This window comes from Devosia sp., assembly GCF_035944845.1.
Lineage (GTDB): Bacteria > Pseudomonadota > Alphaproteobacteria > Rhizobiales > Devosiaceae > Devosia_A.
The window spans coordinates 53,992-107,977 of sequence record NZ_DASZAW010000111.1 but is presented as its reverse complement, the minus strand read 5'-3'; the positions used below and the strand labels follow the sequence as shown (position 1 = coordinate 107,977).

59 protein-coding genes, 1 tRNA gene and 1 pseudogene (1 of these 61 cut by a window edge) are annotated in these 53,986 nt (G+C 65.9%); 36 read left to right on the top strand and 25 right to left on the bottom strand.

What is annotated here, in order from left to right:
* Together VGV07_RS22725 and VGV07_RS22720 are read right to left on the bottom strand one after the other, a co-directional pair.
* Nucleotides 1-546: the 5' portion of a PAS domain-containing protein gene (locus VGV07_RS22725; RefSeq protein ID WP_326871026.1), read on the bottom strand. 108 nt of this gene lie to the left of the window's left edge; the window shows 546 of its 654 coding nt (coding positions 1-546); its start codon is at nt 544-546; the stop codon falls past the left edge of the window.
* A gap of 35 nt (nt 547-581) precedes the next feature.
* Complete coding sequence (locus VGV07_RS22720; protein ID WP_326871025.1) at nt 582-731, bottom strand: hypothetical protein; 150 nt, start codon at nt 729-731, stop codon at nt 582-584.
* A gap of 430 nt (nt 732-1,161) precedes the next feature.
* Here VGV07_RS22720 and VGV07_RS22715 point away from each other — a divergent pair, with 430 nt between their 5' ends.
* The 3 genes from VGV07_RS22715 (at nt 1,162) to VGV07_RS22705 (ending at nt 2,661) form a co-directional block, all read left to right on the top strand.
* The gene (locus tag VGV07_RS22715) at nt 1,162-1,563 is read left to right on the top strand and encodes a VOC family protein (protein ID WP_326871024.1); all 402 of its coding nucleotides are present in this window, start codon (nt 1,162-1,164) and stop codon (nt 1,561-1,563) included.
* A 117-nt stretch (nt 1,564-1,680) separates the two neighbouring features.
* Nucleotides 1,681-1,923 (top strand): hypothetical protein, encoded by a 243-nt coding sequence (locus tag VGV07_RS22710; RefSeq protein WP_326871023.1) that lies wholly within the window; start codon nt 1,681-1,683, stop codon nt 1,921-1,923.
* Between the two features lie 12 nt (nt 1,924-1,935).
* Entirely contained in the window at nt 1,936-2,661 is a 726-nt protein-coding gene (locus VGV07_RS22705) for a DUF421 domain-containing protein (RefSeq protein WP_326871022.1), read from the top strand.
* A 251-nt stretch (nt 2,662-2,912) separates the two neighbouring features.
* Here the strand turns inward: VGV07_RS22705 and VGV07_RS22700 are convergent, their stop codons facing one another.
* Complete coding sequence (locus VGV07_RS22700) at nt 2,913-3,278, bottom strand: response regulator (RefSeq protein WP_326871021.1); 366 nt, start codon at nt 3,276-3,278, stop codon at nt 2,913-2,915.
* A gap of 363 nt (nt 3,279-3,641) precedes the next feature.
* Between VGV07_RS22700 and VGV07_RS22695 the strand changes: the two genes are divergently transcribed.
* Nucleotides 3,642-3,881 carry a DUF6894 family protein gene (locus VGV07_RS22695; protein ID WP_326871020.1) on the top strand — a complete coding sequence of 80 codons (240 nt, stop codon included), beginning with the start codon at nt 3,642-3,644 and terminating at the stop codon, nt 3,879-3,881.
* 68 nt (nt 3,882-3,949) lie between these two features.
* Here VGV07_RS22695 and VGV07_RS22690 read toward each other — a convergent pair whose 3' ends face one another.
* The 5 genes and pseudogenes from VGV07_RS22690 to VGV07_RS22665 all read right to left on the bottom strand — a co-directional run bounded on the left by VGV07_RS22690 (nt 3,950) and on the right by VGV07_RS22665 (nt 7,574).
* Nucleotides 3,950-4,471, bottom strand: a complete 522-nt coding sequence (locus VGV07_RS22690) for an inorganic diphosphatase (protein WP_326871019.1) — start codon at nt 4,469-4,471, stop codon at nt 3,950-3,952.
* The gene (locus VGV07_RS22685; protein WP_326871018.1) at nt 4,468-4,668 is read right to left on the bottom strand and encodes a hypothetical protein; all 201 of its coding nucleotides are present in this window, start codon (nt 4,666-4,668) and stop codon (nt 4,468-4,470) included. The genes VGV07_RS22690 and VGV07_RS22685 overlap by 4 nt, the downstream gene beginning before the upstream one ends.
* A 345-nt stretch (nt 4,669-5,013) precedes the next feature.
* Nucleotides 5,014-6,504 (bottom strand): sensor histidine kinase, encoded by a 1,491-nt coding sequence (locus tag VGV07_RS22680; RefSeq protein ID WP_326871017.1) that lies wholly within the window; start codon nt 6,502-6,504, stop codon nt 5,014-5,016.
* A 152-nt stretch (nt 6,505-6,656) separates the two neighbouring features.
* Nucleotides 6,657-7,126: pseudogene (locus VGV07_RS27465) on the bottom strand (DUF305 domain-containing protein).
* A 25-nt stretch (nt 7,127-7,151) separates the two neighbouring features.
* Nucleotides 7,152-7,574 carry a hypothetical protein gene (locus VGV07_RS22665; RefSeq protein ID WP_326871014.1) on the bottom strand — a complete coding sequence of 141 codons (423 nt, stop codon included), beginning with the start codon at nt 7,572-7,574 and terminating at the stop codon, nt 7,152-7,154.
* A gap of 390 nt (nt 7,575-7,964) precedes the next feature.
* Here VGV07_RS22665 and VGV07_RS22660 point away from each other — a divergent pair, with 390 nt between their 5' ends.
* From VGV07_RS22660 to VGV07_RS22650, 3 genes are all read left to right on the top strand, one after another.
* Nucleotides 7,965-8,132: a hypothetical protein gene (locus tag VGV07_RS22660; RefSeq protein WP_326871013.1), complete on the top strand. Its 168-nt coding sequence runs from the start codon at nt 7,965-7,967 to the stop codon at nt 8,130-8,132.
* A 172-nt stretch (nt 8,133-8,304) separates the two neighbouring features.
* Nucleotides 8,305-8,670: a hypothetical protein gene (locus tag VGV07_RS22655; RefSeq protein WP_326871012.1), complete on the top strand. Its 366-nt coding sequence runs from the start codon at nt 8,305-8,307 to the stop codon at nt 8,668-8,670.
* 88 nt (nt 8,671-8,758) lie between these two features.
* On the top strand, nt 8,759-8,953 hold the full coding sequence (locus VGV07_RS22650; RefSeq protein WP_326871011.1) for a hypothetical protein: 195 nt from the start codon (nt 8,759-8,761) through the stop codon (nt 8,951-8,953).
* An 18-nt stretch (nt 8,954-8,971) separates the two neighbouring features.
* Here the strand turns inward: VGV07_RS22650 and VGV07_RS22645 are convergent, their stop codons facing one another.
* Together VGV07_RS22645 and VGV07_RS22640 are read right to left on the bottom strand one after the other, a co-directional pair.
* Nucleotides 8,972-9,439, bottom strand: coding sequence for a hypothetical protein (locus VGV07_RS22645; protein WP_326871010.1), 468 nt, complete (start codon nt 9,437-9,439; stop codon nt 8,972-8,974).
* A gap of 58 nt (nt 9,440-9,497) precedes the next feature.
* On the bottom strand, nt 9,498-9,815 hold the full coding sequence (locus VGV07_RS22640) for a hypothetical protein (RefSeq protein ID WP_326871009.1): 318 nt from the start codon (nt 9,813-9,815) through the stop codon (nt 9,498-9,500).
* Between the two features lie 121 nt (nt 9,816-9,936).
* On the opposite strand from VGV07_RS22640, the gene VGV07_RS22635 reads away from it, so the two are divergent.
* The 3 genes from VGV07_RS22635 to VGV07_RS22625 are packed head-to-tail and all read left to right on the top strand — an operon-like array spanning nt 9,937 to nt 11,853.
* Entirely contained in the window at nt 9,937-10,074 is a 138-nt protein-coding gene (locus VGV07_RS22635; RefSeq protein WP_326871008.1) for a hypothetical protein, read from the top strand.
* 13 nt (nt 10,075-10,087) lie between these two features.
* Entirely contained in the window at nt 10,088-11,023 is a 936-nt protein-coding gene (locus tag VGV07_RS22630; RefSeq protein ID WP_326871007.1) for a diacylglycerol/lipid kinase family protein, read from the top strand.
* 2 nt (nt 11,024-11,025) lie between these two features.
* Entirely contained in the window at nt 11,026-11,853 is an 828-nt protein-coding gene (locus tag VGV07_RS22625) for a metallophosphoesterase (protein ID WP_326871006.1), read from the top strand.
* A 7-nt stretch (nt 11,854-11,860) separates the two neighbouring features.
* On the opposite strand, the gene VGV07_RS22620 is transcribed toward VGV07_RS22625, so the two are convergent.
* Nucleotides 11,861-12,049, bottom strand: coding sequence for a hypothetical protein (locus tag VGV07_RS22620; protein WP_326871005.1), 189 nt, complete (start codon nt 12,047-12,049; stop codon nt 11,861-11,863).
* 149 nt (nt 12,050-12,198) lie between these two features.
* Here VGV07_RS22620 and VGV07_RS22615 point away from each other — a divergent pair, with 149 nt between their 5' ends.
* Complete coding sequence (locus tag VGV07_RS22615) at nt 12,199-12,666, top strand: DUF2934 domain-containing protein (RefSeq protein ID WP_326871004.1); 468 nt, start codon at nt 12,199-12,201, stop codon at nt 12,664-12,666.
* A 56-nt stretch (nt 12,667-12,722) separates the two neighbouring features.
* Here VGV07_RS22615 and VGV07_RS22610 read toward each other — a convergent pair whose 3' ends face one another.
* From VGV07_RS22610 to VGV07_RS22600, 3 genes are read right to left on the bottom strand one after another with little or no spacing between them, the layout of a single operon-like run.
* Nucleotides 12,723-13,673, bottom strand: a complete 951-nt coding sequence (locus tag VGV07_RS22610) for a DUF3618 domain-containing protein (protein WP_326871003.1) — start codon at nt 13,671-13,673, stop codon at nt 12,723-12,725.
* Nucleotides 13,673-14,089: a phage holin family protein gene (locus VGV07_RS22605; RefSeq protein WP_326871002.1), complete on the bottom strand. Its 417-nt coding sequence runs from the start codon at nt 14,087-14,089 to the stop codon at nt 13,673-13,675. The genes VGV07_RS22610 and VGV07_RS22605 overlap by 1 nt, the downstream gene beginning before the upstream one ends.
* Nucleotides 14,076-14,654: a hypothetical protein gene (locus tag VGV07_RS22600; protein ID WP_326871001.1), complete on the bottom strand. Its 579-nt coding sequence runs from the start codon at nt 14,652-14,654 to the stop codon at nt 14,076-14,078. Before VGV07_RS22600 ends, VGV07_RS22605 begins: the two co-directional genes overlap by 14 nt.
* A gap of 424 nt (nt 14,655-15,078) precedes the next feature.
* Between VGV07_RS22600 and VGV07_RS22595 the strand changes: the two genes are divergently transcribed.
* The 3 genes from VGV07_RS22595 (at nt 15,079) to VGV07_RS22585 (ending at nt 18,340) form a co-directional block, all read left to right on the top strand.
* The gene (locus VGV07_RS22595) at nt 15,079-15,786 is read left to right on the top strand and encodes a Crp/Fnr family transcriptional regulator (protein ID WP_326871000.1); all 708 of its coding nucleotides are present in this window, start codon (nt 15,079-15,081) and stop codon (nt 15,784-15,786) included.
* Nucleotides 15,787-15,895: 109 nt separating this feature from the next.
* Nucleotides 15,896-16,387 (top strand): ferritin-like domain-containing protein, encoded by a 492-nt coding sequence (locus tag VGV07_RS22590; RefSeq protein ID WP_326870999.1) that lies wholly within the window; start codon nt 15,896-15,898, stop codon nt 16,385-16,387.
* A gap of 153 nt (nt 16,388-16,540) precedes the next feature.
* Nucleotides 16,541-18,340, top strand: coding sequence for an alpha-amylase family glycosyl hydrolase (locus VGV07_RS22585; protein WP_326870998.1), 1,800 nt, complete (start codon nt 16,541-16,543; stop codon nt 18,338-18,340).
* A 9-nt stretch (nt 18,341-18,349) separates the two neighbouring features.
* Here VGV07_RS22585 and VGV07_RS22580 read toward each other — a convergent pair whose 3' ends face one another.
* Nucleotides 18,350-18,538 carry a DUF2934 domain-containing protein gene (locus tag VGV07_RS22580; protein ID WP_326870997.1) on the bottom strand — a complete coding sequence of 63 codons (189 nt, stop codon included), beginning with the start codon at nt 18,536-18,538 and terminating at the stop codon, nt 18,350-18,352.
* Nucleotides 18,539-18,897: 359 nt separating this feature from the next.
* On the opposite strand from VGV07_RS22580, the gene VGV07_RS22575 reads away from it, so the two are divergent.
* The 12 genes from VGV07_RS22575 (at nt 18,898) to VGV07_RS22520 (ending at nt 30,255) form a co-directional block, all read left to right on the top strand.
* On the top strand, nt 18,898-20,133 hold the full coding sequence (locus VGV07_RS22575) for an ABC transporter substrate-binding protein (protein WP_326870996.1): 1,236 nt from the start codon (nt 18,898-18,900) through the stop codon (nt 20,131-20,133).
* Between the two features lie 69 nt (nt 20,134-20,202).
* A complete protein-coding gene (locus VGV07_RS22570; RefSeq protein ID WP_326870995.1) occupies nt 20,203-21,234 on the top strand; it encodes a sugar ABC transporter permease in 1,032 nt (343 codons plus the stop codon).
* A gap of 2 nt (nt 21,235-21,236) precedes the next feature.
* Nucleotides 21,237-22,121, top strand: a complete 885-nt coding sequence (locus tag VGV07_RS22565) for a carbohydrate ABC transporter permease (RefSeq protein ID WP_326870994.1) — start codon at nt 21,237-21,239, stop codon at nt 22,119-22,121.
* 5 nt (nt 22,122-22,126) lie between these two features.
* Nucleotides 22,127-23,185, top strand: coding sequence for a sn-glycerol-3-phosphate ABC transporter ATP-binding protein UgpC (locus tag VGV07_RS22560; protein WP_326870993.1), 1,059 nt, complete (start codon nt 22,127-22,129; stop codon nt 23,183-23,185).
* Nucleotides 23,185-23,337 carry a hypothetical protein gene (locus VGV07_RS22555; RefSeq protein WP_326870992.1) on the top strand — a complete coding sequence of 51 codons (153 nt, stop codon included), beginning with the start codon at nt 23,185-23,187 and terminating at the stop codon, nt 23,335-23,337. The genes VGV07_RS22560 and VGV07_RS22555 overlap by 1 nt, the downstream gene beginning before the upstream one ends.
* On the top strand, nt 23,334-24,713 hold the full coding sequence (locus tag VGV07_RS22550; protein WP_326870991.1) for an amidase: 1,380 nt from the start codon (nt 23,334-23,336) through the stop codon (nt 24,711-24,713). Before VGV07_RS22555 ends, VGV07_RS22550 begins: the two co-directional genes overlap by 4 nt.
* 86 nt (nt 24,714-24,799) lie before the next feature.
* On the top strand, nt 24,800-26,125 hold the full coding sequence (hisD, locus tag VGV07_RS22545; RefSeq protein ID WP_326870990.1) for a histidinol dehydrogenase: 1,326 nt from the start codon (nt 24,800-24,802) through the stop codon (nt 26,123-26,125).
* 1 nt (nt 26,126) lies between these two features.
* Nucleotides 26,127-26,891, top strand: a complete 765-nt coding sequence (locus VGV07_RS22540) for an SDR family NAD(P)-dependent oxidoreductase (protein ID WP_326870989.1) — start codon at nt 26,127-26,129, stop codon at nt 26,889-26,891.
* A complete protein-coding gene (locus tag VGV07_RS22535; RefSeq protein WP_326870988.1) occupies nt 26,876-27,952 on the top strand; it encodes a LacI family DNA-binding transcriptional regulator in 1,077 nt (358 codons plus the stop codon). Before VGV07_RS22540 ends, VGV07_RS22535 begins: the two co-directional genes overlap by 16 nt.
* Before the next feature lie 61 nt (nt 27,953-28,013).
* Nucleotides 28,014-29,051 (top strand): cupin domain-containing protein, encoded by a 1,038-nt coding sequence (locus VGV07_RS22530; protein WP_326870987.1) that lies wholly within the window; start codon nt 28,014-28,016, stop codon nt 29,049-29,051.
* A gap of 9 nt (nt 29,052-29,060) precedes the next feature.
* Nucleotides 29,061-29,762: an RraA family protein gene (locus VGV07_RS22525; RefSeq protein WP_326870986.1), complete on the top strand. Its 702-nt coding sequence runs from the start codon at nt 29,061-29,063 to the stop codon at nt 29,760-29,762.
* Between the two features lie 115 nt (nt 29,763-29,877).
* Nucleotides 29,878-30,255 (top strand): endonuclease domain-containing protein, encoded by a 378-nt coding sequence (locus VGV07_RS22520; protein WP_326870985.1) that lies wholly within the window; start codon nt 29,878-29,880, stop codon nt 30,253-30,255.
* 152 nt (nt 30,256-30,407) lie between these two features.
* On the opposite strand, the gene hisD (VGV07_RS22515) is transcribed toward VGV07_RS22520, so the two are convergent.
* Nucleotides 30,408-31,694: a histidinol dehydrogenase gene (gene hisD, locus VGV07_RS22515; RefSeq protein WP_326870984.1), complete on the bottom strand. Its 1,287-nt coding sequence runs from the start codon at nt 31,692-31,694 to the stop codon at nt 30,408-30,410.
* A gap of 265 nt (nt 31,695-31,959) precedes the next feature.
* On the opposite strand from hisD (VGV07_RS22515), the gene VGV07_RS22510 reads away from it, so the two are divergent.
* The gene (locus VGV07_RS22510) at nt 31,960-32,697 is read left to right on the top strand and encodes an alpha/beta fold hydrolase (protein WP_326870983.1); all 738 of its coding nucleotides are present in this window, start codon (nt 31,960-31,962) and stop codon (nt 32,695-32,697) included.
* A complete protein-coding gene (locus VGV07_RS22505; RefSeq protein WP_326870982.1) occupies nt 32,694-33,851 on the top strand; it encodes an ester cyclase in 1,158 nt (385 codons plus the stop codon). The genes VGV07_RS22510 and VGV07_RS22505 overlap by 4 nt, the downstream gene beginning before the upstream one ends.
* 280 nt (nt 33,852-34,131) lie before the next feature.
* Here the strand turns inward: VGV07_RS22505 and VGV07_RS22500 are convergent, their stop codons facing one another.
* The 3 genes from VGV07_RS22500 to VGV07_RS22490 all read right to left on the bottom strand — a co-directional run bounded on the left by VGV07_RS22500 (nt 34,132) and on the right by VGV07_RS22490 (nt 38,484).
* On the bottom strand, nt 34,132-35,238 hold the full coding sequence (locus VGV07_RS22500; RefSeq protein WP_326870981.1) for a glycosyltransferase: 1,107 nt from the start codon (nt 35,236-35,238) through the stop codon (nt 34,132-34,134).
* A 4-nt stretch (nt 35,239-35,242) separates the two neighbouring features.
* Nucleotides 35,243-36,769: a GumC family protein gene (locus VGV07_RS22495; RefSeq protein ID WP_326870980.1), complete on the bottom strand. Its 1,527-nt coding sequence runs from the start codon at nt 36,767-36,769 to the stop codon at nt 35,243-35,245.
* A 257-nt stretch (nt 36,770-37,026) separates the two neighbouring features.
* Complete coding sequence (locus tag VGV07_RS22490; protein WP_326870979.1) at nt 37,027-38,484, bottom strand: glucosamine inositolphosphorylceramide transferase family protein; 1,458 nt, start codon at nt 38,482-38,484, stop codon at nt 37,027-37,029.
* A 202-nt stretch (nt 38,485-38,686) separates the two neighbouring features.
* Between VGV07_RS22490 and wecB the strand changes: the two genes are divergently transcribed.
* Genes wecB through VGV07_RS22475 form a run of 3 tightly spaced genes read left to right on the top strand, consistent with a single transcriptional unit; the run spans nt 38,687 to nt 41,977 of the window.
* The gene (wecB, locus tag VGV07_RS22485; protein WP_326870978.1) at nt 38,687-39,841 is read left to right on the top strand and encodes a non-hydrolyzing UDP-N-acetylglucosamine 2-epimerase; all 1,155 of its coding nucleotides are present in this window, start codon (nt 38,687-38,689) and stop codon (nt 39,839-39,841) included.
* 1 nt (nt 39,842) lies between these two features.
* Nucleotides 39,843-41,189, top strand: a complete 1,347-nt coding sequence (gene wecC, locus VGV07_RS22480; RefSeq protein WP_414649988.1) for a UDP-N-acetyl-D-mannosamine dehydrogenase — start codon at nt 39,843-39,845, stop codon at nt 41,187-41,189.
* Nucleotides 41,186-41,977, top strand: coding sequence for a WecB/TagA/CpsF family glycosyltransferase (locus tag VGV07_RS22475; RefSeq protein ID WP_326870976.1), 792 nt, complete (start codon nt 41,186-41,188; stop codon nt 41,975-41,977). The genes wecC and VGV07_RS22475 overlap by 4 nt, the downstream gene beginning before the upstream one ends.
* A 214-nt stretch (nt 41,978-42,191) precedes the next feature.
* On the opposite strand, the gene VGV07_RS22470 is transcribed toward VGV07_RS22475, so the two are convergent.
* Nucleotides 42,192-43,670: a lipopolysaccharide biosynthesis protein gene (locus VGV07_RS22470; RefSeq protein WP_326870975.1), complete on the bottom strand. Its 1,479-nt coding sequence runs from the start codon at nt 43,668-43,670 to the stop codon at nt 42,192-42,194.
* A 477-nt stretch (nt 43,671-44,147) separates the two neighbouring features.
* Between VGV07_RS22470 and VGV07_RS22465 the strand changes: the two genes are divergently transcribed.
* The 3 genes from VGV07_RS22465 to VGV07_RS22455 all read left to right on the top strand — a co-directional run bounded on the left by VGV07_RS22465 (nt 44,148) and on the right by VGV07_RS22455 (nt 47,857).
* The gene (locus VGV07_RS22465) at nt 44,148-45,287 is read left to right on the top strand and encodes a glycosyltransferase family 4 protein (protein ID WP_326870974.1); all 1,140 of its coding nucleotides are present in this window, start codon (nt 44,148-44,150) and stop codon (nt 45,285-45,287) included.
* Between the two features lie 97 nt (nt 45,288-45,384).
* Entirely contained in the window at nt 45,385-46,380 is a 996-nt protein-coding gene (locus VGV07_RS22460) for a GNAT family N-acetyltransferase (RefSeq protein ID WP_326870973.1), read from the top strand.
* A gap of 61 nt (nt 46,381-46,441) precedes the next feature.
* Nucleotides 46,442-47,857: a hypothetical protein gene (locus VGV07_RS22455; RefSeq protein ID WP_326870972.1), complete on the top strand. Its 1,416-nt coding sequence runs from the start codon at nt 46,442-46,444 to the stop codon at nt 47,855-47,857.
* 160 nt (nt 47,858-48,017) lie between these two features.
* Here the strand turns inward: VGV07_RS22455 and VGV07_RS22450 are convergent, their stop codons facing one another.
* Complete coding sequence (locus VGV07_RS22450; protein WP_326870971.1) at nt 48,018-49,259, bottom strand: glycoside hydrolase family 5 protein; 1,242 nt, start codon at nt 49,257-49,259, stop codon at nt 48,018-48,020.
* A 113-nt stretch (nt 49,260-49,372) separates the two neighbouring features.
* Between VGV07_RS22450 and VGV07_RS22445 the strand changes: the two genes are divergently transcribed.
* Entirely contained in the window at nt 49,373-51,271 is a 1,899-nt protein-coding gene (locus VGV07_RS22445) for an alginate lyase family protein (RefSeq protein ID WP_326870970.1), read from the top strand.
* A gap of 145 nt (nt 51,272-51,416) precedes the next feature.
* Nucleotides 51,417-51,493 (top strand) — tRNA-Met (locus tag VGV07_RS22440).
* Here the strand turns inward: VGV07_RS22440 and VGV07_RS22435 are convergent.
* The 4 genes from VGV07_RS22435 to VGV07_RS22420 form a co-directional block, all read right to left on the bottom strand.
* Entirely contained in the window at nt 51,472-53,058 is a 1,587-nt protein-coding gene (locus VGV07_RS22435) for a recombinase family protein (protein WP_326870969.1), read from the bottom strand. The genes VGV07_RS22440 and VGV07_RS22435 overlap by 22 nt on opposite strands.
* Nucleotides 53,055-53,291 carry a hypothetical protein gene (locus tag VGV07_RS22430; protein WP_326870968.1) on the bottom strand — a complete coding sequence of 79 codons (237 nt, stop codon included), beginning with the start codon at nt 53,289-53,291 and terminating at the stop codon, nt 53,055-53,057. Before VGV07_RS22430 ends, VGV07_RS22435 begins: the two co-directional genes overlap by 4 nt.
* Nucleotides 53,292-53,431: 140 nt before the next feature.
* Entirely contained in the window at nt 53,432-53,560 is a 129-nt protein-coding gene (locus tag VGV07_RS22425; protein ID WP_326870967.1) for a hypothetical protein, read from the bottom strand.
* Nucleotides 53,557-53,823 (bottom strand): hypothetical protein, encoded by a 267-nt coding sequence (locus VGV07_RS22420; protein ID WP_326870966.1) that lies wholly within the window; start codon nt 53,821-53,823, stop codon nt 53,557-53,559. Before VGV07_RS22420 ends, VGV07_RS22425 begins: the two co-directional genes overlap by 4 nt.
* Between the last annotated feature and the right edge of the window lie 163 nt (nt 53,824-53,986).

The following is a 53,986-nucleotide window of genomic DNA, read 5'->3' as shown; positions in this document are numbered from 1 at the left end:
CACCTGCCCGTCGGCTGAAAGCACGGGCTGCAGCGAGATCCGGTTCCAGAATTTCGAACCGTCCTTGCGATAGTTCAACAGGTCGAGGATCAGCGCTTCACCGGCGGAAAGCGCTTCGCGCATGCGCTTGATGCTGAAACTGTCGGTCTCCGGCCCCTGCAGGAAGCGGCAGTTCCGGCCCAGCGCTTCCTCGCGCCGATAGCCCGTCAGCCGCTCGAACCCCCTGTTGACATAGATCAGGGGACAATCCGGACGGCGCGCATCGGCCAGGCTGATCGAATGCACCGATGGATCGATCCGGCGATCGGTGGGAAGCGACGAAGGAATCATGCTGCTCTTTCCGACATTGAGCTCTGCCAGTTTTGCGTCACCGAAACCAAGGTAGGCAACGGTCTTTCTAGCCCCGGCTTGATCCTCGCACTGTACAGAGAGCGGTCGCGCACCAGCGGCAATCGCCGCGTCGACGATGCTCCGCGTCTCGTCCGCGCTGTCCGCATATCGCTCGACCACCCCAGTGATCATCTGGTAGCTGACCAGGAAACGCACGACCTCCCCCTTGTCCCCTGATGGGTCGGCTCGCCCTAAAGCGCCACCATGACAATAGTGACGATGATCGCCGAAACAACGGCAATCACCAAAGCGTAGATCACCACCCCCGAGCTATCGTCCTTGTTGCGGCGTCGCTCGGCGCGGGCGCCAGGCACGGCGCCGGGCTCGTTCGGAGCAGGCATCGGCATTCTCCCTGTGGGCTTATCCGACGAACAGGCGGCTGACGGGCCGGTGGCGCTGATGGCGGATGGCTCGGTCCGCACTCCTGCAATCCGCGGCTGGTTCAATCACCTTGGTCAGCATGGTCTCGGCAGCGGATAGACGTCCGAAGTCGTGGCGGTGAAACAAGCTGCTCTCCATTTCGCTGAAGACGTAACGCAGCCAATGACTTACCGTTCCGTGCGCACCAAGCTACCTCTGTTCAAGGGCGGGCGTCGCCTCGACGCCCCCCAAGCGGGCTTGTGCAGCGGCGTACCTGGCTTCCGGACTCAACTGCACCTCGCTGGCGCCGCTCCAGGCCAGGTGCACCGAGTGTCAGAGAAGTCCGCAACCGATGGCTTGCTCCTCCGATTACGTTGTGCTGGTCTCATCATAAACAAAATGGAGGTGCCGGTGACCGTTTTACTGCATCACGTGGCCTTGATTTCAAACGATCCCGAGCATTCGGCTGAGTTCTACCAATCTATCTTCCAGCTCGAGCGCCTCGACCGACCGCCGTTCAATATCGAGGGGGTCTGGCTCGCCTGTGGACCGAGCCTGCAGTTGCACCTCACAAGGCACATGGCCGGAAACTTCCGCACCCGCGGAGTTGACAACAACGACGTCCATTTCGCGCTGCGAACCACTGACTTCGAGGGCGTACTTGCACGTCTGCATGCAGCCGGGTTCAGCGAAGCGGCACCGGAGGACGACGGCAAGCGGCTGCTCGTCAACCGTTCCGGCCTTGCCGGCTTTCTGCAGCTTTACGTGATGGATCCTGACCGCAACATCATCGAAGTCAATACGGCGTCCTAAGCCTATCCCGAGGCTGGAACGGTGGCATCGGCCGGTTTCACCAAAGCGCGCCTCTATGTGGTTCCGAAACCTTAGTGACCGAACGGCGTTCGCCCTGCACGACGCAAGGAGAATGCGATGGCCACCAAACCTGTTGGGCGGGAGTTGAACAAGACCCGCGACATGAACAAGGCGCCGAAAAAACGCGATGGCCTGCCCACGGGGAAAGGTACAGCGGGTACCCGCGACGTGAGCGATCCCCACCCCTCAAACGAGGAACGCTACGATCGTCAGCATCGACCTGGCGGGCCAAGGCCTCGCAAGCCGGACTTTGGCCCTAACGATGCTGTCGGCGAGGACGTGCCGCGGCGATCCAGATAGGATCGCCCTGCGATGGATCAACCCGCCAGCGTGCTGGATTTCGGCCGTATCCTGTTCGGTTCGGAATCCCCCCTGTTCCTCTTCGAGATCGTGCTGCGTACGGTCATTGTCTACATCTACGCCCTTGTACTTCTGCGCTGGGTCGGCAGCCGCACGATCGGCCAGCTCTCTACAGTCGAGTTCCTGTTGGTCATTGCGCTCGGCTCGGCGGTTGGCGACGCAATGTTCTATCCGGACGTGCCCCTCACCCACGCTTTGCTGGTGGTTACCATCGTGGTGCTGGCCAACAAGGGTCTTGATATCCTGATCGCCCGCAGCAAGGCGGCAGAGCAAGTGCTGGATGGTGTGCCGGATGAGGTCATCGTCGACGGGGTGGTGTGCAGGCAGTTCCTGACAGACACCTCGCTGGGGGTCAGCGAGCTGCGCCAGCAGCTTCGGCACCACGGCATCGAGCACCTGGGGCAGGTAGCGCATGCCTATGTAGAGCCCGACGGGGTGTTGACGGTTTTCAGGTCCAAGCAAGAGCGCCCGGGCCTTCCGATCGTGCCGCCGTGGGAGATCGAGCCCTTGCTGCCCATAGTGGCACACCAGATCCTGAGGGCCCCCAGCCTCCTGGCGTGCATGCGTTGCGGGTACCTGCACGAAACGCCCGCCGATAGCGCCCCCGGGGCTTGTCCGCATTGCGACCACGACCATTGGACAACAGCTCGAACGGAGGCCGAGTACCGGCATCAATGACGACTGGTGGGCCGCTCCATGGTCGATCCGTCCCTTGAAGCCATGCTCGCACCGCCGTCTTGGCCTCTGCCAGGAGCGCCTCCAGATCCAACGGATCGCTTAGTGGCTTAAGGGACCATCGGGGTTGCGGAACGCCATCAGGCGCCGCACGCCCGAAGAAATCGGCTCAGCTGTTGCTGCGAGTCATGGTGCCCCACCGCGGGGCCACCGAAAGTGGACGCGAGGCGGTTCGCCTCCCGCGGTACCGCCTTCTATGCGTCAGCGCGGTGGGCTGTCGCTGCCCTGGCAACGGCGTCCAGCAATCCATCGGTCGAGAACGGCTTGGGCAGGAAGCTCGCACCGGCGAAAGCCGCGCCAAGATCGTCGAGGCTGATATTCCCCGAGCACACGACAAACGGGATTCCAATATCCCGCAGGTGATGTGCCAGGCCGGTAGTGTCGCCAGCCTTGAGTTGAAAATCGAGGATGGCGAGGTCGACCCCGTGCTCGAGGTGCTTGAGCGCTTCGGCAACCGTGGTCGCCGAAAACACCTCGTGACCCAGCTGGTGCAAGGTGGCTTCGATATCCAGGGCGATGAGCATTTCGTCTTCAACGAGCAATATGCGCTTATAGGACATTCCGTCCTCCAGCCTAGAGGACCGGTGTGCAGGATAGCACCACCGGCATAACCTCTGATTTGATTGCGCAAGGCGACGCCTGAAGAGCGAATGCCAGTGCTGGACGCAAGCCAGCGGCCTCTTCAGTCTGCGTCCGGTATAGCGCCCTGCCCCTCCCACCGCATTTAACTACGACATGCGGTGAGTTAGCAGGAGGCGTGCCCTACTCACTTGGCGTAAGCGACCGCCACCCAAGCACGGGGCCGTTCGCAGCAACAGCGTCATCTCTGCCAATTTTGCCGCATCCGGATGCTCGATCCCTGAGCGCTTTACTCATTGGCCTCACTCAGGAAGATTTTCAGTATCTGAAGAAAAACTGCTATCATGACAGTCATGCGCAAATTTTACTTCAATATCCGTCGCGACAGCACGGTATTCGAGGATAGGTCCGGTGTTATGCTGGCCGGTGTGACCGACGCGTGGAGGTGGGCGATCAAGGATGCCCTCATGCTCGTCAGGGGAGATTATCTCGACCGTGCCAATTGCCAGTACTGGATCGAGGTTTGCGACGCCGAGCGCCGTGCGGTGGTGACGTTCCCAATCGGTTACGTCACGATGCACTAGAACTGGCGGCGCGACAGCACCCCGGTTGCCGCACCAACCATGCGAGCATCAAGCAGCAAGGTTGGGCGCTAGGTTCTCCCCGCCTTCACGAGGGACATTGCTTTCTCCGGTCCAGCACGACCAAGCATCCGGACCTGCTTGCCGTCGCGCTCACCGCTCTGGATGAAGAACTGCTCAAGATCTTCGACCTCGGCTGGCGGCAGGTCGTCGACGGATGCAATATTACGGTCGCCATGCTCCACCTTGGGCAGGACCAGAAATCGATCGTTCCTCACAGCGGGGCCGCCACTTTCGGACTGTTCGACCATCAAAGCGCCGATAACGATGGCCTCGGTAACCGCACCCATTGGCGGTTGGAGCGTGGTGATGAGCATCGCATCGAGCGGATCGCCATCACCACCTTTGGTCCCCGGGATGAACCCGAATGGGAACGGCATGGCGAATCCCTGCGCCAAGGCCTTGTGCATCATGAACACGCCCGACTGCGAGTCGAACTTGAATTTGATGCGTGAGCCCGCGGGCGTCTCAACGACGACGTGTACCGCCCCGCCCTGCGCGAACGTTGGCAGCCCAGCAATACCCAGGGTCATAGCGGCACGATGATCCGTAGCCGCCGATGATCGGAAGTACCTCGCCCGGTTATGTAACTCGAAATCAAATGGCGGCTCGGGAACTCCCGAGCACCTGCGCGCATGGCCTTCGTCGCCTTGCTGAATTCGTTCGCATCACCGGCCGCCACCTCCTTCCGGATGTCTCGCTGCCGCTTCGCGGTCTGGTTGTTGGACATGGTTCTCTCCTCGTTGGGAGCACAACCTGTGATGCATACAAAGGTTCACAGAGTCGTCCGCAACGGTTGGCTAGCGTGTCGACTGGACGTGGTAGCATAGAGAACGTTGCGGCTTTCCAGTTCCCGGCAGCAACCAAACTCCTGTCTTACCCTCGGACCGATGCCCCGGTGAGGAGAACGCGGCAGGTGCCGCCGAGAACCGCCGTAAGGCGACGTGTAAAGCCAAGCTCGCCCGGTCGGACACCGCCAGGGACGATACACCACAGAGGCAGTCGAGCAGACGATCGCTACAAGTTTCACGGCTGGGCCAAGTTCGAACGTGAAGAGCCCCCGGTGACCGCGAAGTCACGTCCGATCGGACAGAACCACGCTGGCTTCGAAGACGGCTCCGCGGTCGTTTCGGAACTGGAAGTCACCCTGCAGTTGCGCAACCACCCCCTTGACCAACCGCATTCCCATGCTGGACCGCGCGTCGGTATCGGGCATTCCGACGCCATCGTCGCGAACGATCAACTTGCTGCGGCCCGAAGGGTCGGCCGGCGACAGGACAATGGATATCGTGCCCCGCCTGCCGTTCGGGAAAGCGTACTTGAGAGCATTGGTGACCAGCTCACTCAGCAGTAGTGCCATAGGCGTGGCCTGGTCGTGTCCGATCTCGACATCGGCGATGTCGTACTCGATGGCGGCGGTGGAGCCATAGGCAGCGTTCACCTGCTCGACCATGGCCGGCACCAGCTCCCTGGCGCTGACGCTGGCATAACCGTCGTGGCGATAGATGTGCTCGTGCAGGGCAGCCATCGCGGCGAATCGCGATTGCAGGTCACGCTTGGCCTCGTCGGGAATGTTCTGCATGCGAACCAGGGCCTGCACCGACGCCATGTTGTTCTTCACCCGATGATGAATCTCCCGGAACAGGGTGGTGAGCTGCTCGGTGTGTCGCGTGTCCCGGTTCAGGAGCACGACGATCCACCAACTCCCGAGGGCCAACCCTACTATGACGGGAGAAACGATCAGCAACACGATCAGGATGTTGCGGACGAAGGCCTGCCACGCCTCGTCGGTGGCCACCGATGCGAGTGCGATGATCGAGGTGCCCTCGACGGCCCGGTAGCTGACGACACGAGCGACACCATCGACGGGTGATCGATCCGAGGCATAGGAACCTTCGGGCGACGCCGGCAGGTACTGGGTGAACAATGGCAATGCCGACAGGTCCACTGCCTCCTCGGCCGGTGGGTATCTCGCCATGAGTTGACCGTCGTCCCTCACGAGGCTGATGGTCGAGCCATCGCCCAGATCGAGCGTCTTCCAGATATTCTCGAGCATGCTGTCGGAATAGGAGACCATGATGGCTCCGGCGAAGGCGCCGTTGCGTTCCACCCTCTTGCTGAAAACGAAGATCCGATCACCGGTCAGGCGGCTTACGATCATTGGCGAGGTGTAGAACTCGGCCCCGTCCCGAAGAGCCGTGAAATAGTCGCGGTCGCTTACCGACACGGCGTCGGCTCCCGGCACGGTGGCATAGATTGTGTTGGCCTCGGCGTCGATGATGTAGACGTCCACCACGGCGGGCAGACCGTCGAGCGCGGGCTTGAGGTCCTGGGGGTTGCCCGACATGGCCGGGCCAAGCGCTGTGTCCACCCGACGCAGCGTCTGGTTTGCGACCTCCACGATCCAGAAGACATCTGCAGCCACGACTTGCGCCGCTGCAGAGGAACGCTCCTGAAATCTTTGGTTCGTCTGGTTCACGCCAACTGCGATGAAGTAGCCGAACAAGGCGGCGAACAGCACGAGGAAGGTTACCATCAAGCCGATGGCGACCTGAACCGCTGACACGGCAGCCCACCGTTCTCCCAAAAACCGTTTCAGTTGCCCCCTCCGGACTTGCGCCGACTGACCATTCCCTCATGCCACTGTATACCTTCGCACGAAGAAAGCACTCGGTTCCGGGGCGGCTGCTTCCGCGGATGCGATAATCCGTCGCCGCACTATTCTGTGGCGACGGCAGGCTCGATATCCGGACTGCCGGCGGGCGGTGGATTGGCCTCGAGACCTGCGATCAGCGCTTTCATCTCATTGATCTCGCGGACCTGCGCCTCGATGATTCCATCGGCCAGTTCACGCACTCGTTGGTCTTTGATGTGCGCCCGCGAACTGGTCATAATGGCGATGGAGTGATGCGGGATCATCGCCTTCATGTAGTCGACGTCGCCCACCGTCGCTTGGCTGCGGAACAGCCATAGCGAGCCGCCAAACACCGCCACCGAGCGATGATGATCGCCAGGTTGGCAGCGCGGTTCTTGTACATCTTGAGCATGAACAGCAGCATGATGACGGCCATCACAGCGCCCATCAGCAGCGCCATCCAAGCTCTGGTCTGGCTCCAGAACACGTGGTCGATGGCAAAAGTGTTCAGATACATCAACCCGAACATGGCCAGCGTCGAAGTGGCGACCATGGCGGCGAAGCGTAGGCAGCTTACCCTAGACCTCCGGCTCGGGGAATGGATCGCGGGTGGGTGGCTGACGCGGCTCTTCGCCGGGGTCGGGCAATTCGCCGGGAACGTCGACATCGGGGATATCGGGAACAGTCGGTCCGAGCGGTCGAATCGGCGGGTCTGGCAACTGCCCAGGGCGCGGGTCGGGAACAATCGGTGGAATGTCTTGGGTGGTCATCTGAAGAACCTCCTCTTGGGCCAATCCAAAAGAGGACGTGAGGTTCCAATTTCGCCAGCCGGCAAAGTTGCTGCAGAGCAGGTCCGCCTTGTTGGAGGGGTCATGCGCGCCGGCTGACGTGGCGCCAATCGGGCTGGTCGGTCGAACCGATTGGATGCCGGAGGGTCCTAGTCGGAACTCGTCGCTCGCCTCATCTTCCTTCATCCACTCACGCTTGGGCTGGTCGTGCATGGCTTCGGGACCGGAAGGTCTCACTTTTCTCTCGCTGCCGACCTGAGCGGCAGGATCCCCGGCTTGGAAGGCAGCGGCACGAGCCTGTTCGGTATCCAGCTGTCTTCCGCCTCCATCTGCCAGCTGATTTCCGCGGCAGCCGATGCCGAGGAGCCGTCATAATCCCGCGCAATATCATATGTTAATTGCACCGAAGCCGCTGAGTGAGTAGCCGCCTAACTCAGTTGTCGTTTGACCGAGGCAAGTCGAAACGGTCTAATCTACCAAGAGCAGCCTCATCAGCCACCACTCGTGCAAAGGTGTCGCCCCGCCGGACCCCACCGTTCGGGATAGAACACCTGGGTCATCTGATGTCACTACTGCGTCAGGCGCTCGGAACAGAAGCAACCCATGCGAGCTTCCAGCTCGAAACAGCCACTGGCCGGCGATGCGGCCTGGTGGATAACCGCCTTCATGCTGATCGTCGTGGCACTGTCGCTCGCGGCGAGCGGCGGCTCACTGATCGGCGCGTGGTCCACCCTGCCGCACCAGCCTGTCACCCTCCCCCTCCAGCGTTAGGCCTACAAATGTATCCGAGGACCAGAGCCAGCAATTTCGAAGTGAGCGGATGCCGAAGCAGTCGCTCGCACAATGCTCCCCTGCCGGCCAACCGTGAGCGTCGTTATCATGGGTTAATGCCATGCCGTCGGCGACGGTGGAGGATGCCCACTCAAGCTGAAAGGATGGGTTGATGAGCACACCTGACGTTCCCTACCAGCGGGCGACCAATACCGATGTCACCCTCACCCGGCAGGTGGTGGCCAAAGTCCACCCGGTGCGGGAACGGATCGGCAGCTGGCAATCCGCGGCGGTTCGGTTGCGGACCCACTACCAGTTCGAACAGACTGGCACGGTCAAGCAGCGGCTGGCGCACGAAGCGCATGAGCTGCTGCAGGAGGTGATCCGAACCTCGAATGAGCTGACCGCCGAGGCCGCCGACTTGCCCGAGTCGATTACCAATCACTCGCGGTTTCAGGACGTTCTGCGCGCGCTGGATTCGGTTCGCGCCACGCTCGAAAGCTTCGCCGCGCCGGCCCGGCAGCCGCCACGACACTGAGCTGCCGGCTCCCCGCCGGTGCCCCTTGCAGGGCGAGTCATCTCACCTAAATCTCTCCCCATTCAGGCCAACCGGAAGGAGGTTTCACATGTCGAAAATCGTAGACTGGGTCGATGGCTGGGAAATCCGGCTTCGGGAGGACCGGGGCTATGGCGTTTATGACGATCATGGCCTTGTTGCCGGCCCCTTTGGGACGGAGGAGGCTGCGATAGAGGCTGCCCTGGTGCTGCCCAAGCGAGGCGGCGGCGCGTCGACGACGCCAATTGCGCCCCGCCAGTCGTGATGCCGGGGCGACGACGGATCAGTTCTGGTCCGGTTTCGGACCGGCGCGCTCCGCAGTCTGCTGCAACTTTGCTTTGATGAGGTCGATTTCCGCCCGGCGCTGCGCCTCGTCAGCGTCCGCCGGCAGCGATGTTGCATCGGTTGGCCGCAAGGCCAGCACCGCTTCGATCGCTGCTGTGGTAATGGGTTTGCGCACGAACCCGGCGCCCGGGAATAGCAGCGGGTCGGTCAGATCGCCCAAGCGGACGATGAAGGCATAGGGGATGCCGGCGGCCGAGAGACGTTCGGCGACCGGGGTCGCGTCGGTGCCCTCCCCCAGGTCGCGTTCCAGCAGCGCGAAATCCACGGCGCTCAACGAGACATCGATCGCTTCTTCCAGCGAGTGAGCGACGCCCGCCACGACGTGACCGCACTGCGCGATCAGCGCCGCGGCGGCACCGGCCTCGACGCTGTCGCGCTCGAGCAGGAAGATGCGCTTGCTCTCCATATCGGCCTCTCAATGCTCCGTTCGAAGCCTTCACGCGTCGTCGGCCAGGGCACCCGCTTCAGTCGACCTTGAGGCCGTCGTAATCCATCGGAAACGCAAACTCGCCACGCACGACCCGCACCGGCCCGCTATCGTCGAAGGCGCCGCTATCGTCTTCCATCACGGTGTAGAGCTTCTCGTTGCGGAAGGCGCTGGCGACCACCTGCGTGGTGGTGGGCGGTAAGCCATGCGCCCGGATGCTCGCCTCCTCGAGCGCCGCGATGGCGCGCGCCTCTCCGGTTGAATGGGCATGCACCACCACCTCGCCGTGATTGAGCGCGAGGTCCCAGCCCGGATCATCGGCGGGCGCTGAAGGCAGTAGTCGGTAGATGGTCATGAGTTCACCTTTGGCGGCTGCGGTCCTCGCCCAGCGGCGCCCGCAGGGACGTGGGCCAATGCAAGTTTGGCGATGGACTTCGTCATGCTCTCCTCGTTGAGTACCCTCGAGCACCCTTGGGTTGACCAACTTCGATGGTGGAGGTCCGTTCCGTTGCGTGCCGAACGGCGGCATCGGCATCCTGCTGATGCACCTGCCCACCCTTGCCGGAACCGAAGGCTTACCGGCGCCGTTGAAGGCGAGGGGCAATTGCCCCTGAAGGGGCATCCGGGGTGCTGCAGACCAGGTTTCACATCGTTCTCAACCCAAACTCGGGCACCGCCCTGAGGACGGGCGTCACGGCCGAGCGCCTGCACCGGCTGTTCGCCGAGCGCGGCATCTCGATCAGCGTCGATGCCGATGCCGGGCGTCCCTTCGAGGAGCGTATGCAGACCGCCCGGCAAAGCCCGGCCGAGATGCTGCTCTCGGCGGGCGGCGACGGCACCGTGACGGCGCTGGCGCAGGTGGCGATCGAGACCGGACGGACCCTTGCCGTGCTGCCGCTCGGCACCGCCAACCTCCTTGCCCGCGACCTCGCCATTCCGATCCCGCTCGAAGCCTGGTTCGAGGCGCTGGCCGAGATGGAGCCGCGCCGCATCGACGTGGGCGAGGTGAACGGCCAGCTGTTCCTCCACAAGGTGGTGATCGGCGCCGTGCCCGGCATTGCCGCAGCGCGCGAAAAACTGCGCGGCCGGGCGGAGCTGGCTGCCCGTATCGGCTTTCTCGGCCATTTCATCCGCCGCCTGTCACGGCTGCGCCGCTTTGCGGTGGAGATCACGCCGCGTGCGGGCGAACCACGGATCGAGCGCGTGCAGTCGATTGCCATTGCGAACAACGACTATGCCGAAGGGCTGGGCCAGGTGTTTCACCGGCCCCGCCTCGACGAGGGTACGCTGAGCCTCTACATGCTGCGCCAGTTGCGCCTCAGAGACGCGGTGCGGCTCGCCGTCGAAATGGTGCTGGGAAACTGGCGCAACGACGACGTGCTCGAAGTGGAGCAAATCCGCGCCCTCACCGTGCGCACCCGGCGCCGGCTGCTCCGCGCCATGATCGATGGCGAGGTCATGTCGCTGCAGAGCCCGTTGCGCTTCCGCACCCTCCCCCTTGCCCTCTCGGTGCTGGCGCCGCCCGTCGCCGCCACCGCCGAAACGACCATCGAAGCCCTCTGAACATGCGCATCTGCCACCTCTCCGACCTGCATTTCGGCCATCACGACGAACGCCTCGCCGCCGGCCTCGCCGCCGATCTTTCGGACCAGCGCCCCGACCTCGTGGTGGTGAGCGGCGATTTCACCCAGGTCGGCTCCGAGAGCGAGTTTCGCGCCGCCCGGGCCTTCCTCGATACGCTCGCGGCGCCGGTTTTTGCCGTGCCGGGCAATCACGACGTGCCGGCCGTGAACCTGATGCGCCGCTTCCTCGACCCCTATGGGCTCTATCGGCGCTATATCGCCAGCGAACTCGAGCCGTTCGTCGAAGCCGGCGGCGTTGCCATTGCCGGCCTCAAGACGTCGCGCCGGCTCAGGCCCGGGCTCAACTGGGCGCATGGCGCCATCAACCGCGGGCAGTTGCGACGGCTCGCCGCCCGCTTCGAGGACGCCGCGCCCGACGCGCTCAGGATCGTCGTCGCCCATCACCCGCTGATGCAGCCCGAGACAGCTGCCGAAAAGCCGATGCGGCTGGTGAAACGCGCCGACCTGGCGCTCCGCACCTTCTCCGAACTCGGCGTGCGCCTGGTGCTGTCGGGCCACTTCCACCTCTCCTACGTGCGCACGCACGAGCAGTCGGGCAGCATCAGCCAGGGCGCGCCGCAGGGCCTGCGCCGCGCTGCCCATGTGCCGATCCTCGTCGCCCAGGCGTCCTCGACCATCTCGACGCGGCTGCGCGGCGAGCCCAACGGCTACAACCTGATCGATATCGACAAGGAGCGGATTTCGGTGAAGGTGCGCGACTGGAGCAGCGATCGCTGGGTGACGCGCGAGACGGCCTCAGGCCTCACCTGAGCTGAGTTCAGCCGGTGACGGTCAGCGCGACGCGGATGGCAATGCTGAGCCCGAACAGCAGCAGGCCGAGATAGCCGAGCAGCGGATCGGCATCGGCGCGACCGACCACCGGCACTTCCTTGGGCAGGCCGTATTTCACCATGATTGCGACGCCGATGATGTTCAGCACCACCAGCAGCCAGGGCACCACCTGCACTGCACACCCCCCGGAGCCCAAGCGGCCCGGCGCACTCTAGCAGCACTCCCGGGTGGCTTTGCAAGATCCAGTGTTAACTGCTCGACGGCCGAACCTTTCGCCGCGAGCGAGCTTCTCCTTGTCAGTGAAATGCAATTGAGGAGCCTCCGATGACTTTCCCCGCCAACCCCGCCGAACGGCAACCCAAGGGCGACCACAACCGCCGCCTCTCGCTCGGACTCGACGCCGAAGATTTTGCCGCTGCCGCAGGCATTACCGTCGAGGAGCTGAAGGATTACGAGAACACCTGGCCCGACCACGAGTTCAGCCCGATTGTGGCAGAGCGCGTCGGCGTGGCGCTGGAGCGATTGGAGAACGAGCTCCCGAACTCCGAAGCCGCCGGTATCCGGCAGGTGCGCGAGGGCGAGGTGCGGAACGGCCCGGTAGATCTGGCGCCCGAGGGGAGCTTCGAGCAGCAGGTGCGCGACACCGCATATTTCATGTGGGAAGCCGACGGACGCCCCTCCGGCCGCGACGAGGAATACTGGCACCGCGCCCGCGAAGCGTGCATGGGGCAGTTTCGTCTGGACGAGCAGTTCGAGGAGGCGGTGCAGGAGGATGATCCCCGGCCGATGTAAGCCAGCTGCAGCCCTCTCCCGCAAGCGGGAGAGGGCGTCCTGACTGCGTCAGCTGGTCAATGCACGCCGCGCGGCGTCTCGCGCAGCTCGTCATAGAGCTGCGTGGCGCCTTCCTTTCCCTTATCGTAAAGTTCGGCCGCCTTTTCCTTGCCGGCCTCGTAGAGGTCCGAGGCCGCGCCGGCGGCTTCGCGGCGGGTCTTGTCGCCAGCCTTGCCGAGGAGCTTATCCTCCTCAGCCGTGTGCGGCAGCGTCGCGCCAAGTGCTGCGCCGGCAGCGAAGGCCAGGGCGCCGGCCACCAGCGGTTGGCTATTGAACGCCGAGCCCACCATGCTACCGGCCCGGTTGAGCTGGTGCTGCGTACCGCTCGCCAGGTGCTGGGCCTGCTGGCCCGCCTGCTCGAGCGCCGCGCCGACTCCGGCCTGCACGTCGTGCCAGCGATGCGAGGCCCAGCCGGTGGCTTCTTCCAGCTTGTTGCCGGCCTCATCCTGGAAATCGCTCACCCGGTGACCGGCCTCATCGATGAAGCCGCCGAACTTGCGGCCGGCATCATCGACAAAGGCGCCAAGGCGATGCCCGAGTTCGTTCGATTCCGCCTTGTAGCGCTTGCCGCCGGCATCCTCGAACTCGCTCCGCCAGCGACCCATGTCGTCGGCGCCATGCGAAATGCGGCGCATCCGGCCGCCGGTCGCCGTGGCATAGGGATATTCCGGCTCATGCCGGTGCGCCGACCGCGGCTCGCCCGACGTCGGCGGGTTGGTGCCCTTGCCCGACATCAGCCAGACGAGACTGATCCCGAGCAATGCTGCCGGGAGCGGGTTGGCCGTAATGGTGTTGCCGAGACCCGCGGCGAAGTTCATGCCGCCATCCTTGGTGTAGCTCAGCACCTCGTCGACCAGTTGGCCGGGTGACAGGCGCTCGCGGATTTCCCCGATGCGGTCTTCGACGCGGCGGCGCTGTTCTTCGACCTCTTGTTCAAGCTGGGCGGAATCCTTGCCAAAGCTGCTCATCAGAAGCTCTCCTTCACGACCTCGGCGTCACGCGCGAGGGAATTGGTGGTGCGGTTGAGATTAAGGCGCGAAGCCTTCCAGGCCTCGATGCTCCGGGAAATGAAGCTCCAGGCAATGCCGCCGACGACCAGCGCCACAGCGAGCGCCGCGACGAACTCGGACGCGGCCTCGGACATGCCGAAAGCCACCAACAGCCAGGAAAGCCCGGTGACCAGCGCGGCGAGGAACACTCCAAGCGCGCCGATGGCGAGCACGCCGCCGATCACCAGGCCTTTCGAGGCGTCGAGGGCATCATCGAGTTTCTCGCCGGCTTCGGCCTTGGCCAGTTGCACTTCCTTGCGGAACAACCCGGAAATGTCACCGGCGAGCGAGCCGAGCAGATCGGTCAGCGTGCGCTGTTGCTCAAATTCGGGCATCGCCGCCTCCCGTGCTGCCGCCGCTGACGTTGGCATAGGCGGGGCGCTCGGCCGAGGTCGAGGTCGCCGACCCGTTGGTTTGCGGGCGCTGCGCGCTGGCGCTGACGAAGCGGCTGGCGGCAAAGCCGAGCAAAGCTGCAAGACCGAGGAATGCCGCAGGTTGCTTCCTGCCGAAATCCTGGGCGATGCCGAGAATGTCGTCGACGCTGTTGTCGCGCAGCGTGCCGGTCAACCGCTGGGCGCCGTCGGCCACCATGCGCACATAATGGGCGCTGGTTTCGCTGTTGGTTTCGAGTTCCCCGGCGACTTTCTGCAGCGCGTCGGACACGCCGCCGAGCTGTTTCGCGAGGAGATCTTTCTGTTCGCCGGCCATGCCCTTGGCCTTCTCGGCGAGTTCGTCCACCTGGGCCTTTGCCTCTTCGCCCAGCGCCGCCGCCTGCTGGCTGACTTCGGCACCGAGATCGGCGAGGTCGGTCTTGGCCGTTTCGGTGAGGGGGGTATCGTCGCCGGAGTCCGGCTGGATCGTCCCGCTGTTGCTTTGATAGAGGTTATCGGGGGCGCTCATTGTGACATGCTCCATAAGGGGTTGGAGGGGACCCGCGGACGCGTAGCGCTCGGGCCGTCTCATCAAACCAATGTCAATGTGCAGGGACGGTTCCCCGATAGCGGATCAGGCGTCATCGGCGCCGGATCGGCGCTGCGCCAGGCCGCTTGACTGGCGCGAACCGACAGGGCTCGATCTGCCACGGGGCTTCGGCACCTGAGAGCAAGTCTTTGATTTCAAGCGCTTTCAACAGATGTGAGAAACGTCGGTACCTTAGCTTTTGTTAATGGGGGCAATCCGGACTGAGGCTAGTGCTTGGGTCAGCGCCAGCAACGACGGAAACCATGCCCGACTACGGTACCAGCCGACGACCTTATACCGGCCGCCGCATGTGGTGTGGTCCGTCGCTCGGGCACATGGTGCAACCGGTCGGATCGGCTGCCTCATGGACCTGACGCGGTTTTCGTCTGTTGCCGCGCTGGAACCGGACGACCTCAGGAGCCTCGAGCTGATCAGCGGGCCGACGAGGACGGTGCGGCGCGGCGCCTATCTCAGGCACGAAGGGGCGCCCGACCCCGAGATTTATCGCCTGCGTTCGGGTTGGCTCGCCTGCAGCCTCTCCACCGCCGAGGGCGGACGGCAGATCACCCGTTTCCACGTGGCCGGCGATCTCGTCGGGCTGCCGAGCCTCGCCGGCCACGCCGCCGCCGAAACCATCCAGGCGCTGACCGAAGTGGAAATCGAGACCATTCCGCTGCAGGCCTTCGGCCGCGCCTTCCGCGACTACCCGCGGCTCGCGGCGCTGCTGTTCCTCTGGGCCCAGGAAGACAGCGTGCACCTGATGACGCTGCTGGCGCTGGTCGGACGCATGCCCGGCCACCGGCGGGTCGCCGCGCTGATCCTCATCCTCCACCGGCGGCTACGCCTCAACGACCCCAACCAGGGGCTGAGCTTCAGCGCCCCGCTGACCCAGCAGGATGTGGCAGACGCCACCGGCATGAGCATCGTTCACGCCAACCGGACCCTGAGGGCCCTGCGCAGCCGCGGCATCGCCACCTGGCAGGACGGCCTGGTAACCATCCACGATGCCGAAAAGCTCGCCGAACTGGTGAACCTGCCCGCGTCCCCGACCCGCAGTCTGCACTGGTTGTAGGGGAGACGCGAATGTCCCGGCAGCCACTGCTCATCTCTCCCCGGGAACCACTTCCCTACATCGAAATTCTCCGAACAGCGTCGCATCCATACACAACGGAGAATGCACCATGGCCAGCGAGAAGACCCTGGACGACCTGTTCCTCGACACCCTCAAGGACATCTACTACGCCGAAAAGCAGATCCTGAAGGCCCTGCCCAAGATGGCCAAGGCAGCCGAAGCGCCTGAACTCAAGGCCGGCTTCGAACAGCACCTCGAAGAAACCGAAGGCCATGTCGAGCGGCTGGAGCAGGTGTTCGAACTTATCGGCAAGCCGGCCCGCGGCAAGACCTGCGATGCCATCCTCGGCATTCTCGAGGAAGGCAAATCCATCATGGACGAGTTCAAGGGCACCCCGGCCCTCGATGCCGGCCTCGTCTCGGCCGCGCAGGCGGTCGAGCACTACGAGATCGCCCGCTATGGCACACTCAAGACCTGGGCCGGGCAGATGGGGTTGAAGGACGCGGTGTCGCTGCTCGATGCCACGCTCAAGGAAGAAGTCGCCACCGACGAGAAGCTCTCCAAGGTCGCAACCTCGCAGGTGAACCTCAAGGCCGCCTGATCGGCCGCCGATCCGTCGATCCCCGGCGCCGCGCGCCGGGGATCGCCTCCGCGCGATCGCCCCGCACGTCCACCACCAAGCTCGAGGCGATCCTCAAGCGCGTCGACCTCGAAGGAGCCGACAAGACACTATATCGCGACGGTACCCCGAAAAATGACCACCGAACTGATCCGTGACGTGGCTGCGCCTGCCGCTCGAGCCACCCGCTTCGGCCCGCTTGTTACCGAACACGGTACGACCTTCCGCCTGTGGGCGCCCGCCTGCAGGACCCTCGAGCTGCTGATCGACGGCCGCGCCCCGTTGAGTGCCGAACCCACGAGCGAAGGCGTTTTCAGCTTCGAGGTCGAGGGCGTTGGCCCCGGCACACGCTACCTGTTCCGCGCCGGCGGGTTGAGCTTCCCCGATATCGCCTCGCGCCAGCAGGTCGATGATGCGAGGGGTTGGAGTGTTGTACGCCGCCCCCTGCCCCGCCCGCTCCAAACCGGTCCGGTGCGCCCATGGCACGAGAGCGTCATCGCCGAAGTGCATGTCGGTGCTGCAACGCCCGAGGGTACCTTCCGGGCGCTCGCCGAGCGCCTCGAGCATTTTCGCGACGCTGGCTACACGGTGCTCGAGATCATGCCGGTCAACGAGTTTCCCGGCCGGCGCAACTGGGGCTATGACGGCACGCTGATCTTTGCGCCCGAGCAGAGCTACGGCACCCCCGAGGACCTCCGCGCCCTGGTCGATCGCGCCCATGCTCTCGGCCTCGGCATGATCCTCGACGTGGTCTACAACCACTTTGGCGGTACCGATAACTTCATCCCGCATTACGCGCCCAACTGGTTCCGCGACGACATCGATACGCCGTGGGGACCGGGGATCAATTTCGACGAGCCGATGGTTCGCCAGTTCTATTACGAGAACGCGGTGATGTGGCTGACCGAGTATGATTTCGATGGCCTCCGCCTCGACAGCGTGCACGAGATCAAGACCGAGAGCCGGGAGCGCTTCCTCGGCGTGCTCGCTGCCACGGCCCGCGCCGCAAAGCCCCATGCCGCGCTGATCGTCGAGAACGTACGCAACACGTTCGGCCTGCTCGAGCGCGACGAGCACAACCGCCCGATGCAGTATTCGGCGCAATGGAATGACGACATGCATCACGTGCTGGCGTTCCTCGTCACCGGCGAGGGCGCGCGCACCGGCTATGACGATCCGGACAAGGATCCCTATGCCGATCTCGAGAAGGCGCTCGCCGACGGCTTCATCCACGACCCTTCGGAGGGCGACGGCAGCGACGGCCGCACGCGTGGCGGCGATGGCAGTCAGCTCCCGCCCGACAGCTTCATCACCTATGTGCAGAACCACGACCAGCTCGGCAATCGCTCCGATGCCAGGCGGTTATCGGCGCGCATCAGTCCTGAGCAGCTGGATTTCGCGCATTTCGTGAAGTTTCTCGCGCCGCAGGTTCCACTCTGCTTCATGGGCGACGAAGCCAATATCGAGAGCGGCTTTCCGTTCTTCGTCGACCTGCCGGAGCCGGCAGCGCGGGCCAAGGCTGACGAGCGCTACCAGCAGATGCGCGACATGTTTCATGACGATGTGGGACCCGGCGGCCTACCCGAGCCGAATGACCCCGGAACCTTCGAAATGGCAAAGCTGCCATGGCCCGAATATGGACTGCCCGAGCGCCGCGCCGCACTGGAGCGGTTCCGGACGCTCGGTCGCTGGCGCCGCGAAAAGGTCTGGCCGCTCGCCGCTACCCCCTGCCACGATGCGCGGACTGCACGGCACGGCAACTGCCTGATCGTCAGCTGGATATTCGAGGCGGGAACGCTCACCATGGCGCTGAACCCTACCCCGGCCGCCTGCGAGATGGGTTGCGTGGTCGGCGCTGCACCAGTTTCGAGCGGCACATACGTGCAACAGGGCGAGCATCTGCATCTGGGCCCATGGTCGGCCGTAGCCTGGTAGCGGCGGCCCTCAATCGTTCGCCGGCTTGGGGTGACTCTTGGCCTTGTCGCGCGCCGCCAGTTGCGCCTCCAGCGCCTTGAACCAGTATTCCTTCTCGCTGCCGAACGGCCGGCCGTCCTTCTCCCAGAGGAGATAGGCCGCCTGTCGTACGTTCTGCTCGAAGTTGAGATCGACGAATTTATCGGTGTCTTCGTACATGTCGCGCTCCTTCGTAGGGAAACGTCGATTTGCCCAGTCCGATCCATTGGCAAAGCCGAGCACCGGGCTGAGGCCAGCCATTCACCAACAGGTTTGCCGCCATCCATCTCTCCCCTCAACCTGCATCTCCCGCATGGCTCCCAAGCCCCTGTTGCAAGGCATAAAAACGGGCATTTGTGCAAAGTGATGCATACGCATGCAAAATCAGTTTGCATTCGTATGCAAAATTGTCATAGCCTTGGCCATCGCAGGGCACGCGACCCCCAGGCTTCAGACGCTCCGGGTCCCCTCGCCGCTCCTGCGCGGGAGAACAATCGCCGCGGTCATCACGAACAGCCCGGCGAAACAGGAGAGACGAGATGAAGCATTTTCTGGCGGCCGGCGTGTCCATCGCAGCGCTCTGCCTCGGTGCGGGTGCAGCCTTTGCCGATTGCGGGATCACCGCGGGCTCGGTCCGCATTCTGTCCAACGATTTCGAGGCCCTGCGCCTCGTCAACAGCACCGCCGAGGAGTGCGCCACCGATGCGGTGAAGGTCACCGCCAATGCCACGGCCGAGCACAAGAACCTGCAGGTCCCTGCCCTCTCGATCAATCCGGCCGAATACACCGTCGCGGTGGTCGCCAACAATTCGATCGTGCCGCTGCTCAACGACAACCTGATCCGCCCGCTCGACGATCTCGTCGCCAAATACGGCCAGGACCTGCAGCCCAACCAGCTGATCAAGATCGACGGCAAGGTCATGGCCATCGCCTTCATGGGCAACGGCCAGCACCTGTTCTACCGCAAGGACATTCTCGACAAGGCCGGCGTCGCCGCGCCCAAATCCTGGGATGACGTGCTCGCCGCCGCCAAGGCGATCAAGGATGCCGGGCTGATGGAAACCCCGCTGGCCGCCAGCGTCAAGCCGGGCTGGGATCTCGCCGCCGAGTTCGTCAACGCCTATCTCGGCACCGGTGGCGAGTTCTTTGCCCCCGGCAGCGCCGAGCTCGCCATCGACAACGAGAACGGCGCCAAGGTGCTCGAAGTCATGAAGGCGATGACCGCCTACATGGACCCCGATTACCTGACCTTCGACGCCAACGGCATCAAGGCCGAGTATGAGGCGGGCAAGGTCGCCATCATGAACGAGTGGGGCTCGCTCGCCGGCGCCACGCTCGACGACGAAGGCGCTGCCGAGGGCGTCGTCGCCAACACCGTGCTGGCGGCCGCGCCGACCATTGCCGGCCAGTCGATCCCCGGCGCCGCGCTCTGGTGGGATGGCTTCACCATCGCCAAGAACATCTCGGATGAAGACGCCGAGGCTTCGTTCCGCGCCATGGTGCACGGCATCAACCCCGATATGGTGGCGAAGAACGCCGCTGTCGCCACCTGGCTGGTCAAGGGCTACACCCCCGGCCCGGCGGCAGTCGGCGTCATCGCCAACGCGACCGCCGGCGCCCGCGCCTACCCGATGCAGCCCTATATGGGCCTGCTGCACACGGCGCTCTCGTCCGAGCTCGCCGAATTCATGGCCGGCCAGGAAGATGCCAAGCAGGCTCTTGCCGACGTCAAGGCTGCCTACGACACTGCCGCCAAGGAAGGTGGCTTCCTCTAAGCCCGGTTTGCCGGGAGGGGCCGCAGTCCGGCCTCTCCCGACGTCTTTCAACCGACCTGGAGGCGCTCGATGCCGCACAAGACATTCTTCGCCTTCATCCTCCCATCGCTCATCGCGATGGTGCTGTTCATCGCCCTGCCGATCGTTTCGGTGGTAGTGCAATCGTTCTATGTCGAGCATGGGCGCATTCTCGTCGAAGTCGAGAACTGCCAGCCCTTCGGCGGCTGCACCAAGGAAGTGCGGGTCGATGCCGAAGCCACCGCCACGCTCGAAAAGGAACAGCCGCTCGGCCAGTTCAACGGGCTGGGCACCTATCTCAACCGCGGGCACCTGGCGGTCAACGAGCTCGGCGCCATCTTCGCCGACAACCGCGGCCTCGCCGATGTGCTGACCCGCATCTACAACCTGCCCTTCTACAAGGCGCTCGCCTTCACCCTGGTGTTCTGCTTCGTGGTGACGCCGCTCGCCATGGCGCTGGGCTTTTTGATCGCGCTGGCGGTCAACACCATCCCCAAATTGATCAAGGGCCCGGTGATCTTCTTCTCGCTCCTGCCGATGATCATCACGCCGCTGGTCGGCTCGTTGATTCTCTACTGGATGATCCACCCGCAAGGCATTATCGGCGCTACCATTCAGGACATCTTCAACGATCCGCGCCTGTCGCTTCGCGCCTCGCCGCTGCTCACCTGGCTGTCGCTGCTGTTCTATGGCGTCTGGACCAATGCGCCGTTCTCGTTCGTGGTGTTCTATGCCGGGCTGCAGACCGTGCCGTCGGACACGCTGGAATCGGCGATGATCGATGGCGCCTCGCGCTGGGAGCGCATCCGCTACGTCATCATGCCCCATCTGGCGCCGCTCGCGACCTTCGTCGCGCTGGTGCAGCTGATGGACAATTTCCGCGTCTTCGAGCCGATCGTCGGCTTTTCGGCCGAGGCCAACGCCACCTCGCTGAGCTGGATGATCTTCAACGATCTGTCGGGCGACGCGCAGCTGTTTGGCTCGGCCGGCGCCACCTCGGTGCTGACCATTATCGGCGTGGTGATCCTGCTGATGCCGGTGCTGCTGCGCACCTGGCGCGAATTCAACCACAAGGTGGTGTGACGATGTCCGACTCCATCGCGCTCCGGCGCCCGTTGCCGCTCAAGCTGATCGTCTCCGCCTTCATCGTCCTGTGGGTGATCCTCGCCGCCTTCCCGTTCCTTTGGACGGTGTGGGGCTCGTTCAAGGTCGAGGTGGATTTCTTCTCCCGCGAGAGCTGGTGGAACGCCATTTTCGGCACCAACACCATCAAGCAGACCGGCTCCGCCTTCACCGGCGACGGCTATTACGGCGCCTGGGTGACGCGCGAATTCTGGCGCGCCGTGTTCAACACCGCCATCGTCACCGTGTCGGTGACCGTCATCTCGCTGACGCTCGGCACGCTGGGCGGTTATGCCCTCGCCCGCTCCGGCCAGCGCTACGCCTTCTGGATCCTCATCGCCGCCCTGGTGTTCCGCGCCATGCCGCATATCACGCTGGTGTCGGGGTACCTGTTGCCCTTCTTCCAGCTCAACATCTGGGGCGTCTTGCCCACCTCGATCATCGTGCTCGTCGCCATCAACCAGCCGTTCACGCTGTGGATGCTGCACTCGTTCTTCCTCTCGATTCCCAAGGATCTCGACGAGAGCGCCATGGTCGATGGCTGCTCGCGCTTCGAGGCGTTCCGCCGCGTCATCATCCCGGTGATGTGGCCAGGCGTGGTGACCACCGGGCTGTTCAGCTTCCTGCTGGCCTATAACGACTTCGCCACCACCTCGATGCTGCTCAGCGCCGACAACCAGACCATGGTGCCGAAGATCTCGAGCTTCCTCGGCTCGGTGCAGGAACAGGGCAACGTCATGTACGCGGTGGCCGCGGTGGTCTCGGCGACGGTGCCGCTGTTCATCCTCGTCCTCTTCTTCCAACGCCAGATCGTCAGCGGGCTCACCGCCGGCGCAGTGAAAGGCTGATCCACATGGCCCGGATCCAACTGAAAAACGTGTCGAAGCGCTGGACCAATTTCGTCGGCGTCAAGGAGTTCAGCCTCGATATCGCCGACCAGGAGTTCCTGGTGCTGCTCGGCCCCTCGGGCTGCGGCAAGACCACCACCATGCGGATGATCGCCGGGCTCGAGGATGTGAGCGATGGCGAGATCTGGATCGGCGACCGGCTGGTCAACAAGCTCGAGCCCAAGGACCGCGACATCTCGATGGTGTTCCAGAGCTACGGGCTCTACCCCAACATGACGGTGTACGAAAACATCCGCTTCCCCTTGAAGGTGCGGAAGGTGCCGGCCGAGCAGCACCATGAGCGGGTGATGCGGGCGAGCAAAATGGTGGAGCTCGACGAGTTCCTCGAGCGCCGCCCCGCTGCCCTCTCGGGCGGGCAACGGCAGCGCGTGGCGCTGGCCCGCGCGATCGTCCGCGAACCCAACGCCTTCCTGATGGACGAGCCGCTCAGCAACCTCGATGCCAAGCTGCGCGTCTCGACCCGGGCGCAGATCAAGAACCTGCACCACACTCTGAAGACCACCACCATCTACGTGACGCATGACCAGATCGAAGCCATGACGCTGGCCGACCGCGTCGTGGTGATGAGCCGTGGCGTGGTGCAGCAGGTGGGCACGCCCATGCAGATCTACGATCGCCCCGCCAACACCTTCGTTGCCGGCTTTATCGGCTCGCCCGCGATGAACCTGGTGCAGGGCGACATCGCCGACGGCGTGTTCCGCGGCGAAAACATCGAAGTCGCCGGCCTGCCCCGCGGGGCAAAGGGCCCCGTGACGCTGGGCTTCCGCGCCGAGGATGCAACGCTGGCCGGCGAAGGCGGCAACGTCACTGCGCCGATCTATTCGGTCGAGCTGCTCGGCGAAGCGACGATGATTTCGATGCGGGCCGGCGGCGAGCTGGTGTCGATCAAGACCGCCAAGGATTATCGCGCCCAGATCGGCGACGTGGTGCGCGCCAGTATCGCGCCGGCCGCCTGCCATCTGTTCGATCGCACCAGCGGCGAGCGCATCGAGGCCGCCGCCTGATGCCCGATACGCCAAGCAGCGCAGACCTCGCAGAAGCTGCTAGAAAGCAGCGGATCGCCATTGCGCCCGCCGAACTGCCGGCGGTGCTCGCCGGAGCCCGCTGGCTCGCGGGCTGCCTGGCGCTGTTGAGGAAATCGGACCTGCTGCGTTGAGTGCTGCTGACTATTCGATCGGAACCGCCGGCGCGCGCCTGCGCGACGGCACGCTGACCGCGGTGGCGCTGGTCGAGGCGCACCTCGAACGCATCCGGACGCGCGACCCGCGCTACCATGCCTTCGTCACCGTGACGGCGGAGCGGGCGCTCGAGGATGCCGCACGGGCCGACCAGGAGCTCGGTGAAGGGGTCGATCGCGGCCCGCTGCACGGCATCCCCATCGGCCTCAAGGACCTGATCGATACGGCCGACATCCGCACCACTTCGGGCTCGCGGCTGTTCGCCGCCCATGTGCCGGCTCGCGACGCCGCCGTCGCCGAGCGGCTGCGCGCCGCCGGCGCGGTGCTGGTCGGCAAGCTCATGACCTATGAGTTCGCCCTGGTCGGCCCCAGCTTCGACCTGCCCTTCCCCGCTTCGCGCAACCCGTGGAATACCGAGCACATTACCGGCGGCTCGTCCTCCGGGTCGGCCGCGGCGGTGGCCGGCGGCCTGCTGCGCACCAGCATCGGCACCGATACCGGCGGCTCGATCCGCAGCCCCGCCAGCTATTGCGGCGTCGTCGGGCTGAAGCCCACCTATGACCGCGTCTCGCGCGACGGCATTTTTCCGCTGTCGCCGTCGCTCGACCATGTCGGGCCGATCAGCGCCAGCGTCGCCGAAGCCGCCCTGACGCTCGACGCCATCGGTGAGGGCTGCAACGCCGCAGCCCGGCTTGCCGAGGGGATCGAAGGGCGACGTATCGCCTATGCCCGCGCGTGGTTCGCCAACGACCCCGCGACGAGCCCGGCAGTCATCGCCGCGATGGACGGTGCGGCATCGGCCCTGTCGCTGCAGGGCGCACGGATCGAGGAAGTCTCGCTGCCCGACTATCACCTGTTCGAGGCGGCCGGGGCGGTGATCATCCAGGCCGAGGCGCTGGCGGTGCACGCCGAGTTGCTGCGCAGCCGCGGCGACGAGTACGGGGTGCTCGCCCGGCGCAACCTGCTGAGCGGCCTGAGCCTCGGTGCCGACGATGTCGCCCTCGCCCGGCGCGCTGCGGACGAGCTGGCCCGCCGCATCGAGGCCGAAATCTTCGGGCGCTTCGATGCGCTGGTGACCGTCAATACACTCACCCCCGCCCTGCCCTTTTCCGCCTTCGACGGCGAAACCTCGGTATGGACGCATATGCGCACCCTGCCGTTCAACCTGACGCGCAACCCGGTGCTGGCGCTGCCGATCGGCTTTGCCGCCGGCCTGCCGCTCGGCATGCAGGTGGTCGGCCGGCTGGGTGACGAAGCCGGCATCTGCGCCATTGGCCAGGCGTTCGAAAACGCCACCGACCACGCAGTACAGCGCCCTCCCCTAAGGTCTGATATCGATCTGCAGCCCGCCTGAAGTAGGCTGCAACTTACCTCGTTGCATACGTATGCAACGTAAGCTAATGTGACACAACAACTCAAGAAGCAGTGCGGGAGCGGGCAATGGCGCGTTGGTTGAAGCAGAGCAAGACGGTCGAGGAGCGCGCCGAGGCCAACAAGCAGGTCCGCCTGACGGTCGAGACCATCCTCAGCGACATCGAAAAGCGCGGTGACGCGGCGGTGCGTGAGCTGTCGCAGAAGTTCGACGGCTGGGACCGGCCGGACTACCGCCTGAGCCAGGCCGAGATCGATGCCTGCATCGCCCAGTTGAGCGAGCAGGATCTCGCCGATATCAGCTTCGCCCAGACTCAGGTGCGCAACTTCGCCATCGCCCAGAAGGGCACCATGCATGAGCTGGCGATCGAAACCCTGCCCGGCGTGACGCTGGGCCACAAGCACGTGCCGATCGCCTCGGTCGGCTGCTACGTGCCCGGCGGCAAATATCCGCTGCTCGCCTCGGCACATATGTCGGTGCTCACCGCCAAGGTCGCCGGCTGCGGCCGCGTCATCACCTGCGCGCCCCCGTTCAACGGCAAGGCGGCGCCGGCGATCGTTGCGGCGCAGCACATGGCCGGCGCCGACGAGATCTATGTGCTGGGCGGCATCCAGGCGGTCGGCGCCATGGCCATCGGCACCGAGAGCATCAAGCCGGTCGACATGCTGGTCGGCCCGGGCAATGCCTATGTGGCCGAAGCCAAGCGCCAGCTGTTTGGCCGCGTCGGCATCGACCTGTTCGCCGGCCCCACCGAAACCCTCGTCATTGCCGACGAGAGCGTCGATGGCGAACTTTGCGCCACGGACCTGCTCGGCCAGGCCGAGCATGGCCCCACCAGCCCCGCCATTCTCCTCACCAATTCCGAGAAACTGGCGCGCGAGACCATGGATTATGTCGAGCGGCTGTTGCAGATCCTGCCGACCGGCGAAGTGGCCCGCCAGTCCTGGCTGGATTTCGGCGAGGTGATCGTCTGCGACAGCTACGAGGAAATGGTGGAGGTCGCCGACCGCATCGCGTCCGAGCACGTGCAGGTGATGACCGACCGCGACCTGTGGTTCCGCGACACGCTGCAAAACTATGGCGCGCTGTTCCTCGGGCCGCGCACCAACGTCGCCTATGGCGACAAGGTGATCGGCACCAACCATACGCTGCCCACCATGAAGGCGGCGCGCTACACCGGCGGTCTGTGGGTCGGCAAGTTCCTCAAGACCTGTACCTGGCAGATCGTCGAGAGCGACGAGGCCTCGGCGCTGGTCGGCGAATATGCCTCGCGCCTCTCGATGCTCGAAGGCTTCGCCGGCCATGCCGAGCAGGGCAATATCCGCGTGCGTCGCTATGGCGGGCGCAACGTCCCCTATGGCACGGCGGCGAGCCCAAAGGCGGCTGCCGAGTAAGATGAGCCTGCCACGCACCCCCAGCATCCGGCTCGACGGCAAGCGCGCCCTGGTGACGGGCGGCACGCGCGGCATCGGGCTGGGCGCTGCGGTGGCACTGGCTGAAGCCGGTGCGGCGGTGACCATCACCGCGCGCACTGCCGCCGATGTCGAGGCGGTGGCGGCAGAGATGCGAGCCGCCGGACTTGCGGTCGAAGGCGCGGCGCTCGATGTCACCGACACCCCGGCGTTCAGGACGTTCGTTGCGGCGGCGGCGCCATTCGACATTCTCGTCAACAGCGCCGGCGGCGCCCGGCACGGCGATTTCCTCGCCGTTTCGGAAGCCGATTTCGATGCGGTGGCCGACCTCAACCTCAGGGCGTTGCTGTTCGTCTCGCAGGCGGTGGCGCAACGGCTGGTCGAAGCGGGCAAGCCCGGCTCGATCATCCATGTCTCCTCCCAGATGGGCCATGTCTCGGCGCCGCGCCGGGCCGTCTATTCGGCCACCAAGTTTGCGGTGGAAGGCCTGAGCAAGGGCATGGCGATCGAGCTCGGACCACACAATATTCGCGTCAACACGATCTGCCCCACCTTCATCGAAACCGAGATGACGGCGAAGGGCCTCTCCGATCCGGCGTTTCGGCGCTGGGTGCTGGAAAAGATCAAGCTGGGGCGGCTGGGGCGGATCGAGGACATCATGGGGCCGGTGGTTTTTCTCGCCTCCGACTGGGCCGCCATGATCACCGGGTCGGCACTGATGGTGGATGGCGGATGGACGGCGGAATAACCAAGAAGACGCCCGTCACCTCGTCGCAGGTGGCCGAACATGCCGGCGTCAGCCAGTCGGCGGTGTCGCGCACCTTCACGCCCGGCGCATCGATTTCGCCCAAGACCCGCGCCAAGGTACTGGCCGCCGCCAAGGAGCTGGGCTATCGGCCCAATGCCATCGCCCGCTCGCTGATCACCAACCGCTCGCGCATCATCGCCGTGGTGATGGCCTACCTCGAGAACCTGTTCTACCCCGACGTGCTCGAGGAACTGGGCCGCCGGCTCTCGGCCGAGAACTACCACATGCTGCTGTTCACCGGTTTCAAGGACCGCGACAGCGACCCGGTGTTCGACCAGCTGATGCAGTATCGCGTCGATGGCATCATCCTCGCCTCCACGTCGCTGAGCTCCGAGCTCGCCGCCGAATGCGCCGTCGCCGGCATCCCGGTAGTGCTGTTCAACCGCACCACCGAGCGCGACGAGACGTCCTCGGTCACCACGCGCAACCGCGAAGGCGGCCGGCTGCTCGGCGAGTTCCTCGTCGCCGGCGGGCACAGGAGTTTCGGCTACATCGCCGGGCTCGAGAACTCCTCCACCAATCGCGATCGCTTCGGCGGTTTCCGCGAGGCGCTCGAAGCGCACGGCATCACCGATATCGCGGTGCGGACCGGCAACTATTCGCGCCTCGAGGCCGAAGCCGCAGCGCGTGAACTGCTTGCCCTGCCCCGGCGGCCCGAAGCGATCTTCGTTGCCAACGACCACATGGCGGTGGCGGTGATGGATGTGGCCCGGCACGAGTTCGGCCTCACCATCCCCGACGATCTCTCGCTGGTCGGCTATGACGATGTCGGCCCGGCCCGCTGGCCCAGCTACGATATCACCTCGGTGACCCAGCCGATCGGCCCAATGGTCGAAGCCACGGTCGATATCCTGATGGACCAGATCCACTCGGGCGAAATCGAGCCGCAACACAAGATCCTGCCCGGCGAGCTGATCGTCCGCAGCTCTTCGCGGCTGCCCAGGACCGGCATCGTCGAAATCGACGGCCAGCGCGTCTACCGCCCGGAGCGCGCCACATGAACCCCGCTTTGCCGGCGCGCGCTGTGCATACGAATGCATCCGAAAAGGAAAGGATATTCCAATGAGCGAATGGACCCAGGAGGCGATGGAAAAGCGCCTCGTCCGCTATGCCGATCTCAAGGGCCTCCGCAACGCCTTCATCGATGCCCGCACACCGGGCTCCGACCGCAAGGAGAACTTCACCATCATCGGGCCGGGCGTCTCCGAGAACAAAGCCCAGGTGGTGCACATTCCCGAGGCGCATGGCTTCAATTTCGGCGCGGCGCGCCAGCCCTTCGGCTGCACCAACTCGCAACACAGCCACCTGACCGCCGAGACCTTCCTCGTCCATACCGGCAAATGGCGCTTCGTCTTCGGCGCCAACAAGGATGAGGGCTATCTCGATGTCGAGCCGGGCGATGTGGCGACCGTGCCGACCCATATGTTCCGCGGCTTCGAAAAGCGCGACGAGGGCACCGGCTTCCTCGCCGTGGTGCTCGGCCATGACGATCCGGGCAAGGTCGTCTGGGCTCCCTCGGTGTTCAAGATGGCCGAGGATTTCGGCCTGAAGCTGCTGAAGGGCGGCAAGCTGATCGACACGACCCTGGGCGAAAAGGTCCCCGAAGGCGCCGAAATGGAGCAGCCGCCCGATGCGGCCAAGCTCAGGGAACTGGCCACCCCGCCAATGTCCGAGCTGGCAAGATACGCCATAAAGGCCGCCGACATGCGCGCCAACCCCAACTCGCCGCTGGCCGGCGAAGGTGTCGAGGAAGCCGCGTTGATCGGCGACGTCGATGCCGCCGACGGCTTTGCCGCCGGCCCGATCATCGGCCATTGGCAGCACGGTTTCGCCCTCCGGCGGTTGAAACTTGAAACCGGGGCCAGCATCCCCGCCCATGCCCGCTCGGAACAGGAAGTGATCTTCGTCCAGTCCGGCACGCTCGAGTTCAGTTGGGATGGCGGCACGCTGATCCTCGGCGCGGGCGACACGCTGACCGTGCCGATCGGGCTGATGCACACCTACCGCAACCCGGCTTCCGCCGACGCCATCGCCTTCGTCATCCGCGGCGCCGCGGCGCCCGCCGCCCCGGTCTTCGCGGCGGCCCAGGCGGCGGAATAGGAGGAGCCAATGCCGGCGATCAGTGCCGAAACCCTGGCGCTGCTGCGCCGCAACGACACCCCGACCGTCTGCAATGCGCTCGAGCATGTGATGGGCGGCCGCACCGCCGAGGGCTTTACCAAAAGCCCGACGGTGTGCGCCGACCCTGGCCTGCCGCCGGTCGTCGGCTTCGCCCGCACCGCCAAAATCCGCGCCTCCTCGCCGGCCCACAAGCCCGCGGCCGAGGTGCGGGCGCTGCGCATGGCCTATTACGAGTATGTTTCGGCCGGCGCCGGGCCCAACGTCGTGGTGATCGAGGATACCGACTGGCCGCACTGCATCGGCGGCTTCTGGGGCGAAATGCAGGTGGCCCAGCACAAGGGCCTCGGCCTCGCCGGCACCCTGACCAACGGCGTGCTGCGCGACCTCGGTATGCTCGACCCCGGCTACCAGGTGATCGCCGGCTCGGTCGGCCCCAGTCACGCCTTCGTCCACGTCACCGACCTCGATGTTCCCGTGACGGTATTCGGCATGGCGGTAAAACCCGACGACCTGATCCACGCCGACCGCCACGGCGCCGTGGTGATCCCGGCCCAGCACATCGAGGCCATGCCGGCCGCGATCGATATCGTGGTGCGCAAGGAACAGCCGATCCTCAAGGCAGCAAGGGCGCCGGGCTTCACGGTGGAGAAGCTGCGAGCGGCGTGGGCGGAGGCGGATGGGATACGCTGAAGCCGGCAGTCGGCGGACCTCTCCCGCTTGCGGGGGAGGGGGACCACGCTTTAGCGTGGTGGAGGGGGAGCCCCACGCACCGGCCTATTCCTGTCCCCTACGCGCGGAGCTGATCTTGCGGGCACCGGACTTCATTCGCGAGCGGGCAAAAAACCTGCGGCGCGTCATGACGCAGCCTGAACGCATCCTTTGGTTCCTGCTCCGCCGCCAGAACCTGCACTTCCGCCGTCAGCACCCGATCGGACCGTACATCCTCGATTTCTACTGCGCTGCGGCAAAGCTCTGCGTCGAGGTGGATGGCCCGGTGCATGATGAGCAGCCTGAGCGCGACCAGCGACGGACGGCATGGCTGGCGAAGGAAGGAATCCGCGTGCTCAGGTTCTCGGCGGAGGACATCCAGGAGAGGTCTGCGGCGGTGCTGGCGACTATCGACAGCGCGGCGCGCGAGGCCAGGAGCGCTCCCAGCGTGGGGCTCCCCCCTCCCACCGCCTGACGGCGGTCCCCCCTCCCCCGCAAGCGGGAGAGGGCTTCCCGACTGCAAGCACAGAGTGGGCAGTCGGCGAACCTCTCCCGCTTGCGGGGGAGGGGGACCAGCCGACAGGCTGGTGGAGGGGGGAGCCCCACGCACCGGCCTTGCCTACCCCCCTACCCCTGCATCCGATCGAGCCGCAGCTGTGCCGCCCGCCTGTGCCCCTCGAGCGTCTCGCTGGCGCTCTGGCGGGCGGCCGGCGGCGCCACCGCCTTCACCCCGCGTTCGTCGAGCCACTGGTGCGTGGCGATCTTCACATAGGCGCCGACCCATAGCCCGCCGGTATAACGCCCTGCCCCCATGGTGGGCAGCGTGTGGTTGGTGCCGACGCATTTGTCGGAATAGACCACGCTCGCCAGTTGCCCAATGAACAGCGAGCCGTAGTTGCGGAGCTTTTTTGCCATCGCCTGCGGATCGGCCGTGTGGACCTGCAGGTGCTCGGCCGCGACGTGGTCGGAATAGGCGATGAGCGCCGCCTCGTCGTCGCAGACGACGATCTCGCCATAGTCGCGCCACGCCACCCCGGCCACCGGGGCAGTGGAGAGCGTTGCGAGCTGGCGCTCGACTTCGGCGAGCGTCGCCTCGGCCAGCGCCCGGTCGGTGGTGATCAGCCCGACGCGGGTGCGCACATCGTGCTCGGCCTGCGCCAGCATGTCGGTGGCGATCATTTCGGCGTCGCCCGTCGCATCGGCGACGATGAAGATCTCCGACGGGCCGGCGAGCTGGTCGATGCCGACCGGGCCGAATACCTGGCGCTTGGCCTCGTTGACGAAGGCATTGCCCGGCCCGACGATCTTGTTGACCGCCGGCACGCTCTCGGTGCCATAGGCCATGGCGGCAATGGCCTGCGCCCCGCCGATGCGGAAAATGCGGTCGGCGCCCGAGAGGTGGCAGCCGGCGATCATCGCCCGGTGGGCATTGGGCGGCAGGCAGGCGATCACCTCGTCGACGCCCGCCACCTTGGCCGGCACGATGGTCATGATCGGTGCCGAGAGCAGCGGATAGCGCCCGCCCGGCACGTAGCAGCCGACCCGCTCGATCGGGATGACGCGATGGCCAAGATGCACCCCCGGCAGCGTCTCGATTTCGAGCGGCAGGATGGTCGAAAGCTGGGCCTCGGCGAAGCGGCGCACATTGGCGATGGCGAACTCGGTATCGGCGCGGGTCTGCGGATCGAGTTCGGCCAACGCTGCCTCGCGCTCGGCCGCCGTCACCTCGAACACCTCGACTTCGGCCTTGTCGAACTTGAGGCTGTACTCACGCACCGCGGCGTCGCCGCGCTCGCGCACATTGGCGATGATCTCGCTGACCAGCGCCTCGACCGGCGCATTGTCGCTCACCTGGTTGCGCGAGGGCGCCTTGACGAAGCTGATGCCCTGAGGCGCGCGGGTTGAATCGGACATGGGCTAGCGGCCTCCGGTATGAAGGAAAAGCTGGGTTTTGCTGGTGTTTCGAACCTTGCCGGTTCGTCGCAGAAACCTCTTGCATACGTATGCACTATTTGCCAGTGTTTTCTTCGCTGATGCCGGTCGGCCTTTCGTAGGACCACCGATCGGCTGACGCCGACCCGAAAGAACCGATGCCAACGGCCCTGCTCCAGAGTTCCGAGATTTACCGCGCTTTGAGCCTCATCGCGCACCGGAGCGGCTTTGCCGCTAGGATGGTGCGATGACGACAGCCGGCGCGCCCCTGCTGATGTTGCCCGGAACGCTCTGCGACGAGCGGGTGTTCGCCGCCGCGACTTCGGGGCTTGGCCGGCAGCGCTACACCGTGGCGATGGCCGGTGAAGTGAGCGCGCCACAGATGGCGCAGCGGGTGCTGGAACTGGCGCCGCCCCGCTTTGCCCTGGTCGGCTTTTCGCTCGGCGCCATTGTCGGCCTCGAGGTGGCGGCCCAGGCGCCCGAACGGCTCGAACGCCTCGCGCTCATCGGCTGCAACGCCCGCGCCATGCCGGCCGAACGTATTGCACCGCGCCGCGCCAGCGTCGGCAAGGCTGCCGCGCACGGCACGGCCAGCTACATCGCCGATGTCTGGGACCTTTCGGTGCCCGCCTGGCGCCGCGACGATCTCGGGCTTCGCGCCGAGCTCGAGGCCATGGCTGCCGGCACGCTGCTCGCCACCTTCGAGGAGCAGATCGAAATCTCGATCAATCGGGCCGACCGGCGGGGTGGCCTTTCTGCCATCGCCGTGCCGACACTCGTCGCCTGCGGCGCCGAGGATCGCGTCTGCCCGCCCGAGCTCAGCCGCGAGATCGCCGACGCCATTCCTGGCGCCCACCTCGCCATTGTCGAGCGCGCCGGCCACTACCTCACTCTCGACCAACCCGAAATCACCGGGCGGCTGCTGGCCGAATGGCTCGCCGCCCCTGCCCCACCCCAGAGCATCGCCTCCAAGGAGTTCTCATGAGCGACGACGACAAGGCCAAGACGGCCCGCATTTCCCGCATCGACAGCCCCAAGGAGCAGGTGCTGCAGGTGGAGCGCCGCGATTACCCGGAGCTGGCGCCGACCGACCGGCCGCGCAGCCAGTCGCTCGAGGGTTTCGACGAGGTCTATACCGACATCGTCGATTACATCGTGCGCTGCACCCACAAGATCTGGGACGAGCGCGATATCGGGCTGATCTACACCCACTACACCCATAACTGCGTGCTCTACGGCACCATGGGCACCATCTACAACCGCGAGGACGTGGTGCGCGACACCATCCAGCGGCTGGTGAGCTTCCCCGAGCGCCGCGGCATGGCTACCCAGGTGATCTGGAACGGCAACGACAAGGACGGGTTCTACACCTCGCACCTCGTCACCGGCTCGGGCCGCCACACCCAGTTCGGCCATCTCGGCCAGCCGACCGGCCGGCCCTTCGTGTCGCGGACCATTGCCGACTGCATGATCCTTCGCAACAAGATCTACCGCGAGTGGGTGGTGGCCGACACCGCGGCGATCATCCGCCAGCTCGGGCTCGATCTCGACGCCTTCGCGCTGCGCTTTGCCAAGGCGGCGCTCGACCGCGGCCAGGCCAACCTCGATATCGGCGAGAACCGGCGCCTGCTCGGCCAGTATCCGCCCGAGACCGAGGCCGACACCTCGATCGCCAATAACGACCTCGAAGCCGAGACGCTGCGCTGGACCCACGAGGTGTTCAACAAGCGCATGTTTGGCAAGATCAGCGAGGTCTACGCCCCCACCGTGCAGTATCACGGCCCCAACATGAAGGAACTCTACGGCGTTGCCGCGGTGATCCACCAGCATCTGGGTCTCGTCGGCTCGCTCCCCGACGCCGCCTACATGCCGCAATATATCTGCTCGGTGCCAAGCGAAGAGGGCGGCACCAAGGTCGCCGTACGCTGGATCATCGAGGGCCATCACCTCGGCTACGGCATCCTCGAAAGCCTCGGCGAACACCCCACCGGCAAGCGCGTGCAGGTGATGGGCATGACCCACTACCACTACAAGAACGGCAAGATCGTCGACGAGTGGAACGTCTATGACGAGCTGAGCCTGCTCACCCAGGTGAAACTGGCGCAGCTGACGGATGCGCCGAAGGCGGAACCGCTCTGAGGCCGACTGAGAGAGAGCTCGTTTAACATCCAACGCTTCAGTCGGCGAACCTCTCCCGTTTACGGGGGAGGGGGACCGCGTGCAGCGCGGTGGAGGGGGGAGCCCCACGAGTGGAGCTCCCCTTCGGTTCCTGTGCTTTGGCACCCAGGGCGGGGCTTTGTGGTGACCGCAAGGTAAGTTCCGTGCGTGGGGCTCCCCCCTCCACCAGCCTTCGGCTGGTCCCCCTCCCCCGCAAGCGGGAGAGGTTCGCCGACTGCGGGTACTGAGCTGCCTCCGCTGCCTACCGTAGCAGCCCCTCGTACATATCCCCGATCCGCTCGATCTCGAACTCCGCCGCCCTGCCCTTGAGCAGCGCCGGATCGGTGGGCTTGTCGAGCATCGCGGCCATTGCCCCCGCCAGCGCTTCGGCATCGCCGACCGGCACCAGCGCGCCGTATGTTCCGTCGGCGAGAATTTCGCGCGGGCCGTGCGGGGCGTCGGTGGAGACCACCGGCACGCCGGCCGCCATGGCCTCGATCAGCACGTTGCCGAACCCTTCGCTGGTCGAGCTCAGGGCGAACAGGTCCGCAGCGGCATAGCAGGCCATGGGGTCGTTCACGTAGCCTGCGAACAAGACCTTCGAAGCGATTCCAAGGGTTCGGCTTTCCGCCTCGAGCTCGCCCAGCATCGGCCCCTCGCCGAACAGCACGAGGCGCGCCGGACGCGATTGCAGCAGCCTCGCAAAGGCGCGGAGCAGGGTCTTGTGATCCTTCACTCCGACCAGCCGGCCCGCCGTGGCGATCACCGGCCCATGCCCCAGCGCCGCGAGTTCGGCCTGCCACGGATAGTTCACCGCGGGCCGCTGGAGAGCGGGAGGCAAGGGGTTGTAGATCACCGCGACCTTCTCGGCAGCAATGCCGCGCGCTGCGATATCGCGCCCCACCCCCGCGGATACCGCGATGGCCCTGGTGGCGCGGGCCGCCACGAGCCCCGCGAGCAGCACCGCGATCTTCGAGCCGAAATCGTTCGAGGGGATGCCGGCCGCAGCGTGAAAGCTCGGAAAGAACTTCGCCTTGCTGAAGCCGAGGCTGAGCGCCAGTGCGGTGATCAGGTTGGCGAATTCCGGCCCGCTGAACACCGCATCGGGCTTGAGCCGCCGGTAGAAGCTGGCGCTGCGCCTGAGCCCGCTGAGCGTTGCGGGCTTCCCAAACCCCTCGCCGTAGATCGGCATGCCGAGGTCGACCAGCTTGACGTCGTCGGCGCGCAACGCGGCGTTCGGCCCCTCGCTGTTCCAGACGAACAGCGTCACCTCATGGCCGCGCCGCGCCATTTCGTTGGCCATCAGCACGAAGACGCGCTCGGCGCCGCCGCCCCGACAGCTCGGGACGTGGAAGACGAGGCGCGGCATCGGCTCAGCGGGCGGCCGAAGCCACGCGCCGGCGCCTGGGCTGCCTGAGGTCGCGGATCATGCCGATGAGCACCGCGATCAGGAGGCCGAGGGCAAAGCCACCGACCGCCCCTGCCCCCAGCATCACCACGGTGCGCGGCGGCCACGAGCGGGCAGCCGGCGGCACGGCGGTGGAGATGACGCGCACATTGGTGGTGTCGAGCTGCTCGCGCTCCGTCACCTGGCGGGCCCGGCTGAGGAAGGCCTCGTAGATAGTGGATTTCGAGGTGGCGTCGCGCTCGAGTTCGCGCAGCGTCACCAGCGCCTCGTTGTCGCTGAACACATCGGTCTTGAGCTCATCGGCCTTGGCGGCGAGCGCCGCGGCGGCGGTCTTGGCCTCATCGAGCGACACCTTGGCGGCGGCGACGATGCGGCCGATCTCGGCCTCGAGCTGCGCGTTGACCGCGGCGAGCTCGGTGTTGAGCCGGACGATGGTAGGGTGGCGCGGACCATAGACCATCGACTGCGCATCGAGCTGCTGGCGCAGCGCGCCGGCCGAGGCGCGCAGCGTCGTCAGCGCACCCGAAGCCTGGGTGTCGGCAGTGGTGGCATTGCGGCCTGCCGCCACCAGCTCGTCATAGCTCGACTGCGCAGCGATGACGCGCGATTGCGCCTCGACCACCTGCTGGTTGAGCTGTGCCATGGTCTGCGTGTTGACCAGTTCGCCCGCGGAAGTGGCGAGATTGTTGTCGCGCTTATAGGCCTCGACCTTTTCCTCGGCGACTTTCACGGCGCTCTTGAGTTCATCGAGCCGGTCGTTGAGCGCCGCGGCGGTGCGGCCGGCGCCATCGGCTTCTGCCGTCGCCAGTTCCGCCTTGAACGCATCGACGATCGCCGAGGAAATGGCGATCGACTTGTCGGCGCTTTCCGACGAGACGCTGAGCGTTGCAACGAACGACTTTTCGTCGGCCTTGGTGCCGACGCGCTTCGACAGCGCCGAAAGCGCCGCGAGCCGCGGGTCGGCTTCTTCTTGCTTGCTTGCCGGCAGCAGCGAAGCGAGCAGGCCCGGCGTCGGATCGTAGAATTCCTTGTCGGCGACGAGGTTGAGCTTGTCGACGACGCGCGCCAGCACATTGCCCGACGTGAGCACGCGCAGCTTGCTGCCGGCATTGAGCAGCGCGTTATCCACCTGCCCCGGCTGCTGGAACAGATCGTCGCTGACCACCTGCAGGTTCGCCGGATCGATCAGGATATCGGTGGAAACAGTGTACTTGGCCGGGCTCAGCACCGCATAGGCGCCGCCCGCCATCGCCCCGAGCCCTGCCAGCGCCACCGAAGCGAGCAGGCCCTTCCTGAGCCAGACGAAAATCCGCCCGAGATCGAGTTCGAGGAAATCGCCGATCTTGCCCAGCGTCACCGTCTGCACCGGTTCGGGCTCACGCGCCGGCGGCGCGACGATCTCGTCATTGGCAGCCCGCCCGCCCAGCCGCGCAAAGGCGCGAGCACCGGAAGTGGGGCTCTGGGGATGCGGCGCGTCGGTCAGCAAAGCCATGGCGTTAACATCTCGTTGGGAAAGTGGCCTGTCGTTAGGGCTTTATATACCAGTGCCCGCCGCGCGCTCCCGGAATGGGTTTTCTTGGTAAATCCCGGGGGTGGAGGGGTCGGCGCGGGCCTGGCCCTCGGCAGTCGGCAGTCGGCGGTCGGCAGTCGGCAGTAGGCAGTCGGCAGTCGGCAGTCGAACGGCTAACCTGCCTACTGCCTACTGCCTACTGCCTACTGCCGACTGCCGACTGCCTGCATCCAGGTTGCTCACCCGCAGCTGTCCACCACCTCGAGCCGGCCAACCCGGCTCAGCGTGTGGATGCCGGTGGGGGCCCAGGCCGTGCCGGGAACCACCGGCTGCACCGGGCCGAACTGCACATCGTCATCGCTCAGCACCAGCAGTTCGGCGATGCCCAGCCCGCCGCCATAGGTTTCGGTGCCATCCTGCAGCGGCAGGAAGGTGCGGCCATCCGGGTTGACGATGAACGGCCCGCCCGGCCGCGCGGCGCCCCGATCGATGAGGATCGGGTTCAGCCGGTGCGGGGCCCACGGGCCGGCCAGCGCCCTGGCGGAATAGGCCACCATGGTGTCGGACGCGCTGCCCTGCCCGCGCTGTTCGGTGCCGATCAGCCAGAACCGATCGTCGCGGACGAGCAGCGTCATGTCGTTGAGCTTCCTGCCCGCCACCAGCACCGCCTCGCGCACCCAGTTATGCGGGAACTGCTCGGCCCGGTAGAGCACCAGCTCGTTGCTGCAGCTCGACTCGGGGATCATGTAGACCTCGCCATCATGGGCGAAGACCTGCGGATAGCTGAGGTGGTGCGGCGCCTCGAGCACCGGGCGCGGCGTCTCGATGCTGCCATCGGCGCGGCACTCGGCTACCGAGATGATGCCGCGGCCGAGCGCATAGGGATACTCTTCGACGAACAGGTAGAGCCGCTCCTGCCACTCGAACACGAAGGGATCGGCATAAAAGCGCTGCCCGTCATCGGCGAGTTCGACGAACGGCGGACCGGATTCGGATTGGCGGAGGGTTTCGGCGAGTCCCGGCCCTTCGATGAGCCGATGTGCGGTACGCCAGTAGAACGGCCGCTTGCCGCTGAGCCGCCGCGCTGCCCGCCGGCCGAGCCCGGCGATGAGGTGCGGCAGGTAGCGCCGGAGCAGGTCGCCACCATGGCGCTGCGGTGCTGCAGCCACCGGTGCGGCGAGCGGCAGGAGCTTGCCGGCGGCAAAGCGGGTGACGGCGCTTTCGAGCAGCGTCACCGCCCCGGCGCAGAGATCGGAGGCAGCGCGGCTGAGCCAGATGCGGTCGCCCAGCATCGGCCGGCCCTCGGCGACGGCGACGCCGTTGAGCCGCGCCGTCAGCACCGGCCGGGCCCCGCCCGCCAGCATCGCCGCAAGGCCTGCCTGAAGGTCGCGCTGGCCATCGAAATCCACCGTCAGCACCGGCGCATGGCCCTCTGCGCTGCAGCCGCTGAGATCGATGGTGAGGTCGGGCTTGCCGTCGCCCACCCGCTCGGCCAGCGGCGCCGAGGCCCGCGCCAGCGAGCCCGGCGCGCGGGCCTGCTCGAGCCCGAGGACAAAGTCCAGCGCCTGGGAGCGCCGCCCTGCCCCATTGACCTGCCGCACCGCGATGCGGTGCCCGGCGGCGCCGAGTCGCGCAAATAACTCGGCCTGCCAGGCACGAGCAGTTGAAGTCTCAACAATGATTAAAATTGTAATCAAATTGATACTGCCATGATTTGGCCTTGGATGTGGCCTGTAGCGCGCCCTGGGGCAGGGTACAAACGGCGAAGCAGATCGAGGTAAACGCGATTTCGGTGTTAATCATAGCTTAAGAGTTAAGGCGACCAGCGGGTACAGACGGGAGTATGTGCTGCTGCATGAACGCGCAAATGAACGCGGACACTTCGTATTGCGGTGCGACATGAATTTCCACTCCCCTCGTGAACGTCCCCGGCGGCAGCGGCTGCTCATCGTGTTCGGTACCCGCCCGGAAGCGCTGAAGTGCTTCCCCGTGGCCCAGGCGGCGCTCGCGAGCCCCTATTTCGACACCCAGATCTGCGTCACCGCCCAGCACCGCGAAATGGTCGACCAGGTGATCGCGCTCACCGGCCTGCCGGTCGATTACGATCTCGATGTCATGTCGCCGGGCCAGACCCTGTTCGACGTGACGTCGAAGGTGCTGCTCGGCATGGCCGAGGTGCTGGATCAGGCCAAGCCCGATATCGTCATGGTGCAGGGCGACACCACCACCGCCATGACCGCGGCGCTCGCCGCCTTCTACAAACGCATCCCAGTCGCCCATATCGAGGCGGGGCTCCGCAGCCACAATATCGATAGCCCCTTCCCCGAGGAGCTGAACCGGCTGATCGCCGGCAACATCGCCACCTGGCATTTCGCCCCCACCATCGAGGCGCGCGACAACCTCGTCGCCGAGGGCAAGGATCCCTCGCGCATCTTCGTCACCGGCAACACGGTGATCGATACGCTGCTGCATTTTTCCGGCACGCTGGACAAGGACGCCCGGCTCAGCGCCGAGCTTGCCGCCCGCTTCCCGTTTCTTGATTCAACAAGGAAGCTGATCCTCGTAACCGGCCATCGGCGCGAGAATTTCGACGGCGGCATCGAGCGCATCTGCACAGCGCTCAAGGTGCTGGCGACGCGCGGCGACGTGCAGATCGTCTATCCGGTCCACCCCAACCCGAACGTGCGCAACGTCGTCGGCGCGGCGCTGGGCGGGGTGCCCAATATCCACCTGATCGATCCGCAGGATTACCTGCCGTTCCTGTACCTCCAGAAGCAGAGCTACCTGGTGCTGACCGATAGCGGCGGCGTGCAGGAAGAAGCGCCCTCGCTCGGCAAGCCCGTTCTGGTGATGCGCGAAAACACCGAGCGCCCAGAAGGCGTCGCCGCCGGCACGGCCCGCCTGGTCGGCACCGATATCGCCGAGATCGTACAGAACGCCACTCGCCTGCTGGACGACCCGGCCGCCTATCGCGGCATGGCTGAAACGCACAACCCCTATGGCGACGGCCGGGCCAGTGCCCGGATCGTCGAGGAGCTATCGCGGCATGTCTGAGATGAAGATGATCAAGACCGTTTCCGTTATCGGCATGGGCTATATCGGCCTGCCCACCTGCGCGGTGTTTGCGAGCCGTGGGCTCGAGGTGATCGGCATCGACGTCAACCCGTCGGTGGTCGAAAAGGTCAACCGCGGCGAGATCCACATCGTCGAGCCCGATCTCGACGGGCTGATCCAGAAGGTGGTGGCGAACGGCAAGCTCCGCGCCTCGACCACGCCCGAACCGGCTGATGCCTTCGTCATCGCCGTGCCCACCCCGATCACCGAGGACCACAAGCCCGACATCACCTATGTGCTGTCGGCGGCCCAGTCGATCGCCCCGGTGCTGAAGGCGGGCGACCTGGTGGTGCTGGAATCGACCTCCCCGGTCGGCACCACCCGCACCATGACGGCGCTGCTCGCCGAGCTCCGCCCCGACCTGAGCTTCCCGCTGGCCGCCGGCGAGGATGCCGACGTGCTGGTGGCCTACAGCCCCGAGCGCGTGCTGCCGGGCAAGGTCCTGACCGAGCTCACCAACAACGATCGTTCGATCGGCGGGCTGTCGAAGCGCGCCTCGGCGCGCGCCGTCGAGCTCTATTCGAGCTTTGTCGCCGGCGACCTGTTCATCACCTCGGCCGAAAGCGCCGAGCTGGTGAAGCTGACCGAGAACGCCTTCCGCGACGTCAACATCGCCTTCGCCAACGAGCTGGCGGCAGTGTGCCAGGATCTCGGGCTCAACGTCTGGGAAGTGATCGAGCTCGCCAACCGCCACCCGCGCGTCAACATCCTGCAGCCCGGTCCCGGCGTCGGCGGCCACTGCATCGCGGTCGACCCCTACTTCATCATCGACGCCGCGCCCAACAGCACGAGGCTGATGAGCTCGGCCCGCCGCATCAATTCGGATCGCCCCTTCGCCGTGGTGCGCGATATCGAGGCGGAGCTCGATCCTGAAAAGCCGCAGACCGTCGCCTGCCTCGGCCTGAGTTTCAAACCCAATATCGACGACGTGCGCGAGAGCCCGGCAGTCGAGGTGGTGAAGCTCCTCGCCGAGGTGCCCAACATCAAGCTGATTGCCGCCGAGCCGCATATCGGGGCCCTGCCGCGCGAGCTCGAGGGCAAGGGAATCGTCTTCACCGATGCGCTCAGCGCCATCGACAAGGCCGATATCGTGGTGCTGCTGGTCGACCACCGCCAGTTCGGGCTGATCGACCCCGAAGCGCTGGCCGACAAGAAGCTGATCGATACACGGGGCCTCTGGACCTGGCGCAAGGCCAAGAAGCCCGATGCCCGCATCGAGGGCAAGAAAGCCCGCGAGGATCGCCAGCGCGGCTTCCCGCTCCGCCGCGTTACGGATCGCGCCGCATGAGCGAGGGCACCCAGACCTGGAGCGAGCACCCGTTGCTCGCCGACCGGCGCCGGGAGTTTCTCGGCGCGCCCATGCATGCGCTGACCATGCCCGAGACGCTGGCCCTCGCCAATGAGGCGATGGCCAACCGCCGGCCGCTGCACCACACCGTGGTGAACGTCGCCAAGCTCGTGAACATGAAGCAGAACGCCGAGCTGCGCGAAGATGTGGCCAGCGCCGACCTGATCAATGTCGATGGCGCCGGGGTCGTCTGGGGCGCCCGGCTCTGCGGCGTCGCGCTGCCCGAGCGGGTGGCCGGCGTCGACATCATGACCAACCTCTTCGCGCTCTGCGCCAGGAACGGCTACCGGCCCTATCTGCTCGGCGCCGAACCGCATGTGCTGCAGGCGGTCGACCTGCAGCTCGCCAAGGATTACCCCGACCTGGTGGTCGCCGGCATGCACGATGGCTACTTCAAGCCCGAGGACGAGGCGGCCGTGGTAGCGGCGATCAATGCCAGCAGGGCCGATTGCCTGTTCGTCGCCATGCCGACGCCGCGCAAGGAGCGGTTCCTGAAGCAGTATCGCGACGTGCTGACCCCCAGTTTCGTCATGGGCGTGGGCGGCAGCTTCGACGTCTATGGCGGCAAGGTCGCCCGCGCCCCGCTGCTGGTGCAGAAGCTCGGCCTCGAGTGGCTGTTCCGCATCGCCCAGGAACCCCGCCGCCTGTGGCGCCGCTACTACGAAACCAATACCGCCTATGTCGGGCTGCTGTGGCGCGAACTGCGCGAACGCCGCCGCTCGGTGTAAGGCCTGGGGAGCGAGGGGCCCGTGCTTGGGGGAGCACGGGCCCCTCGGGCTTTTTGCCTGATTGATAGAGACGGCCCCCTCCCGGCCTCCCCCATAAAGGGGGAGGTGAAGAGTCGAGGCTCTGTCTTCGATCGTGCCTGACGAACCAGCGGGGCACCTCCCCCTTTATGGGGGAGGATGGGAGGGGGCCGTCTGCCGATGGAAGGCAGCCCGCCTAAACCATCCCCAGCCTGGCCCGCACCTTCCCCGCCAGCGCCCGCGTTTCAGCCGGGTGCAGCAGCGATTGCAGGCCGAAAAACACCAGGGTCCCGGCCACGCCGCCCACCGCCAGCTTGAACAGCGGCCAGGCTCCGCCGAAGAGCGCGCTCGCCGTCCAGGCGGCGAGGCCGGTGGCGGCGGCGACGCCGAGTGACACCGCCAGATCGGCCCAGGGCACCGGCACCGGGGTGAGGCGGTGGCTGATGCTGGCCGAGGCGATGAGCCCGGCGAGCGTGCCGCCCAGCAGCGACAGCGCCGCCCCGGTTTCCGCCCAGGCGGGGATCAGCAGCAGCGACAGCCCGATGGTCACGACCGAACCGGGCACCAGCGCCGCCATCAGCAGCCACGGCTTCTTGTGGGCATGAAAGACGTTCTGGAACACGAAGGTGGTGACGTTGGCGCTGAGCACGCTGAGCGCGATGATGGGGAAGAGCGTCCCCAGGTCCCGGTGATAATCGGCCGGCAGCAGCACGCCGCCGATCTCGGTGGAGAGCGCGATCAGCAAGGCGACGATCGGGAAGGTGAGCCGCGCCATCAGGGCCATCTGGTGGCCGAGGAAGCGCCCGGCAGCTTCAGGACCCTCGGTGTCGAACCTGCTCACCATCTCTGGGAAGGCGCCCATGTTGATGGCGTTGGCGATGGTATCGATCGGCTGGCGGGCCAGCGCATAAACCGCGGCGAACACCGCCACCGCCCCTGCATCGTAATAGAGCTTCAACAGCACCCGTTCGGCGCTGTTGAGCCCGAAGCTGACAATGGCGGCGGCGACCAGCGGGATGCCGAGCGCGAACAGTTCGCGATGGGTGAAGCGCGATGGCCCGGCAACCACATGGCGGCGCGCCAGCCCCAGCGCGATGCCGCCGGCAATCAGCACCCCCAGGCTCGAGGCCAGCGACACCCAGAGGAACGAGCCGTGAATGAGAACGATCGCCGCCACCGCCAGCACCAGTTGCAGCACGGCGCGCAGGAACTCGAGCAGCGAATAGGCCGAGTGACGCTGCTGCATCTGCAAGAGCGTCAGCGCGAAGCGGCTGAGCGAGCCGACCGCCAGGTAAGTGCCGACGGCAATGGTGAAATCGGCCCAGCGCTCCGGCGCCACCAGCGCCGAGCCGGCGGCCGAGACGAGAAGCCCCAGGAGCGTCGTCACCACCAGCACGCGGGCCGCAAGCTTGACGCTGCCGGTGCTGATCTCGCCCTTGCCGCCGAGCCGCAGGAGCGCGATGCGCAGCCAGCTGCTGACGGCGGAATCGGTGAGTTCGCCCATCGTCACCACCAGGGTGAGCAGGCCATATTCGGTCTGGTCGATCAGCCGCGTGGCGATCACCAGCATCAACAGCGCCGAAAGGCGCGTCAGGAGGATCGCCGGGGCATAAAACAGGGTCGAGCGGAGCAGCACGTCACATACCTTCATCATCCCCGAGGCATGCAACTGCATCCCCGGGCATTTCAGCCCCCTGCCCCTTTGGGTGCCTCCCCCCTGAGGCGCTCCTTGCGCCCCGGAGGGTTCTTCACCTTCGCTTAACCCTTTTGCCCCGATCCCGACAGCGCTTTGCCCCGTGGTGGTGAATAGCGGCAATTGTATCAAATAGGCCCCGCCGTAGCCCGAGGGCTATCCCATATGAACAGCCGCTGAGCTCTCCGTGATCCTCCACCGCGCAGCGGGGTCGCGGCTGAGCGCCAATGGGCGCTCACCGCTGGGGGACCAGCGAAGCTGGTGGAGGGGGCGACCCCAAACACCGGCGCTTCCCGCCGCCCCCTCCACCGCCTTCGGCGGTCCCCCTCCCCCGTTTCACGGTGGAGGAGCACCGAGAGGCCGGTGCGTGAACCCTTGTTCATCCCCGGGGCGAACCCTTGTTCATCCCCGGGGCGAACCCTTGTTCGTCCCCCCGTCCGTAAACCCTTTCCGGAGGCTGTGCTTTCCTGCCCACCCGGCAGCGGCTATCCCTTCGGCATCATGCTGCAACGCGCCACCCCCACCCGGACCCTCAACGTGCTCGTCGCGACGCCCGCCGGTGGCACCGGTCAGGGCGGGATCGACCGCGTGATGGGCGCACTGAAAGCCGAACTGGCCCGCTCCGGCAACGCGGCGGTCAATGCCAGCTTCGCCGCAACGCGCGGCACCGGACATATCGCGCTGGCGCCGTTCTATCTTGCCGGCTTTATGTTGAAGATGCTGGGCCTGCGGCTCCGGGGCCGGCTCGACCTGGTGCACCTCAACGTCGCGAGCTCCGGCAGCACCTACCGAAAACTCCAGATCGCCCGCCTCGCCCGGTTGCTCGGCATCCCCTATGTGCTGCACCTGCATGGCGCGGAATACCGCGAGTTCTGGAAGGATGACGAGAGCCGGCTGAGCCGCAGCATCAAACAGATGTTCGAAGGCGCCGCCGCCACGATGGTTTTGGGCCAGGTGTGGCGCGATTTCGTCGCCGCCCGCGCGCCCGGCGCCGCCGAGCGCATCGTCATCGTACCCAACGCCACGGCGCGGCCGAGCCTCGAACATGTCGGCGGTGGCGACAAGGTGCACATCCTGTTCCTCGGCCGCATCGGCGACCGCAAGGGCGTGCCGCAACTGGGCGATGCGCTGAAGCGGATGCAGCAGCTCGACACCTGGCGCGCCACCATTGGCGGCGACGGCCATGTCGACGCGGCGCGCACCAAGGCAGCCGAACTCGGCCTCGCCGACCGGGTCGATCTGCCCGGCTGGGTCGGGCCCGAGCGCGTCGCCGAACTCATCGCCACCGCCGATATCATGGTGCTCCCCTCCTTCGCCGAAAACCTGCCGATGTCGGTGATCGAGGCCATGGCGTCCGGCCTCGCCGTGGTGGCGACGCCGGTGGGCGCCGTGCCCGATATCATCCGGGATGGCGAGACTGGCCTCCTGGTACCGGTGGGCGATGTCGAGGCGCTGGCTGCGGCGCTGACCCGGCTCGTCGAAGATGCGCCGCTGCGCCAGCGGCTCGGCACTGCGGCCTTGGCGCTGCACCGCGAGCGGCTCGACCTTGCGCCCTATGCCGATACGGTCACCAAGGTGTGGGCCGGAGCTGCGCGTTAACACTAAGGTAACCTTTCGGTTCCCAGTTCCGCCCCCCGGGACTACCACGGTCCAGCGCGCCGCGAACAGTAGGTCGACGCGCATGGGAATGCGGCAAATGACCTACGACGTCGCCAGCACCGTGACCACAGTTTCCCCGGCGAAAACCGGGGGCGCGAGTGCGGCGATCACCACCGAGCTCGTGGCCGACAAGGCGAGGTGGGATAACCTCGTCGCCTCCTGCCCCGCCCCGCACCTGCCACAGGGCTTCGCCTATGGCGAAGGCAAGGCGGCGAAGGGGTGGACCATCCGGCGCGTGCTGCTCCTCGCTGCCGGCAAGCCGGTCGCCATCGCCACGGTGCTCGAACTCCGCCGCTTCGGCCTCCGCCTCCTCAACCGCATCAATCGCGGCCCACTGTTCCTCGACCCCACGCCTGATGCCGCCACCGTGGTTGCCGTCTATGCGGCGCTGCGTCGCCGCTGGGGCCGGATCTGGACCGCGCCGCTGCTGATCGCTCCTGCGCTGCCGCAGGGCCCCGCCAGCGACACTCTCTTGCGCCGCGCCGGCTACCGGCTGCGCCACCGCCGCTCCTGGCAATCGGGCCGCATCGACCTGACGGTCGGCGAAGACGCCTTGTGGGCCGGGCTCGCCTCGACATTCCGCAACCGCGTGCGCCATGCCGAAAAGGCCGGCGCCGAACTGCGCATCGCCGACGACGACGAGACTTACGAGTGGATGCTCGCCCGCCATGCCGAGAACATGGCCGAGCGCGGTTTTTCCGCCGCCGACCCCACACTGCTGCGCGCCCTGCGCGATAGCGCCCCCGACGCTGTCTCGGTGTTCCAGCTGCTCCATCAGGGCCAGCCGGTGGCCGGCATGTCGGTGGTGCGTTTCGGCACCCATGCCGAATATCACGTCGGCTGGTTCGGCCCCGAGGGTCGCAAGCTCAATGCCGGCAATTTCCTGATGTGGCAGATCCTCAGCGAAATGCACCGGCGTGGCGTCAAGAGCTTCGATGTCGGCGGGCTGAAGCCCGGCGACGGCTACACCCGCTTCAAGCGGACGATGAAGCCGGTCGAGTATCAGCTCGCCGGCGAATGGATGAGTTGGTGAAATTTATGTTGCTGATGGGCCGAGTGGATGCGGCCCGCGGCACTGAAATGGGGGAAACACCATGAGCCTGATGGATGTGGCGCGCGGCGCCTATGTACGGAGCCCCGAGGTGGTGCGGCGCTCGCTCGCCCCACTGGTGTCGCTGGTGCCGACGCGGCTGAAGTTCGGCGGCAGCTATCGCAGGTGGCGCGAACGCATTGCGCTGGCGAGCACCGACCCCGGCTATGCCGACAGACAGCACCTCGCCGCGCTCCGCGCCATCGTGGGGCGCGCCCATCGGCTGAGCCCGTTCTACCGCGAGCTGATCGAGCGCGCCTTCGGCAGCAGTTTCGACGCCACCACCTTCGAGTTCACGGACCTGACGCGCCTGCCCATCCTCAGGAAGGAAGAGCTGCGCGCTGCCGGCGAAGCCGCGCTCACCGTGCCGCGCAGCGAGGCCGATCGCGGCGACACCAGCGGCTCGAACGGCGAAAAGCCCTTCACCTTCTATCTCGACAAGGATCGCAGCGCCCGCGAGATGGCCTTCGTCTACGATTGCTGGAGCCGCATCGGCTTTGCCGAACAGACCGGCAAGATCGTGCTGCGCGGCTTCGGGCTCCACCCCAAGGGCACCTCGATCTCGCAATGGGAGCCGGCTTTGCGCGAGCTGCGCCTCTCGGTGTTCCCGATGACGCATGACGACGTCGCGACCTATCTCGACCTGATCGACAAGTACGACCTCGAATATCTCTACGGCTACCCCTCGGCCATCGAGCTGATGTGCCGGCACATGTGCCGCATCGGCCGCCGGCCGAAGCGCCCGCTGAAAGGCATCCTGCCGATCTCCGAGCCGCTTTATCCGCACCAGCGCCGCATCATCGCCGAAGTACTGGGCGACGTGCCGATCGCCAATTTCTATGGGCTCAGCGAAAAGGTGCTGTTCGCCCGCGAGATCAGCAGCGACGGCCTCTACCAGTTCGATCCGCTCTATGGCCTTGCCGAACTCGTCGATGAAGCCGGCCAGCCGATCACCGAGATCGGCCGCGAAGGCCGCCTGGTCGGCACCGGCTTTACCGGCATGAGCATGCCGTTCCTGCGCTACGACACCGAGGACCGCGCCACCCTGGTGGAGCTGCCCAGCGCGACCAATGGCCAGCGCCTCACGGTGGAGCGGCTGACCCCGCGGCGGAAGCCGGATTTCCTCATCTCGTCCGACGGCAACCGCGTCGTCACCATCGATTTCACCCCGGAAAACCCCCGCTATTTCGAGGGCATCGAGGAATACCAGTTCTTCCAGGATCGGCCGGGCCACAGCACCATCCGCTACATCCCCACCGCCGAAGGCGGCGAAGCCGACGCCCTCCGCGTCGCCAGCGGCCTGACCCAGCGCACCCACGGCAAGATCGTCTTCGCCATCGAGCAGGTGCAGCAACTGGCCGGCGGCCGCGCGGGCAAGCGGGCGTTCATCGACCAGCGGCTGGATATTTCGAAGTATTGAGGGGTGGCTGAGTGCTGGCAGACGGCCCCCTCCCGGCCTCCCCCATAAAGGGGGAGGTGCAGAGTCGAGGCTCGGTCTTCGATCGTGCCTAATGCACCGGCCGGACACCTCCCCCTTTATGGGGGAGGCCGGGAGGGGGCCGTCTCTATCAGTCAGCCCCCTACAACCCCAATGCCCCCAGCATTTGCCGATCCGGCTCCGCCTTCCCCGTCGGCACGATCACGCTCATCCCGTAGGGGTTGGCATATTCCCAGATCGCCCAGGCAATCCCCTGCGCCTCGGCCGCCTGCCGCACCGCCGTGAGATAGCGCAGCCGATCGGCGTTGAAGGCGCCCATCCGGCCATCGGGGCTCATCAGGATCGCCCCGAACTCGCCCATGAACAGACGCCGGGCGGGAATGCCATTGGCCTTGGCCCAGTCCACCGCCTCGCCGATCCGCGCCGTCACCTGCGCCTCGCCCCAATCCTCGGCGAAATACTCATCGATCGCCCCGCCGACCGCCGCAAGGTTGCGCGCTTGCTCGGCCTCGCTCAGCCCCGCCGCCATCATATGCGCCTTCAGCATTTCCACGGTCAGCTCGGCCGAGCCGGCGCCTGCCGGCCAGGGCAGGCCGGAGGCGAAGTCCGTCTCGCTCTCGGCCCGCTGATGGGTGAACGAATGCGGCTCATACATGTGGAAACTGTAGATGAGGTTCGGATCGTCGAACTCCGGCCTGAGGTCGGTGAGGCCGGTGACGCTGCCGCCGCAGCCGCCGGTGGCAACGAGCGTAAGTTCGGTGCTGACGGCGCGGACCGCCGCGACGGTCGCCGCCATGATCTGTTGCCAATCCTCGCTGCCCGAGGCATCGCACGGGTAGTGCGCGGGCTCGTTATAGGGCTCGAACGCCACCCGCTCGGCCCCGAGCGGCGCCAGCATGCGGGCGACATCGGCCGTCATCGCGATATAGCCGGCAATGGCCTCGGATCCGGCCGGGCCGTTGACGATAGCCATGCCGTATTGCGGCACCTGCGACACCGAGTGGAGGTTGAGCACCACCTTGAGTCCGGCGGCGAGGAGCTGTTGCACCGCATCGGCCAGCACCGCCAGCGCCTCCTGGCGCCTGTCGCCGCTGCTGGCCAAGAGCGGGCCGGGGTCGACCGTCAGCCGCACATAGTCGAACCCCAGCGCCCGGATGCTGGCGAACGGGTCGCTGTCCGGCCAGTCGCTCAGCGGCCGGCTGCCGCTCAGCCATTCCGCCACCGGCCGATAGGGCGGCCAGCGATAGCTGCCATCGGGCTCGAGCGGCGACCAGTTGAGCCACTCGTGGATGTTCACCCCGCGCTGCAGCGGCAGCGGCGCTGCCTGCGCCACCCCCCCGAGCAGCATCAGTGCCAGCACCGTTACCCGCCAGATCCCTGCCATGTCGCCCTCCGCTTCAGCGGCCTCATGTTAACCGCACGAGGCGATAGCGAGGTTTCAGGCAAGCCGAAATCGCCGCCTATGGTGTATCAGACGTCAAACCCATGGGAGCGCCGATGAAGCTCGGCTGGTACATCAACCGCTTGCGCAGCATGGAGCCGGCCGAGGTGCTGCACCGCCTCGGCGAGGCGGTGAACAAGCGCGTCTCGAAAGCCCTGCACCAGGGCTGGGCCCGCTACCCGGCCCCGGCCACCCTCCCCACCCTGCCCGGCCTCGCTCAGCGCATCGCCGCCGCCGACCCGGCAACCCGCGAGCGCATCGCTGCTGCAGCCACCAACACCCTTGCCGGCCGCTTCGGCGCGCTGGGGCGCGATTGGCCGGAGCGCGACCCGGCCAACCTTTTCCCGCATGCGCTATGGCGTTTCGACCCGGTCACCTCGGGCTTCTGGCCGGGCCCGGAGACCTATGCGCTCGATATCGATTTCCGCCACGATGGCAGCCGCGGCGACATCAAATATGTCTGGGAGCTCAACCGGCTGCAGTTCCTCGTGCCGCTCGCCGCCGACGTGCTGCTCACCAGCAACGCCGCAGCGCTCGCCGCCATCCAGGCCGCCATTGCCAGCTGGCACGCCGCCAACCCGCCCTACCGCGGGCCGGGCTGGGCCTCGGGCATCGAGGTGGCGCTGCGCGCCATCAGCCTCATCATCGTTTCGAGCCTCGCGGGCGAGCGGCTGGGCTCCGAGACGCAGCGCCAGCTTGGCGAAATCCTCGCCGCGAGCCGCTTCTGGCTGCCGCGCTTTCCCTCAAGCTTCAGTTCGGCCAATAATCACCTGGTGGCCGAACTCGCCGGCGAGTACCTGCTCGGGCTGAGCCATGGCGCCGAGCCCGAGGCGGTGCGCGCCGCGCTGCTCGCCGAAATCGACCGGCAGATCCTCGCCGATGGCAGCGGCGCCGAGCAGACCCCGACCTATGCCGCCTTCACGGTGGAGCTGGCGCTGCTCGCGGCCTTCGCAGCGCGCGCTACCGGCCGCCCGTTCCCGGCAGATTTCGACAAACGGATCAGCGCCTTCGCCGGTTTTGTTGAATCACTTGGCGACCCCACCCCTGATCTCGGCGATGACGACGAGGGCCGGGTGCTGACGCTGGGCGGCGACGAGCCGGGCTATGCCCGCTCGGTGGCCGCCGCCATTGCCGGCTGGCTCGGGCGGCCCGGCCTCGCCCCGGCGCCGGGCGATCTCCGCGCCGCCCTGTTCGGCACCCCGCCAAAGCTTGCCACCCTGCCGGCCGGCCTCACCACCTTCTCCGAAGGCGGCCTCACGGTGTGGCGCGGCCCGCTCGCGGGGCACCAAGCCACCCTCTGCTTCGATCACGGCCCGCTCGGCTATCTCTCGATCGCAGCGCATGGCCATGCCGATGCGCTCAGCATCACCCTGATCCTCGATGGCCGGCCGGTGCTGGTTGACCCCGGCACCTATATCTACGGCTCGGGCGGCGCCTGGCGCGACTGGTTCCGCGGCACCCCTTCGCACAACACGCTGAACCTCTACGGCCACAACCAGAGCCGCATCGCCGGCGCCTTCAACTGGGGCGACAAGGCCAAGACCCTGTGGCGCGGCCCGCTGCACGCCAGCCACGACGGCTATGTCAAAACCTTCGGCGTCACGCACGAACGCCGCATCGCCATCACCGATGACGGTTTCGACGTGCTCGACCGGCTCGAGGGCGGCACCGAGGAGGCCGAACTGGTGTTCCAGCTCGCCGCCGAGCTGGAGGCCCGCGTCGACGGCAACACCGTAGCGGTGAGCCGGGACGGCACGCCGCTGCTGGGCCTCACCTTCCCCTCCCCCGCCATAGCCGTTGCCCGCGGCGGCGCCACCCCCGGCCCCGGCGGCTGGGTCTCCCCCCGCTTCGGCATCAAACTCCCGGCCGACCGCATCGTCTGGCGCGGCAATGTCGGCCCGGACGGGGTGGTGACGAGGGTGCGCGTTTCTCAGCCGGGGGCGAACAGCGAGTAGCCAATAGCGCGTGGGAACGAACCTGCTCGCTATTCGCTACTCCCTGCCCGCTCTCCACCGGCAACGCTTGACACCCACCCCCGCCAAACCTAAGAAGGCGCCGCGCATAGCGCCCCGCCGGCGGTTCAAACCGCCCGCACCCTGGGGCGGAGTAGCTCAGTTGGTTAGAGCAGCGGAATCATAATCCGTGTGTCGGGGGTTCAAATCCCTCCTCCGCTACCAATAATCCCCCCCAACGACATGGCGGGGTATTGGCCACCACCGATCAGCGCATTCAGCTTTCCCTCGACTCGGATGTGAAGCGGCCCGTTCGCGGACGGCGTCAGGATCACGCGATCGATAAGCTTCCGGATCGGTTCAACGGCCGGATGCTCGTCGCCGGCCTCGGTTCTCAGAGCGGCTTCGATCTGGTCGACGGTCGCCAGGTATTCCTTGATCGCCGTCGGGTGGAGCTCCACCACCTTGACCGGCTCACCGACCGTTTTCAGCTTGGCTTCCAGTTCCGCCTTCTCAGCGCGCAACGGAGGCAACTGAACTGCAGCCTCGTCTTCCGAGACGATCCCCTTCACCACCAGGCCGACTGTCCGATCTAGCTCGCGCTGAACCGCAGCTAGTCGCTGATCGAGCTTTGCCCGCTGCTGGCCAGAGTTCGCCGCCAGCGCGCGACGCTCGGCGTTGTACGTCTTCAGGTAGAGCGCGATTGATGCCTTGTCCTTAAGCCGGTCCTTGAGGCCACTGAGGACGACTGGCTCGACAGTATCGAGAAACACGGGTGTCTTGTTATTGCAGCCGCCCTGACGTGCCGCGGTGCAATGGATGCGAATTCTTCCATTGCGCCGATCCTTCAGCGACATGCCGTTACCGCAACAGCCGCATTTCAACAGACCGGATAGCAGGCGCCGCGGTGCCCTTGCTCTCCATGCTGGCGCTTTTCCAATCTCGCCATTGCGAGCTTTGACCGCCGCCACGGTTTCGGCGTCGACAATGGCGAGATGGGGTGCATCAGCACGCTGCCACTCCGACACGGGGTTGACGCGCGAAACGCGTTTGCCAGTGTCCGGATCCTTGATGAACCTGGTCCTGTTCCAGACCAGTTGGCCGCCATAGAGCGGGTTCACCAAGATACCGTGGCCTCGGGCCTTGTTGCCCTGAAGAGCACTTTCCGACCAGTAGGACCCGCGCGGGGCTGCTATGCGGTCAGTGTTCAACCTCGCTGCGATTTCGCGCGGTCGGCTGCCAGCGACAAACTCACGGTAGATGCGTCGCACGATCTCGGCTTCGTCCTCGACGATTTCCAGTTCGCCCGGCTTTCCCAGCACCGGGCGATAACCATAGGCCCTGCCCCCGGCATGACGCCCGTCTCGGGTGACGCCAGCCATACCGCGGCGGATCATCACCTTTAGATCCTCGAGATACTGCGCATCGACTAGCGCCTTGATACCGTCGGTCAGGCGGTTCACCTCGCCATCGCCGGGGGTCATGATCTTCACGCCGGCAAACGTCATGTGCTTGCGGATTTCCGCGCGGTCGCCCTCGTCGCGACCCAGCCGGCTCAGGGTTTCGGCAATGACGACATCGAATAGCCGCTGGCGGCCGTCGGCGAGCATCTGGGCTAAGCCCTCGCGCCCGTGCATCGAGGCTCCAGACTTTGCGCGATCGGCGTAGACCTCCACTACATCGAAGTGCATACGATCGGCGTAGTCGCGGCAGACCTGAATCTGATCCTCGATCGACCGGTCGCGCTGAAGGTCTGAACTGAACCTGGCGTAGATGGCGGCACGGGTCATTGCTTCAGCTTGTCAGCGAGAAGTCGGGCCGAGATGACCCGTATGTCCTTCTCCGCGAGGTCGGGCGGCATAGCCCGATCAACGATGGCCAGCAGCCTTAGAAGCAACTCGGCAGCTTCCTCGTCCGGCAGTTCGGGCATGTCGGGGCCGATCGCGACCTTGGCAACATCGAGCAGGCCGCGCAGAACAGCCTTCTGATCCAGTTCAATGGCGGCTTTAAGCGGCTCGGTCACGCTGGGCCCCCTACCCTGGCTTGCTCAGCATAGTGGTCGCGCCGCGCCTGCTCTTTGGCAAGGGCCGTGATGATGGCGACGAGTTCGGGCGCCAGCTGCGCGGATGACTTGTCCACATCTGTCGGGTTGCGAGGCACGAGCTACAGACCCAAGGCCCCGATGATCGCCGCTGGGCTCGACAGGCCGATGGCCTGGAACGCCCCGATGGTCAGCGCAGAGAGCGCAATCATGATCAGCACTGCGATGATGATTGTGGCGATCAAGTTCATGCGGCCTTGGCCGGGGCCGTTTCAGCGTCGCGGACTGCTTCGAGCAGGCTAACCGAACCGGCTGCGGTAGCTGCCGGCCTGGTGATCATCGCTTCCGCGTCGTCGTCAACGAAGAAGATTTCGCTGACTTCGACCTGATCACCGCCATCGCCGTTGTCGAACCAGATCCAGCCATCATAGCCCGGCTGGGCCGCCAGCCAGTTCATCACGTCGCCTGCGTCGTGACCGATAACCTGCCCGTGCTGGTTGAAGTAGGTCGGCATCGTAGGGCTCCATCCCGTTGACGCCTCCATTTATAAGCTAAACTCAAAAATATGCAAGCGCAACTTTAGAAGGAAAACTCCAAACGACGCTCTCGACTCCGGTTCGGAAACAACCGAAAGTAGAACATACAGGGAACGCCGGAGGAAACGAATGCTGCCGACA

Excerpts from the sequence above, each read along its gene's own strand:
- VGV07_RS22720 (WP_326871025.1), bottom strand. The coding sequence starts at position 731 with ATGCCTGCTCCGAACGAGCCCGGCGCCGTGCCTGGCGCCCGCGCCGAG.
- VGV07_RS22710 (WP_326871023.1), top strand. The coding sequence starts at position 1,681 with ATGGCCACCAAACCTGTTGGGCGGGAGTTGAACAAGACCCGCGACATG.
- VGV07_RS22705 (WP_326871022.1), top strand. The coding sequence starts at position 1,936 with ATGGATCAACCCGCCAGCGTGCTGGATTTCGGCCGTATCCTGTTCGGT.
- VGV07_RS22700 (WP_326871021.1), bottom strand. The coding sequence starts at position 3,278 with ATGTCCTATAAGCGCATATTGCTCGTTGAAGACGAAATGCTCATCGCC.
- VGV07_RS22695 (WP_326871020.1), top strand. The coding sequence starts at position 3,642 with ATGACAGTCATGCGCAAATTTTACTTCAATATCCGTCGCGACAGCACG.
- VGV07_RS22690 (WP_326871019.1), bottom strand. The coding sequence starts at position 4,471 with ATGACCCTGGGTATTGCTGGGCTGCCAACGTTCGCGCAGGGCGGGGCG.
- VGV07_RS22685 (WP_326871018.1), bottom strand. The coding sequence starts at position 4,668 with ATGTCCAACAACCAGACCGCGAAGCGGCAGCGAGACATCCGGAAGGAG.
- VGV07_RS22665 (WP_326871014.1), bottom strand. The coding sequence starts at position 7,574 with ATGCACGACCAGCCCAAGCGTGAGTGGATGAAGGAAGATGAGGCGAGC.
- VGV07_RS22660 (WP_326871013.1), top strand. The coding sequence starts at position 7,965 with ATGCGAGCTTCCAGCTCGAAACAGCCACTGGCCGGCGATGCGGCCTGG.
- VGV07_RS22655 (WP_326871012.1), top strand. The coding sequence starts at position 8,305 with ATGAGCACACCTGACGTTCCCTACCAGCGGGCGACCAATACCGATGTC.
- VGV07_RS22650 (WP_326871011.1), top strand. The coding sequence starts at position 8,759 with ATGTCGAAAATCGTAGACTGGGTCGATGGCTGGGAAATCCGGCTTCGG.
- VGV07_RS22645 (WP_326871010.1), bottom strand. The coding sequence starts at position 9,439 with ATGGAGAGCAAGCGCATCTTCCTGCTCGAGCGCGACAGCGTCGAGGCC.
- VGV07_RS22640 (WP_326871009.1), bottom strand. The coding sequence starts at position 9,815 with ATGACCATCTACCGACTACTGCCTTCAGCGCCCGCCGATGATCCGGGC.
- VGV07_RS22625 (WP_326871006.1), top strand. The coding sequence starts at position 11,026 with ATGCGCATCTGCCACCTCTCCGACCTGCATTTCGGCCATCACGACGAA.
- VGV07_RS22615 (WP_326871004.1), top strand. The coding sequence starts at position 12,199 with ATGACTTTCCCCGCCAACCCCGCCGAACGGCAACCCAAGGGCGACCAC.
- VGV07_RS22610 (WP_326871003.1), bottom strand. The coding sequence starts at position 13,673 with ATGAGCAGCTTTGGCAAGGATTCCGCCCAGCTTGAACAAGAGGTCGAA.
- VGV07_RS22605 (WP_326871002.1), bottom strand. The coding sequence starts at position 14,089 with ATGCCCGAATTTGAGCAACAGCGCACGCTGACCGATCTGCTCGGCTCG.
- VGV07_RS22600 (WP_326871001.1), bottom strand. The coding sequence starts at position 14,654 with ATGAGCGCCCCCGATAACCTCTATCAAAGCAACAGCGGGACGATCCAG.
- VGV07_RS22595 (WP_326871000.1), top strand. The coding sequence starts at position 15,079 with ATGGACCTGACGCGGTTTTCGTCTGTTGCCGCGCTGGAACCGGACGAC.
- VGV07_RS22590 (WP_326870999.1), top strand. The coding sequence starts at position 15,896 with ATGGCCAGCGAGAAGACCCTGGACGACCTGTTCCTCGACACCCTCAAG.
- VGV07_RS22585 (WP_326870998.1), top strand. The coding sequence starts at position 16,541 with ATGACCACCGAACTGATCCGTGACGTGGCTGCGCCTGCCGCTCGAGCC.
- VGV07_RS22580 (WP_326870997.1), bottom strand. The coding sequence starts at position 18,538 with ATGTACGAAGACACCGATAAATTCGTCGATCTCAACTTCGAGCAGAAC.
- VGV07_RS22575 (WP_326870996.1), top strand. The coding sequence starts at position 18,898 with ATGAAGCATTTTCTGGCGGCCGGCGTGTCCATCGCAGCGCTCTGCCTC.
- VGV07_RS22570 (WP_326870995.1), top strand. The coding sequence starts at position 20,203 with ATGCCGCACAAGACATTCTTCGCCTTCATCCTCCCATCGCTCATCGCG.
- VGV07_RS22565 (WP_326870994.1), top strand. The coding sequence starts at position 21,237 with ATGTCCGACTCCATCGCGCTCCGGCGCCCGTTGCCGCTCAAGCTGATC.
- VGV07_RS22560 (WP_326870993.1), top strand. The coding sequence starts at position 22,127 with ATGGCCCGGATCCAACTGAAAAACGTGTCGAAGCGCTGGACCAATTTC.
- VGV07_RS22555 (WP_326870992.1), top strand. The coding sequence starts at position 23,185 with ATGCCCGATACGCCAAGCAGCGCAGACCTCGCAGAAGCTGCTAGAAAG.
- hisD (WP_326870990.1), top strand. The coding sequence starts at position 24,800 with ATGGCGCGTTGGTTGAAGCAGAGCAAGACGGTCGAGGAGCGCGCCGAG.
- VGV07_RS22540 (WP_326870989.1), top strand. The coding sequence starts at position 26,127 with ATGAGCCTGCCACGCACCCCCAGCATCCGGCTCGACGGCAAGCGCGCC.
- VGV07_RS22535 (WP_326870988.1), top strand. The coding sequence starts at position 26,876 with ATGGACGGCGGAATAACCAAGAAGACGCCCGTCACCTCGTCGCAGGTG.
- VGV07_RS22530 (WP_326870987.1), top strand. The coding sequence starts at position 28,014 with ATGAGCGAATGGACCCAGGAGGCGATGGAAAAGCGCCTCGTCCGCTAT.
- VGV07_RS22525 (WP_326870986.1), top strand. The coding sequence starts at position 29,061 with ATGCCGGCGATCAGTGCCGAAACCCTGGCGCTGCTGCGCCGCAACGAC.
- hisD (WP_326870984.1), bottom strand. The coding sequence starts at position 31,694 with ATGTCCGATTCAACCCGCGCGCCTCAGGGCATCAGCTTCGTCAAGGCG.
- VGV07_RS22510 (WP_326870983.1), top strand. The coding sequence starts at position 31,960 with ATGACGACAGCCGGCGCGCCCCTGCTGATGTTGCCCGGAACGCTCTGC.
- VGV07_RS22505 (WP_326870982.1), top strand. The coding sequence starts at position 32,694 with ATGAGCGACGACGACAAGGCCAAGACGGCCCGCATTTCCCGCATCGAC.
- VGV07_RS22500 (WP_326870981.1), bottom strand. The coding sequence starts at position 35,238 with ATGCCGCGCCTCGTCTTCCACGTCCCGAGCTGTCGGGGCGGCGGCGCC.
- VGV07_RS22495 (WP_326870980.1), bottom strand. The coding sequence starts at position 36,769 with ATGGCTTTGCTGACCGACGCGCCGCATCCCCAGAGCCCCACTTCCGGT.
- wecB (WP_326870978.1), top strand. The coding sequence starts at position 38,687 with ATGAATTTCCACTCCCCTCGTGAACGTCCCCGGCGGCAGCGGCTGCTC.
- wecC (WP_414649988.1), top strand. The coding sequence starts at position 39,843 with ATGAAGATGATCAAGACCGTTTCCGTTATCGGCATGGGCTATATCGGC.
- VGV07_RS22475 (WP_326870976.1), top strand. The coding sequence starts at position 41,186 with ATGAGCGAGGGCACCCAGACCTGGAGCGAGCACCCGTTGCTCGCCGAC.
- VGV07_RS22470 (WP_326870975.1), bottom strand. The coding sequence starts at position 43,670 with ATGCAGTTGCATGCCTCGGGGATGATGAAGGTATGTGACGTGCTGCTC.
- VGV07_RS22460 (WP_326870973.1), top strand. The coding sequence starts at position 45,385 with ATGACCTACGACGTCGCCAGCACCGTGACCACAGTTTCCCCGGCGAAA.
- VGV07_RS22455 (WP_326870972.1), top strand. The coding sequence starts at position 46,442 with ATGAGCCTGATGGATGTGGCGCGCGGCGCCTATGTACGGAGCCCCGAG.
- VGV07_RS22450 (WP_326870971.1), bottom strand. The coding sequence starts at position 49,259 with ATGGCAGGGATCTGGCGGGTAACGGTGCTGGCACTGATGCTGCTCGGG.
- VGV07_RS22445 (WP_326870970.1), top strand. The coding sequence starts at position 49,373 with ATGAAGCTCGGCTGGTACATCAACCGCTTGCGCAGCATGGAGCCGGCC.
- VGV07_RS22435 (WP_326870969.1), bottom strand. The coding sequence starts at position 53,058 with ATGACCCGTGCCGCCATCTACGCCAGGTTCAGTTCAGACCTTCAGCGC.
- VGV07_RS22425 (WP_326870967.1), bottom strand. The coding sequence starts at position 53,560 with ATGAACTTGATCGCCACAATCATCATCGCAGTGCTGATCATGATTGCG.
- VGV07_RS22420 (WP_326870966.1), bottom strand. The coding sequence starts at position 53,823 with ATGCCGACCTACTTCAACCAGCACGGGCAGGTTATCGGTCACGACGCA.